General features: G+C 62.9%; 48 protein-coding genes and 1 pseudogene (1 of these 49 running past the window's edge). 31 read left to right on the forward strand and 18 right to left on the reverse strand.

All coding sequences use genetic code 11. From position 1 onward, the window contains the following. Window positions 1–170 precede the first annotated feature (170 nt). The gene (locus PCO31110_RS10805) at window positions 171–1,274 is read left to right on the forward strand and encodes an NAD(P)/FAD-dependent oxidoreductase (RefSeq protein ID WP_150690434.1); all 1,104 of its coding nucleotides are present in this window, start codon (window positions 171–173) and stop codon (window positions 1,272–1,274) included. Between the two features lie 154 nt (window positions 1,275–1,428). Here the strand turns inward: PCO31110_RS10805 and PCO31110_RS10810 are convergent, their stop codons facing one another. The 4 genes from PCO31110_RS10810 to PCO31110_RS10825 form a co-directional block, all read right to left on the reverse strand. Beyond that, entirely contained in the window at window positions 1,429–1,824 is a 396-nt protein-coding gene (locus tag PCO31110_RS10810) for a transposase (protein ID WP_010806343.1), read from the reverse strand. A gap of 617 nt (window positions 1,825–2,441) precedes the next feature. Continuing rightward, window positions 2,442–3,452, reverse strand: a complete 1,011-nt coding sequence (locus tag PCO31110_RS10815) for an AraC family transcriptional regulator (RefSeq protein WP_150690435.1) — start codon at window positions 3,450–3,452, stop codon at window positions 2,442–2,444. Window positions 3,453–3,595: 143 nt separating this feature from the next. Then, window positions 3,596–4,363: a 3-hydroxyacyl-CoA dehydrogenase gene (locus tag PCO31110_RS10820; RefSeq protein WP_010806345.1), complete on the reverse strand. Its 768-nt coding sequence runs from the start codon at window positions 4,361–4,363 to the stop codon at window positions 3,596–3,598. Between the two features lie 32 nt (window positions 4,364–4,395). Further along, complete coding sequence (locus tag PCO31110_RS10825) at window positions 4,396–6,057, reverse strand: acyl-CoA synthetase (protein WP_010806346.1); 1,662 nt, start codon at window positions 6,055–6,057, stop codon at window positions 4,396–4,398. 434 nt (window positions 6,058–6,491) lie between these two features. Here PCO31110_RS10825 and PCO31110_RS10830 point away from each other — a divergent pair, with 434 nt between their 5' ends. The 3 genes from PCO31110_RS10830 (at window position 6,492) to PCO31110_RS10840 (ending at window position 9,501) form a co-directional block, all read left to right on the forward strand. After that, entirely contained in the window at window positions 6,492–7,625 is a 1,134-nt protein-coding gene (locus PCO31110_RS10830; RefSeq protein WP_150690436.1) for an acyl-CoA dehydrogenase family protein, read from the forward strand. Between the two features lie 90 nt (window positions 7,626–7,715). Further along, on the forward strand, window positions 7,716–8,879 hold the full coding sequence (locus PCO31110_RS10835) for an enoyl-CoA hydratase/isomerase family protein (protein WP_150690437.1): 1,164 nt from the start codon (window positions 7,716–7,718) through the stop codon (window positions 8,877–8,879). 64 nt (window positions 8,880–8,943) lie between these two features. Next, window positions 8,944–9,501 (forward strand): YggT family protein, encoded by a 558-nt coding sequence (locus PCO31110_RS10840; protein WP_010806349.1) that lies wholly within the window; start codon window positions 8,944–8,946, stop codon window positions 9,499–9,501. Here the strand turns inward: PCO31110_RS10840 and PCO31110_RS25660 are convergent. Next, window positions 9,475–9,867, reverse strand: a complete 393-nt coding sequence (locus PCO31110_RS25660) for a hypothetical protein (RefSeq protein WP_010806350.1) — start codon at window positions 9,865–9,867, stop codon at window positions 9,475–9,477. The two genes, PCO31110_RS10840 and PCO31110_RS25660, sit on opposite strands and share 27 nt — an antisense overlap. A 418-nt stretch (window positions 9,868–10,285) precedes the next feature. Here PCO31110_RS25660 and PCO31110_RS10850 point away from each other — a divergent pair, with 418 nt between their 5' ends. From PCO31110_RS10850 to PCO31110_RS10895, 10 genes are all read left to right on the forward strand, one after another. Next, window positions 10,286–11,398 (forward strand): MurR/RpiR family transcriptional regulator, encoded by a 1,113-nt coding sequence (locus PCO31110_RS10850; RefSeq protein WP_150690438.1) that lies wholly within the window; start codon window positions 10,286–10,288, stop codon window positions 11,396–11,398. Further along, the gene (locus PCO31110_RS10855; RefSeq protein ID WP_150690439.1) at window positions 11,395–12,351 is read left to right on the forward strand and encodes an isoaspartyl peptidase/L-asparaginase family protein; all 957 of its coding nucleotides are present in this window, start codon (window positions 11,395–11,397) and stop codon (window positions 12,349–12,351) included. Before PCO31110_RS10850 ends, PCO31110_RS10855 begins: the two co-directional genes overlap by 4 nt. Before the next feature lie 82 nt (window positions 12,352–12,433). After that, complete coding sequence (locus tag PCO31110_RS10860; RefSeq protein ID WP_150690440.1) at window positions 12,434–14,320, forward strand: dipeptide ABC transporter ATP-binding protein; 1,887 nt, start codon at window positions 12,434–12,436, stop codon at window positions 14,318–14,320. A gap of 199 nt (window positions 14,321–14,519) precedes the next feature. Beyond that, on the forward strand, window positions 14,520–16,079 hold the full coding sequence (gene gsiB / locus PCO31110_RS10865) for a glutathione ABC transporter substrate-binding protein GsiB (RefSeq protein ID WP_010806354.1): 1,560 nt from the start codon (window positions 14,520–14,522) through the stop codon (window positions 16,077–16,079). Between the two features lie 97 nt (window positions 16,080–16,176). After that, on the forward strand, window positions 16,177–17,097 hold the full coding sequence (gene gsiC, locus PCO31110_RS10870; protein WP_010806355.1) for a glutathione ABC transporter permease GsiC: 921 nt from the start codon (window positions 16,177–16,179) through the stop codon (window positions 17,095–17,097). A gap of 10 nt (window positions 17,098–17,107) precedes the next feature. Further along, window positions 17,108–18,016, forward strand: coding sequence for a glutathione ABC transporter permease GsiD (gene gsiD, locus PCO31110_RS10875; RefSeq protein ID WP_010806356.1), 909 nt, complete (start codon window positions 17,108–17,110; stop codon window positions 18,014–18,016). Window positions 18,017–18,035: 19 nt separating this feature from the next. Continuing rightward, entirely contained in the window at window positions 18,036–19,142 is a 1,107-nt protein-coding gene (locus PCO31110_RS10880; RefSeq protein ID WP_246189810.1) for a DmpA family aminopeptidase, read from the forward strand. A 24-nt stretch (window positions 19,143–19,166) separates the two neighbouring features. Continuing rightward, window positions 19,167–19,985, forward strand: a complete 819-nt coding sequence (locus tag PCO31110_RS10885; protein ID WP_150690441.1) for a M55 family metallopeptidase — start codon at window positions 19,167–19,169, stop codon at window positions 19,983–19,985. Between the two features lie 361 nt (window positions 19,986–20,346). Continuing rightward, window positions 20,347–21,228, forward strand: coding sequence for a DUF4118 domain-containing protein (locus tag PCO31110_RS10890; protein ID WP_010806359.1), 882 nt, complete (start codon window positions 20,347–20,349; stop codon window positions 21,226–21,228). 2 nt (window positions 21,229–21,230) lie between these two features. Further along, entirely contained in the window at window positions 21,231–22,100 is an 870-nt protein-coding gene (locus tag PCO31110_RS10895) for an alpha/beta hydrolase (RefSeq protein ID WP_150690442.1), read from the forward strand. Window positions 22,101–22,213: 113 nt separating this feature from the next. Here PCO31110_RS10895 and PCO31110_RS10900 read toward each other — a convergent pair. Then, a pseudogene (locus PCO31110_RS10900) lies at window positions 22,214–22,549 on the reverse strand (transposase); the annotation flags it as partial. A gap of 299 nt (window positions 22,550–22,848) precedes the next feature. On the opposite strand from PCO31110_RS10900, the gene PCO31110_RS10905 reads away from it, so the two are divergent. From PCO31110_RS10905 to PCO31110_RS10925, 5 genes are all read left to right on the forward strand, one after another. Further along, complete coding sequence (locus tag PCO31110_RS10905) at window positions 22,849–23,472, forward strand: Ail/Lom family outer membrane beta-barrel protein (RefSeq protein ID WP_150690443.1); 624 nt, start codon at window positions 22,849–22,851, stop codon at window positions 23,470–23,472. 266 nt (window positions 23,473–23,738) lie between these two features. Beyond that, window positions 23,739–24,932 carry an ABC transporter ATP-binding protein gene (locus PCO31110_RS10910; protein WP_081636262.1) on the forward strand — a complete coding sequence of 398 codons (1,194 nt, stop codon included), beginning with the start codon at window positions 23,739–23,741 and terminating at the stop codon, window positions 24,930–24,932. Window positions 24,933–25,050: 118 nt separating this feature from the next. Then, the gene (locus PCO31110_RS10915) at window positions 25,051–26,355 is read left to right on the forward strand and encodes an ABC transporter substrate-binding protein (protein WP_010806364.1); all 1,305 of its coding nucleotides are present in this window, start codon (window positions 25,051–25,053) and stop codon (window positions 26,353–26,355) included. A 111-nt stretch (window positions 26,356–26,466) separates the two neighbouring features. Next, window positions 26,467–27,342, forward strand: coding sequence for a carbohydrate ABC transporter permease (locus tag PCO31110_RS10920; RefSeq protein WP_036662657.1), 876 nt, complete (start codon window positions 26,467–26,469; stop codon window positions 27,340–27,342). Next, window positions 27,339–28,223 (forward strand): carbohydrate ABC transporter permease, encoded by an 885-nt coding sequence (locus PCO31110_RS10925; protein WP_010806366.1) that lies wholly within the window; start codon window positions 27,339–27,341, stop codon window positions 28,221–28,223. Before PCO31110_RS10920 ends, PCO31110_RS10925 begins: the two co-directional genes overlap by 4 nt. Before the next feature lie 114 nt (window positions 28,224–28,337). Here PCO31110_RS10925 and PCO31110_RS10930 read toward each other — a convergent pair whose 3' ends face one another. The 3 genes from PCO31110_RS10930 to rarD all read right to left on the reverse strand — a co-directional run bounded on the left by PCO31110_RS10930 (window position 28,338) and on the right by rarD (window position 30,328). Continuing rightward, a complete protein-coding gene (locus PCO31110_RS10930) occupies window positions 28,338–28,799 on the reverse strand; it encodes a universal stress protein (protein ID WP_010806367.1) in 462 nt (153 codons plus the stop codon). Window positions 28,800–29,020: 221 nt separating this feature from the next. After that, window positions 29,021–29,275 carry a hypothetical protein gene (locus tag PCO31110_RS10935; protein WP_010806368.1) on the reverse strand — a complete coding sequence of 85 codons (255 nt, stop codon included), beginning with the start codon at window positions 29,273–29,275 and terminating at the stop codon, window positions 29,021–29,023. A gap of 129 nt (window positions 29,276–29,404) precedes the next feature. Further along, entirely contained in the window at window positions 29,405–30,328 is a 924-nt protein-coding gene (gene rarD / locus PCO31110_RS10940; protein ID WP_150690444.1) for an EamA family transporter RarD, read from the reverse strand. A 203-nt stretch (window positions 30,329–30,531) separates the two neighbouring features. Here rarD and hisN point away from each other — a divergent pair, with 203 nt between their 5' ends. Then, complete coding sequence (hisN, locus tag PCO31110_RS10945; RefSeq protein ID WP_036662659.1) at window positions 30,532–31,332, forward strand: histidinol-phosphatase; 801 nt, start codon at window positions 30,532–30,534, stop codon at window positions 31,330–31,332. A gap of 25 nt (window positions 31,333–31,357) precedes the next feature. On the opposite strand, the gene PCO31110_RS10950 is transcribed toward hisN, so the two are convergent. Next, complete coding sequence (locus PCO31110_RS10950; protein WP_150690445.1) at window positions 31,358–32,689, reverse strand: MATE family efflux transporter; 1,332 nt, start codon at window positions 32,687–32,689, stop codon at window positions 31,358–31,360. Window positions 32,690–32,899: 210 nt separating this feature from the next. On the opposite strand from PCO31110_RS10950, the gene PCO31110_RS10955 reads away from it, so the two are divergent. From PCO31110_RS10955 to PCO31110_RS10975, 5 genes are all read left to right on the forward strand, one after another. After that, window positions 32,900–33,274 (forward strand): YXWGXW repeat-containing protein, encoded by a 375-nt coding sequence (locus PCO31110_RS10955; protein WP_174979512.1) that lies wholly within the window; start codon window positions 32,900–32,902, stop codon window positions 33,272–33,274. 632 nt (window positions 33,275–33,906) lie between these two features. Then, the gene (gene aspT / locus PCO31110_RS10960) at window positions 33,907–35,595 is read left to right on the forward strand and encodes an aspartate-alanine antiporter (RefSeq protein ID WP_010806373.1); all 1,689 of its coding nucleotides are present in this window, start codon (window positions 33,907–33,909) and stop codon (window positions 35,593–35,595) included. Between the two features lie 74 nt (window positions 35,596–35,669). Beyond that, a complete protein-coding gene (gene aspT, locus PCO31110_RS10965; RefSeq protein WP_010806374.1) occupies window positions 35,670–37,355 on the forward strand; it encodes an aspartate-alanine antiporter in 1,686 nt (561 codons plus the stop codon). 134 nt (window positions 37,356–37,489) lie between these two features. Then, on the forward strand, window positions 37,490–39,103 hold the full coding sequence (locus PCO31110_RS10970; RefSeq protein WP_010806375.1) for a bifunctional aspartate transaminase/aspartate 4-decarboxylase: 1,614 nt from the start codon (window positions 37,490–37,492) through the stop codon (window positions 39,101–39,103). A 469-nt stretch (window positions 39,104–39,572) separates the two neighbouring features. After that, window positions 39,573–40,874 carry a ShlB/FhaC/HecB family hemolysin secretion/activation protein gene (locus tag PCO31110_RS10975; protein WP_150690447.1) on the forward strand — a complete coding sequence of 434 codons (1,302 nt, stop codon included), beginning with the start codon at window positions 39,573–39,575 and terminating at the stop codon, window positions 40,872–40,874. On the opposite strand, the gene PCO31110_RS10980 is transcribed toward PCO31110_RS10975, so the two are convergent. After that, window positions 40,858–41,412, reverse strand: a complete 555-nt coding sequence (locus PCO31110_RS10980; protein WP_051126254.1) for an SLOG cluster 4 domain-containing protein — start codon at window positions 41,410–41,412, stop codon at window positions 40,858–40,860. The genes PCO31110_RS10975 and PCO31110_RS10980 overlap by 17 nt on opposite strands. A 319-nt stretch (window positions 41,413–41,731) precedes the next feature. Between PCO31110_RS10980 and PCO31110_RS10985 the strand changes: the two genes are divergently transcribed. Next, the gene (locus PCO31110_RS10985; protein WP_010806378.1) at window positions 41,732–42,226 is read left to right on the forward strand and encodes a hypothetical protein; all 495 of its coding nucleotides are present in this window, start codon (window positions 41,732–41,734) and stop codon (window positions 42,224–42,226) included. Between the two features lie 277 nt (window positions 42,227–42,503). Here the strand turns inward: PCO31110_RS10985 and PCO31110_RS10990 are convergent, their stop codons facing one another. From PCO31110_RS10990 to PCO31110_RS11020, 7 genes are all read right to left on the reverse strand, one after another. Further along, window positions 42,504–42,737, reverse strand: coding sequence for a formate dehydrogenase subunit delta (locus tag PCO31110_RS10990; RefSeq protein ID WP_010806379.1), 234 nt, complete (start codon window positions 42,735–42,737; stop codon window positions 42,504–42,506). A gap of 226 nt (window positions 42,738–42,963) precedes the next feature. Then, window positions 42,964–45,828 carry a formate dehydrogenase subunit alpha gene (gene fdhF, locus PCO31110_RS10995; RefSeq protein WP_010806380.1) on the reverse strand — a complete coding sequence of 955 codons (2,865 nt, stop codon included), beginning with the start codon at window positions 45,826–45,828 and terminating at the stop codon, window positions 42,964–42,966. 13 nt (window positions 45,829–45,841) lie between these two features. After that, window positions 45,842–47,440 (reverse strand): formate dehydrogenase beta subunit, encoded by a 1,599-nt coding sequence (locus PCO31110_RS11000; protein ID WP_010806381.1) that lies wholly within the window; start codon window positions 47,438–47,440, stop codon window positions 45,842–45,844. Beyond that, window positions 47,437–47,904, reverse strand: coding sequence for a formate dehydrogenase subunit gamma (locus PCO31110_RS11005; protein ID WP_010806382.1), 468 nt, complete (start codon window positions 47,902–47,904; stop codon window positions 47,437–47,439). The genes PCO31110_RS11000 and PCO31110_RS11005 overlap by 4 nt, the downstream gene beginning before the upstream one ends. Before the next feature lie 580 nt (window positions 47,905–48,484). Then, a complete protein-coding gene (locus PCO31110_RS11010) occupies window positions 48,485–49,198 on the reverse strand; it encodes a GntR family transcriptional regulator (RefSeq protein ID WP_010806383.1) in 714 nt (237 codons plus the stop codon). 29 nt (window positions 49,199–49,227) lie between these two features. Further along, window positions 49,228–49,446, reverse strand: coding sequence for a hypothetical protein (locus PCO31110_RS11015; RefSeq protein WP_010806384.1), 219 nt, complete (start codon window positions 49,444–49,446; stop codon window positions 49,228–49,230). A 581-nt stretch (window positions 49,447–50,027) separates the two neighbouring features. Continuing rightward, window positions 50,028–51,041 carry a 2-dehydropantoate 2-reductase gene (locus PCO31110_RS11020; protein ID WP_150690448.1) on the reverse strand — a complete coding sequence of 338 codons (1,014 nt, stop codon included), beginning with the start codon at window positions 51,039–51,041 and terminating at the stop codon, window positions 50,028–50,030. A 754-nt stretch (window positions 51,042–51,795) separates the two neighbouring features. Here PCO31110_RS11020 and oxlT point away from each other — a divergent pair. The 5 genes from oxlT to PCO31110_RS26155 all read left to right on the forward strand — a co-directional run. Then, window positions 51,796–53,142 carry an oxalate/formate MFS antiporter gene (gene oxlT / locus PCO31110_RS11025; protein WP_010806386.1) on the forward strand — a complete coding sequence of 449 codons (1,347 nt, stop codon included), beginning with the start codon at window positions 51,796–51,798 and terminating at the stop codon, window positions 53,140–53,142. A gap of 191 nt (window positions 53,143–53,333) precedes the next feature. After that, entirely contained in the window at window positions 53,334–55,124 is a 1,791-nt protein-coding gene (gene oxc, locus PCO31110_RS11030; protein WP_174979515.1) for an oxalyl-CoA decarboxylase, read from the forward strand. A 25-nt stretch (window positions 55,125–55,149) separates the two neighbouring features. Then, complete coding sequence (gene frc, locus PCO31110_RS11035; RefSeq protein ID WP_010806388.1) at window positions 55,150–56,400, forward strand: formyl-CoA transferase; 1,251 nt, start codon at window positions 55,150–55,152, stop codon at window positions 56,398–56,400. Between the two features lie 213 nt (window positions 56,401–56,613). Continuing rightward, the gene (locus tag PCO31110_RS11040; RefSeq protein WP_010806389.1) at window positions 56,614–57,054 is read left to right on the forward strand and encodes a PAS domain-containing protein; all 441 of its coding nucleotides are present in this window, start codon (window positions 56,614–56,616) and stop codon (window positions 57,052–57,054) included. A gap of 519 nt (window positions 57,055–57,573) precedes the next feature. Further along, window positions 57,574–57,671 carry the 5' portion of a hypothetical protein gene (locus PCO31110_RS26155; RefSeq protein WP_281350620.1) on the forward strand. 34 nt of this gene lie beyond the right edge of the window, so the window shows 98 of its 132 coding nt (coding positions 1–98); the start codon lies at window positions 57,574–57,576; the stop codon falls past the right edge of the window.

Below are 57,671 nucleotides of genomic sequence, written 5' to 3' on the forward strand. Positions count from 1 at the left end.
GATCTGTTCACGGTCGTGCCGGAGCTGACGGGCGCGCTGTAAGCGCGTCACGAGTCAGGTGAGGTTGCAGGGCGTGCCTGTGAACGCGTCCCGCAGCCGATCCGCATGAGGAAACTGGCCGGCGACGGTGGGGGGCTTCATGCGAATCGGAAGGTAATTAAGGAATAGCAATGGACAAGGTCGATTGCGTCGTGATCGGCGCGGGGGTGGTGGGGCTGGCCGTCGCGCGGACGATGGCCATGGCCGGCCGCGAAGTGGTCATCCTGGAATCCGAGCGTGCGATCGGCACCGGCACGAGTTCCCGTAACAGCGAAGTCATTCATGGTGGCATCTACTATCCGCCCGGCTCCCTCAAAGCGAAGCTATGCGTCGAGGGCAAGCACCGGCTGTACGATTTCTGTGCCTCGCATGGGGTGGAGCACCGCCGTTGCGGCAAGCTGATCGTCGCGACCACCGGCCAACAGGTGGGTGAACTCGAGACCATCGCCGCCAACGCGCGCGCCAATGGTGTCGACGACTTGCTGTGGCTGAGCGCCGATGAAGTCACCCAGCTTGAACCCGAATTGCACGCATTTGGTGCATTGCTCTCCCCGTCGACGGGCATCGTGGACAGCCATGGGTTCATGCTGGCTTTGCAAGGCGATGCGGAGAATGCCGGCGCGATGCTCGCGTTCGACGCGCGTGTCGTCGGCGGTCGTATCGGTCATGCCGATGGCATCGAGCTGGATGTCGAGACGCAGGGCGTCATGTCGACACTGCTCGCGGACACGGTGATCAACAGCGCCGGGCTTTACGCCGTCGACATCGCCCGCACGTTCGCGGGGCTGGCGTCCGATCGCATTCCGCGGCGCTATTACGCGAAGGGAAGCTACTTCACGTGTGCGCAGCGCGCGCCGTTCTCGCACTTGATCTATCCGGTGCCGGAGCCGGGCGGGCTGGGTGTGCACCTGACGCTCGATCTTGCCGGGCAAGCGCGCTTCGGGCCGAACGTGCAATGGGTCGACGAGATCGACTACACGGTCGATCCGGCAGATGGCGATGGTTTTTATGCCGCGGTGCGGCGCTATTGGCCGACGCTGGCAGACGGCGCGTTGCAACCCGGCTATGCGGGCATTCGACCGAAAATCAGCGGGCCGGGCGAAGCGGCGGCGGACTTCCGTATCGACGGGCCGGCGGCACATGGGGTGGCAGGGCTCGTGAACCTGTTCGGCATCGAGTCACCCGGCCTCACAGCCTCGCTGGCTATTGCCGAAGCGGTGCGCGCGGTACTTTGACGCGAGACGTGACCGGCGGTCACATCTCGCGCATTCGCTGCTATCTGGCTAACCCCGTAATTCCCGTTCGGCGGTGCCGCGAGCGTTGCGCGGACATTCCTGTCGAATGAGAACGATTGCGATGACGGTGCGGCGTAACCGTAAGGGCGGCCGCTCAACGCATTGCAACCGGTGGCTTCCACGACGCCGGGTTCGTCCAGAACACCCCGCGCAGGCGATCGGTGTCGCCGCACGGCGTGCTGCGGGCCGGCTTGCTGACTTGACCTGCGCAGGTGCTGATATCGCGGCCCGATTGTTGCAGGCGTTTCAGGATCGTATCGAGCATGCCCGATTCGCGCCACTCATTGAGTTTGCGGCGGCAAGTCGGCACAGAGGGGTACTGCATGGGCAGCTTGGACCAGCTCTCACCGGTGAACAGCACCCACAAGACAGCATTGGTCAGCGTGCGCTGCTCGACTTGAGGGCGGCCGCGTCGTTCCGTACGGACCGGTCGGTCGCAAATCAGATCACGCAGGGCGTGCCATTCAACGTCGCTCAGTTCAGTAAACATAACACCTCGACCCAAAACAAACGGAGGCGCCGCAGGGGGCGAGTCCGGGCTTCACGATCTGGCAGGTACCGGTGCAATCTGGTGCGTGCTTATCAATGAAACCTCGGCCAAGGCGGCGTCGTTCCCCGATGCTGGAAATACAAGCAACAAGCATGCCAGGGCATCGGATTCTCTCGTGAAGAACGCCGAGGGCGGGTCGAACCACACTGCGAAGGGAGCGTTTAACCAGCAAAAAAACGCCCACTTGGCAGGTGGGCGCAGCTCCTGAGTGGCTATTGGGATAGGCAATCGCAAAAGCGTCAGGAGAAAAGGAATACGTGCCTTTGGGCCAGTCCGGATCGTTTTTTATTCTCGGTCCCGGCTTCGGTGTCTCGCTCCACATGCGCCAGCTTGTCAAGCTTGCAGGCGCCATGATGACAAAAAGCGCGAGTCGACGCGCTTCGGAATTACCCCCATTGCGGTGCATGGCTCACGACGAAGGCGACTCGCCCAAGTTGGGTGCTCGCTTGCGCCCCGATAGGGCACCATGTCGCGAGAATGGGCGCAACCCGATTTGTCAGAGGCGCAACCGAATCTCATCAGGCGAGAAAGCGCCCCGGTCGCAGCGTCGCGTTCCGTCAGGCCTCCACGGCCTGACGTCGATAATCGCCGGGGCGAACCCCCGTCCATTTCCGGAATGCGCGAAAGAACGCGCTCGGATCGGCAAAGCCTAGCGAGAGGGCAATCTCCATCATCGGCTTGGACGTGTGACAAAGCGCGTGAATGGCGAGATCGCGCCGCAATTGGTCCTTGATGGACTGATACGACTGGCCCTCGTCTTCGAGCCGCCGGCGCAGTGTCGATGGTGTTGTGTGAAATTCTCCCGCGAGCACTTCGAACGCCGGCCAGCCATCGGTCGGCATCGTCTTCAGACGCCGGCGTACCCGTGCAACCATGCCTTTCGTATTCTTGTATTTGAGGATGATGTTGGCCGGGGCCGCGCGCAGGAATTCCTTGACGGACACTTCGTTCTGCACCACGGGCAGATCCAGACATGCGGCGTCGAATTCAATGGCGGTATGCGCCGCGTGAAAGACCAGACGCGGGGAATACATCGTCCGGTACTCGTCGCTGTAAGCCGGTTCGGGAAATGCGAAGTACGCCGTGCTCAGTGTCACGCGACGCGCGATCAGCCAGCACGTCAGCGCATAGAAGAGGATCAGGAGCGTTTCGTGCCCGAAGATGCGCGGCGCTTGTGCGTCCGCACGCTCATGCACTTCGAGCCGGGCGAGCGCGCCGTCGCGCACCAGATGCATTTCGAGATCGTCCAGCAACAACCCCATGAAGCGCGCCGCACGTTGCAGCGCCTGCTCCAGCGTGCGGCAACCGATGACGCTGTAGCACAGCATCGCGAAGCTGCCGACCTTCATGCGGCGGGAATCCTGTCCGAAGAATTCGTCGTCGAGCGCGAGACTGATCAACCGCCACAAGTGAGCGTAGCGATCTGCCGAAACGCGGGCTTGCGGATGCGCGAGCAACGACGGTGCAATATCGGCGGCACGCAGCAATGCCGTCGGATCACCGCCGAGTCGCTCGACATGCGCCAACGCGTTGATAACGAAATAGATCGAGATGCTGCCTTTTTCCATGCGTCGCGAAACCGTACGTCGTAGCAGGGGAACCCAAGGATTCTAGCAGCGTGGCCCCTGTCGGCGCTTCCGGCGCCGTCCGAAAACTAGCTCGGCGCCTTCCGATTTCGCGTGTGTCGCGGGATCTCGATACGTCCGGTGACTTACTTCGGTGCCATACGCAATGCGCCATCGAGACGAATCACCTCACCGTTGAGCATGGTGTTCTCGACGATGTGACGCACGAGCGCGGCATATTCCGACGGACGTCCGAGGCGTGGGGGGAAGGGAACCGAGGCCCCCAGTGCGGCTTGCACCTCCGGCGTCATGCCCGCCATCATCGGTGTCTCGAAGATGCCGGGTGCGATCGTCACTACGCGCACCCCGACGCGCGCCAGTTCGCGGGCAGCGGGCAGTGTCAGCGCGGCAACACCGCCCTTCGATGCCGCATACGCTGCCTGCCCGATTTGCCCGTCGAACGCCGCGACGGACGCCGTGTTCACGATCACACCCCGTTCGCCTTCGGCGTCGGCGGTGCCCTCGGCCATTGCCGACGCCGCGATACGCAGCACGTTGAACGTGCCGATCAGATTCACGTTGACGATGCGGGCAAAGGTGTCGAGTCGGTGCGGGCCCTGCTTGCCCAGGATGCGCTCGCCGATCACGAGTCCTGCGCAGTTCACAGCACCGTTCAGCGCGCCGAATGCGTGCTGCGCAGTATCGACCAGGCGCTGTACGTCGTCCTCGCGTGTGATGTCGGTCGCCACAAAGCGAGCGGCGTCGCCCAGCAGGTTGGCTTGCGCGGCACCCGCTTCGGCGTTGATGTCACCGAGCACGACCTTGGCGCCGGCGTCGACGAACATGCGCGCCGTGGCGGCACCCAGACCCGACGAGGCGCCGGTGACGAGAAAGACACGATCCTTGATTTGCATGAGCTGCGATTCCTGAAAGAAGAGGGCGGCGCTCAGGCCGCGTTGGCCGACGCCTGCGCGGCCTTGGCGATTTCCTGATTGCGCAAGATGAAGCGCTGGAGCTTGCCGCTCGGCGTCTTGGGCAACTCGGTGACGAATTCGATTTCACGCGGATAGGCGTGTGTGGAGAGGCGGTGCCGGACGTGCGCCTGCAACTCGCTCGCGAGTGCCTCCGTCGGTGCGAACTGAGGATGCAGCACGACGAAGGCTTTGACCAACTCGGTGCGCTCCGGGTCCGGCTTGCCGACCACGGCCGTTTCGATCACTGCCGGATGTTCGATCAGCGCGCTTTCGACATCGAACGGCCCGATACGGTACCCGGCCGACGTGATGACATCGTCATTGCGCCCGACGAAGCTGATACTGCCATCGTCATTTCGCTCGACGGTATCGCCGGAGAGGTAATAGTCGCCGGCGAATGCTGGCGTGTCCCGCTCCCAATACCCGCCGAACCACATCAATGGTGACTGTTTGCGATCAAGCGCGAGAACCCCCGGCTGCCCGACCGGGCATTCGCACCCGTCGTCATCGAGCACGACCACACGGTGGCCGGGCGAGGCAAAGCCGGCGGCCCCCGCCTGCACGGGGTGGGCGAGGGCGTGGTGGTTGCAGACGACCATGCCGAGTTCCGTCTGCCCATAGTGGTCGTGAATGGTCACGCCGAGATGGTTGGCGAACCAGCGGATGACCTCGGGGTTGAGCGGCTCACCAGCACTGGATACCGCGCGTAGCTTTCCCTTGAGCGGCGCCGCTGCCTGATCGCCGCCGGCAATCAGCAGGCGGAATGCAGTCGGTGAACCGGCCAGATTCGTAACGCCGAGTTTGTCGATGATCCGGTAGGTGCTTTCGACGGTGAACGGACCGTCGTAAAACGTTGTGGGGATGCCCATGGCGAGTGGGCCCGTCACCGCGTAGTACAGGCCATAGGCCCAGCCCGGATCGGCGATGTTCCAGAACGTGTCGGTGGGGCGCAGGTCGACGGCGTCGCGCATGTAGCCGGCGAACGCCAGAATCGCACGCAACGGCACCATGACCGGTTTCGCGGCCCCGGTCGTGCCGGAGGTGAACATCATCAGGAACGGATCGTCGCCGCGCCGCAGCACGGGCTCGAAGTCCGGTGCGTGTTGCTCGACCTCGTGCCAGAAGCTGAAATCACCGCGGCGCACGCCCTGACCGCGCGGGCCGCCGACCGTGACGACGCTCGGGCAGTTGGGCACTTCATCGAGCTTGGCCCGATTGGCTCCGTCGGTGATCACGAGCTTGCTTTGCGCACCGAGCAACCGGTGCTCGATGGCCTTCGGCCCGAACGCCGTGAACAACGGTTGATATACCGCACCCGCACGCCATGTGCCGAGGATCGTCACGAGCAATTCGGGCGTTCGCGGCAGCAGTCCGCTCACGCGGTCGCCGGGCTGCACGCCCTGTTCGCGCAGGAAGTTGGCAAAGCGCGCGGAGAGCGTCTGCAATTGCCGGAACGTCCACGTCTGGCTCGTGCCGTCTTTTCCTTCCCAGAACAAGGCGATGCGGCCGGGAAGTGCATGCCGGTCGCAGCACTCGACACACGCATTCATCGCGTCGAGATTGCCTGCGAGCGTGGCGCGTACAGCGGCGTCGAGATCGAACGCCCGATAGGCGTCGGCGTAATCGGCAGTCATGGATCGTCTCCTGTAGTCAGTGCTGGCCGGCGGCGCGCCTATCATGGAGAGACTCGGACGCGCGTCGCCGGCCACCCCCGGCGCCGTCTTGACGGGGCGCAGCGCTCAAGGGCAATGGCGAAATTCATCGTAATGCGTGGCGTCGGCGGCAGGCAATGTCCAAACGGCTCAGAGTTCGTGAGGGATTTATCCACTCCGGCGATGGGGAAAGCGAGGCCGGACAAGGGCTTGCCAGACAATACCGCTCGGGGTTGACCTACGCGCTAAGGGTTTGTCCGGGGCGGGTTTCGGACGTCTCCGATGGCAATTCCGCTCATGCAAATTGCCGTTTTTGGCTATGGTGCCAATGCGGTGCGATGCCTAAACTGGGTCCATCGACATGGCACAAGCGCCGGCGGTCCATTCGGACAGCGTCAGGGCGCAGGAGACAGAACATGGATTTCTATACCGAAGACCAACGCATGATTCGTGACATGGCGCGCACGTTTGCCAGTGAGCAGCTTGCGCCAAATGCCGCGCAGTGGGACCGCGATTGCGCGTTGCCGGATGCGATGGTGGCGCAAATGGGGGAACTCGGGCTGTTGGGAATGATGGTGCCCGAGCAATACGGCGGGTCGTACACCGATTACACGGCGTATGCGCTTGCGATGGAGGAGATTGCCGTGGGGTGCGCCTCCACAGCCACGATGATGTCGGTGCATAACTCCGTGGGGTGCGCACCGGTCCTGAAATTCGGTACGGACGCGCAACGTGAGCGCTGGCTGCCGGATCTTGCTGCCGGCCGGAAGATCGGAGCGTTCTGCCTGACCGAGCCGCAAGCCGGGTCGGAAGCCAATAATCTGCGAACGCGTGCGGAGCGTCGCGGTGACAAGTGGGTGCTCAATGGAAGCAAGCAGTTCGTGACGAACGGCAAACGCGCGGCAATGGCCATCGTATTCGCGGTGACAGACCCGGCAGCCGGGAAGCGAGGCATTTCGGCCTTCATCGTGCCAACGAATACGCCGGGCTTCGAGGTGGGGCGCCCCGAACACAAGCTTGGCATCCGGGCATCGGATACCTGCCCGATTACCCTCGTCGATTGTGAAGTTGGCGACGACGCAATGCTTGGCGAGCCGGGGCAGGGGCTGAAGATTGCGCTGTCCAATCTCGAAGGCGGACGCATCGGCATTGCTGCGCTTGCCCTCGGTGTGGCGCGCGCGGCGTTCGAGGCGGCGCTGCGTTACGCCGGTGAGCGTCAGCAGTTCGGCAAGCCGATTCGCGAGCATCAGAGCATCGCGAACATGCTGGCCGACATGACGACGCGCATCAACGCGGCAAGATTTCTGATTCTCCACGCGGCAGCACTTCGCACTCAGGGATTGCCGTGCTTGTCCGAGGCATCGCAGGCCAAACTCTTTGCGTCCGAGCTTGCCGAGTGGGTGTGCTCGCACGCCATCCAGATTCACGGCGGATACGGTTATCTCGAGGACTATCCGGTGGAGCGTCATTATCGCGATGCCCGTATCACGCAGATCTACGAGGGCACCAGCGAGATTCAGCGTCAGGTCATTGCACGCGCGCTGGACTGACCGCGTCGCGGCACTCACTACGAATCGTATTGCCACTAGATTGTGCATGTGCCTGCCACCGGAAGCAGGGCACCGCAAGGAGGAGGGGGAGTGAATCTGCGTGACAACGCCGTTGAGGCGCAAGACGAAGTGTTGTTCGAGGTGGTCAATGGACTCGGCGTGATTACGCTGAACCGGCCGCGTGCATTGAATGCGATCACACACGGCATGGTGCGCGCGATGTGGGCGCAGCTCAACGCGTGGGCGCAAGACCCGGCAGTGCGGGCGGTGCTGATCGAAGGCGCGGGCGAGAAGGCCTTCTGTGCAGGGGGCGACGTTCGAGCGCTCTACGAGAGCCGCGTGAATCATGCCAACGAACATCAGGCGTTCTTCATCGACGAATACCGGCTCGACTATCTGATCCACCGATATCCGAAGCCGTATATCGCATTGCTCGACGGCATTGTGATGGGTGGGGGCATGGGCGTTGCGCAAGGGGCGGCGCTGCGCATCGCCACCGACCGCACACGATTGGCGATGCCGGAGACGGGGATCGGTTTGTTTCCGGATGTCGGGGCCAGTTGGTTTCTGGGGCATCTGGCGCCGACGCTGGCGCGCTATCTGGGGCTGTCCGGTGTGACCGTCAACGCCGCCGATGCGCTGTATTGCGGGCTGGCAGATGTCTGGCTTGAGGGCGACGCGCCTGCACAACTCAAAGCGATGCTCCGTGAATTCGATTGGCGCACCGGTGCGGCGGGAAGCCCGGCGAAGCGCCCTGCGGGGCAATACGCGTCTGACTCGGCCGATCTGCTCGAGCGACTGCGTGCCGCCATTCTGCCGCTGGGGCGCACATGGACGGACGCCGCGCCGCTCGCTCAGGTGAGGGCAACGCTGGATCGGCATTTCAGCGCCATCGATGTGCCAGGCATCGTGGCGTCGCTTGCCAACGATGCGCGCACGCCGTGGGCAGCCGAGACGCTGGCATTGTTGCAGCAGCGCTCACCGCTGAGCCTGTGCGTGACCGACCTGCAATTGCAGAAGGGGCGTCGCCTCGATCTGGCCGACGCCTTCCGGATGGAACTGGTGCTGGGGTATCACGCATTCGCGACCGGTGATTTCGTCGAAGGCGTGCGGGCGCTGCTGATCGACAAGGACAAACAACCGCGCTGGTGCTATGCCACGCTGGCGGATGTGCCGGCGGCGCAGGCCGATGCCTTCTTTGTCTCGCCGTGGCCGGAAGACGGTCATCCGCTCAAAGCGTTAGGGGAGCATTGAACTCGGGCAAACGCATGCGACAATGCCGGTTTTGCGGGGGACCGCACAATCCGTTGGAGTCCAGATGCTCGTCGAAATCGCCCGTCTGCTGCTAGACCTTGTTTTCTCGCTATTCGGCGCCTTGTTGCTGTTGCGTGCGTGGATGCAGGCCACGCGGTTGCCGCCGCGCAATCCGCTCTCACAGGGAGTGTTCCAGTTCACGAACTGGATGGTGTTGCCGTTGCGGCGTGTGGTGCCGGGTGTCGGCGGGATCGACTGGGCGTGCGTGATCGGCGCATGGCTGAGCGCCATCGTCTATCTGGTGCTGATCACGGCCGTGGTGGGGGTGTCGCCGGTCTCGGTGTTCCCGCGAGGCTTGCTGGTGGCGCTGGTGCTGGTCGCCAAGTGGGGCGCCAACCTCGTGATGTGGCTCACGCTGCTGATGGCCGTGCTGTCTTGGGTCAATCCGCGCGCCACCGCTATGCCGATTCTCCAGCATCTGCTCGATCCGCTGCTGCGCCCGATCCGCAAAGTCATTCCGATGATGGGCGGCTTCGATCTGTCGCCGCTGGGGCTGTTCCTGCTGATGCAGATCCTGCTGATCGTGCTCGCCCGCTTAAGCCTGTTCTTCGCGACGCTCTGATGCGTCGGCAGGCAGCGCCGCTGCCTGCTGCCATTCACGGGCGGTCTCCCCGGCGAAAGCTTCCGCCGGCGCGGACCGCCCGCTGACACCGTTCTCCGCCTCCCGATCCGTGCGCCGCGCGATCGTCATCGTCAGCCGCGGTGCTTCTGTGCGCTCACCAACCGAGCGCTCCAGCCCCAGACGACGCAGCACCCGGTGACCATCTTCGGTCACGATCACTTTGGCGTGTCCTTGCTCGACATCCACATGCACCAGACGCGCTTGTTCCAGCGCGGCAAGGTCCGGTGGCTCGAGCGCGTCGGCATCGATGGGGCCAAGGGATGCGGCCGCCAGCAACAGCGTGGCGATTTCATGCGGACTCAGCATGGTCATGCTCCTTGAGGCGAATTCATATCGTCAGCGTACCGGGCAGAGGTCAGCCTGCGGCTACGCCATGGTTACCGCACGTTACGACTCGCCTCCGGCCAAGCCTCCCCAGGCGGTCCCGCGACAGTCCTGTGTTCCGTTGCCTGATGATTTCGCGACGGTAGAACACCGTCGCGTCGTGACACCGTAGTTCTGAAGTCGGATCGCAAAACGTCCGGCAAGTTCGTGCATTCGGGTTTCCCCTAGTATGCCCGTATTTTGCGTATCTATGTGACGCGGCCCCCTTGTTTTGACAGGGTTTGGGCGACGCCGGGAGGGTATGTGGGGAAGTCTCGACGGCATTTGAAATATTTTTTTTCATTTGACGGGGTTCTGATGAAAATATACTTTCCTTCACTTCGATGGATTGCCTTGACTCATGATTGACGCAGAATCGTTGCCCGCCGATCTGCCGCTCACCGAGCGCATCGTGCGCGCCATGCCCGACCTGACGCCCGCGCAGCAGCGCATGGCGGCGTTCGTGCTCGACAACACGTTTCGTGCGGCGACCATGCGTATCGACGAATTCGCCGATGCCGTCGGCGTATCGCTTGCCACGGTCAATCGTTTCGCGCGCGCACTTGGCTTCGACGGCTATCCGCAATGCCGGGCGGCGATGGTGCGCGGGTATGAAGCCACGCTCGCGCCGATCGAAAGTCTGCGCACGAGCAAGGCGCAGGCGAGCGCGAGTGCCGATGTGATGGCCGCGTCGCTGGCGCAGGCTATCGAGAATCTGGATTGGACGCGTCGTGCGCTCGACGCCGCGACTTGCGAGCGTGCCGTCGAGTCGATCCTGCAGGCGCGTCGTATTTATGTGCTGGGGCTGGGGGCGAGCGGATATCTCGCCGGGCTACTGCACCATGGCCTTGATCCGTACTGCGAGAACGTGCAGGCGGTGGTCGGTGCCGGGGGATCGACGCATGCCGCGCGCCAGCTCTTCAAATTGCGCGAGGGCGATCTGGTGATCGCACTCGCGTTTCCGCGATACGTGTCCGACACCATCACGCTGTGCCGCCGTCTGCGTGGGCGCGGCGTACCCGTCATGGTGCTGACGGACAGTCCGACGTCTCCGCTGGCGCCGCTTGGCGATATCGTGATTTTCGTGCGCAGCAAGCCGCGTCTGTCGAGCAACTCGGAAGCGAGTGTGCTGGCGGTCATTGACGCCCTGTGCGATGCCGTCGCCCAGCGCGCCAAACATGCGGTGGATCGCGCCACCGAACTCACCGATTTCCTGCTGCCGTGGCTCGACTCGGCATCGCTCGCTTCGGCGGCAAGCGCGAGCGCGAGCGCACCGGCCAATGTGCCGGCGGGGCCGGTGGTCGGGCGGATCGTCACACCACAACGCACCGCCGCCGCCAACGCCACGGCGAACTCTCTTACGAACGCCGCCGTTGTGGCGAGCGCTGGCACGCAAGGCGCACCGAACCCTGGCCAACAGGCCACGCCCCGCACTGCGCCGGGCAGTGAGGACAGAAAGGACAGAGCATCATGAGTCACGCCCAACGCGCGGTCATCGCCATTCATGGCGGTGCCGGCACCATCAGTCGCGAGACCTCGCCCGAAGAACTCAAGGCCTATCACGAGGCGTTGGCCGGCGTGTTGCGCGGCGGGCAGGCCGTGCTCGCCGCAGGCGGTTCCGCACTCGACGCCGTGACCGAAGCCGTGCGTCTTCTCGAAGACTGCCCTCGCTTTAACGCGGGACGCGGTGCAGTGTTCACACACGAAGGCACGCATGAACTCGACGCCGCGATCATGGACGGCGCGACGCTCGACGCGGGCGCCATCGCCTGTGTTCATCGTTTGCGCAATCCGATTCTCGCCGCCCGCGCGGTGCTCGAACACAGCCCGCACGTGTTGCTCGTGGGCGAGGGCGCAGAAGCCTTTGCGGCGGCGAACGGCGCCGTACTGGTTGAGCCCGATTATTTCTTTACCGAAGCGCGCTATGCCCAATGGCAACGTGCGCTGGCCGACGCCGCTGTGGCGCTCGACCACGACATGCCGCTAAAGCAGGAGCCCATCGATCCCGACACCAAGTTCGGCACGGTCGGTGCGGTCGCCTGCGATAGCAACGGTCATGTGGCAGCGGCCACGTCTACCGGCGGCATGACGAACAAGGCCGTTGGCCGCGTGGGCGATTCGCCACTCATCGGCGCGGGTTGTTACGCGAACGATGCCACGGCGGCCGTCTCGGCCACGGGGACGGGCGAGGCATTCATTCGCACCGTCGCCTGCTACGAAGTGGGCGCGTTGATGGCCTACGCCGGGCTGTCGCTCGCGCAGGCTGCCGAGCGCGTGATCCGGGAACGTCTGCCGCGCGTGCACGGTCGCGGCGGTTTGATCGCGGTGGACGCGCAAGGCAATGTGGCTTTGCCGTTCAATACCGAAGGGATGTATCGCGGCGTGGCTCGTGTGGGCGAGACGCCTGTGACGGCTATTCACGAGTAACGCCCCCGAAAGATCAGGCCTGGCTGTTGACGGCAGGGCCTTTGGCACCAGATTCAGCAAGCGAAGATTAGCGAGGACAGGCGTGGCAGAGCGCAAGACAACCCCAACGATTTCGTTGCCCGACGAGCGAGTGCTCGACGTGAGCGGCCTTACCGTGCAGTTCGCGACGTCCGAGCGCGTGGTCACGGCCGTGCGCGACCTGTCCTTCCATGTCGATCGTGGCGAGACCCTCGCCATCGTGGGCGAATCCGGCTCCGGCAAGTCGGTGACGTCGCTCGCGGCGATGCGCCTCGTCGAGAACGGGGGCGGAAGCATCACGCAAGGCTCGATGATCATGCGCCGCCGTAATGGCAAGCTCGTCGATCTGACGCGTGCCAGCGGCCGGACCATGCGCAGCATTCGCGGCGCCGACATGGCGATGATCTTCCAGGAGCCGATGACCTCGCTCAACCCGGTGTTCCCGGTGGGCGAGCAAATTGCGGAATCCATTCGCCTGCACCAGGGCAAGGACGCGGCGTCCGCACGTGCCGAAGCCCTGCGTATGCTCGAACTCGTGCGAATTCCCGAAGCGCGCCGCGTGCTCGGGCGCTTTCCGCATCAGCTCTCGGGCGGTATGCGCCAGCGCGTCATGATCGCGATGGCGTTGTCGTGCAAGCCGGGCTTGCTCATCGCCGATGAACCGACGACCGCGCTCGACGTGACGATTCAGGCGCAGATTCTGCAATTGATTCGTGCGTTGCAGGACGAAATGCACATGGGCGTCGTGTTCATCACGCACGACATGGGTGTCGTGGCGGAAGTGGCCGACCGCGTGCTCGTCATGCATCGCGGCGACAAAATCGAAGAAGGCCCCTCGCGCGAAATATTCGCAGCGCCGCGCGAGCGCTACACGCAGGCGCTGCTCTCCGCCGTACCGCGTCTGGGTTCGATGCATGGCACCGATTTGCCCGCCCGTTTCCCGCTGCTGCGCTACGACGCGCCGGCCGGCGCCAAGCCCGCTGCCGAAACGCCGCAGCCGACCGTCCGGACCGACGCCGGTCCGATTCTGCGCGTGAAGGATCTCGTGGCCCGCTTCGACGTACCGTCGGGCTTCTTCGGCCGTGTGAAGCAACGTGTGCACGCCGTCGAGCGCGTGAGCTTCGATCTGTATCCGGGCGAGACGCTGGGCCTGGTGGGAGAGTCCGGATGCGGCAAATCGACTACCGGTCGCGCGCTGCTGCGTCTGGTCGCCAGTCAGGGCGGCTCTATTGAATTCGGCGGCAAGCCGATTCACGATCTCGCCGGACGCGCCTTGCAGACGCTGCGCCGCGACATCCAGTTCATCTTCCAGGACCCGTTCGCTTCGCTCGATCCGCGCCTGACGGTCGGATTCTCGATCATGGAACCGCTGCTCGTGCACGGCGTGGCCAGCGGCGCGGAGGCAGAGAAGCGCGTGGCCGAACTCCTCGACCGGGTTGGTCTGCCGGCCGATTACGCACAACGCTATCCGCATGAGTTCTCGGGCGGCCAGCGTCAGCGCATCGCCATTGCGCGCGCGCTGGCGCTCAAGCCCAAGGTCGTGATCGCCGACGAATCGGTCTCGGCGCTCGATGTCTCGGTACAGGCGCAGATCATCAACCTGATGCTCGACCTGCAAAAGGAGTTCGGCATCGCGTTCCTGTTCATTTCGCACGACATGGCGGTTGTGGAGCGTATCAGCCATCGGGTCGCGGTGATGTACCTCGGCCAGATTGTCGAGATCGGTCCGCGCCGCGCCATTTTCGAGAACCCGCAACACCCGTATACGAAGAAGCTGATGTCGGCGGTGCCGATCGCCGATCCGGCGCGCCGTCACGCCAAGCGGGAGTTGTTGACGGAAGAAATTCCGAGTCCGATCCGCGCGGTCGGCGACGAACCGCAGGTGCAGCCGTTGGTGGAAGTCGGCGCGGGGCACTTCGTGGCGCGTCACCGCGTGGCGGGCGCGTATTGAACCGGTGACCCGGCGAATGCGGCGGCGCGGCCAGATGTACGGGCTTGCGTTCACCGGCATGGTTTCCCCTGGGGAGTGATTCCCCGGTAGCTCAGGCAGTACCCAGTTGCAGCTCTAGTTATCACCACAATGTCCGCCAAGGGAAGCAGTCCTACGACTCGCTCGCGGCGACCCCGTCAGACCAGAAGGAGAAAGACAGATGTCGAAAAACGCTTTGTTGGGCGCTCGCTGGAAAACCGCGTTCGCGTCCGTCGCCGTGACCTGCGCCGTGCTCAGTGCAGCGCCGGCGTTCGCCGCCAAGGATGTCGTGATGGCCGTGCAGTCGACGTTCACGACGATGGATCCATACGATGCCAACGACACGCTGTCGCAGGCGGTCGCCAAGTCGTTCTACGAGGGCATGTTCGGTTTCGACAAGGACATGAAACTCGTCAACGTGCTGGCCGATAGCTATACGGTTTCGCCGGATGGTCTCGTCTACACGATCAAGCTCAAGTCGGGCGTGAAGTTCCAGGACGGCACGACTTTCGATGCCGCCGCCGTCAAGGCGAATTTCGACCGCGTGACGAATCCGGACAACAAGCTCAAGCGCTACAACCTGTATAAGGAAATCGCCAAGACGGAAGCGGTCGATGCCCATACGGTGAAGTTCACGCTCAAAGAGCCGTTCTCGCCGTTCATCAATACGCTGGCTCACCCGTCGGCCGTCATCATTTCGCCCGAAGCCCTCAAGAAGTACGGCAAGGACATCGCTTCGCACCCGGTCGGCACCGGTCCGTTCGAGTTCGTCGAATGGAACCGCACCGATTACGTGAAGGTGAAGAAGTTCGACGGCTACTGGAAGAAGGGCTATCCGAAGGTCGACACGATCACCTTCAAGCCGGTGGTCGACAACAACACGCGCGCCGCTGTCATGCAGACGGGCGAAGCAGGTTTCGCTTTCCCGGTGCCGTATGAGCAAGCCGACGGCCTGAAGGCGAGTGGCAAGGTCGACGTGATCGCCGGCCCGTCGATCATCCAGCGCTACGTGAGCTTCAACACGAAGCAGAAGCCGTTCGACGACGTACGCGTGCGTCAGGCCATCAATTACGCGATCAACAAGGAAGCGCTGGTGAAGGTGGCCTTCTCGGGCTACGCCACGCCGGCTGAAGGCGTGGTGCCGAAGGGCGTCGACTTCTCGACCAAGACCGGCCCGTGGCCGTACAACCCGGCCAAGGCGAAGGAACTGCTCAAGGAAGCCGGTTACCCGAACGGTTTCGAGACCACGCTGTGGTCGGCCTACACGTTCACGACCGCGCAAAAGGTGATCCAGTTCGTGCAGCAGCAACTGGCGCAAGTGGGCATCAAGGCGCAGGTGCGCGCGCTCGAAGCCGGTCAACGTGTCGAGCTGGTCGAGTCGGCACCGGACCCCGACAAGGCCCCGGTGCGCATGTACTACGTGGGCTGGTCGTCGTCGACGGGTGAAGCCGACTGGGCGCTGCGTCCGCTGCTGGCCTCCGAATCGTTCCCGCCGAAGCTGTTCAACACGGCGTACTACAAGAACGACGCGGTAGATGCCGACCTCAAGAAGGCGTTGCTCACCACCGACCGTGCCGAGAAGATCAAGCTCTACACGGACGCGCAGCAGAAGATCTGGAACGATGCGCCGTGGGCGTTCCTCGTGACGGAAAAGCTGCTGTACGCACGCAACAAGAACCTGTCGGGCGTGTACACCATGCCTGACGGCTCGTTCAACTTCACCGACATTTCGATGAAGTAAGCATCACGCGCAAGTGTGAAGTGCCCGCGCCGCCGCTCCGGCGGGTGGCGCGGTTTACCGCAAGACATGGTTTGGCAAGACGTTCGGCAAGACTGCGATGCTCAATTACTTTCTCAAACGCCTGCTCGGCCTGATCCCCACGCTGCTGATCGTGGCAGTGCTGGTGTTCGGCTTCGTGCACATGTTGCCGGGTGATCCGGCGCGTCTGGCCGCCGGCCCGCAGGCGGACGAGGCGACCGTGGCGCTGGTGCGTCAGGATCTCGGCCTCGATAAGCCGCTGCTCACGCAATTCACACACTTCATCACGCATGCCCTGCGGGGTGACTTCGGTTTGTCGATGCGCAGCAAGCAGCCCGTCTCGGAGGAGATCGGCAGCCGCTTCCTGCCGACGTTGTGGCTCACGCTGGTGAGCATGATCTGGTCGGTGGTCATTGGCATGGGGCTGGGCGTGGCGTCCGCCGTCTGGCGCAATCGCTGGCCCGACCGGTTGGGTATGACGTTCGCGGTGTCAGGCATCTCGTTCCCGGCATTCGCGCTGGGGATGCTGCTGATGCAGGTTTTCTCGGTGCAGCTCGGATGGCTGCCCACGATGGGCGCCGACTCCTGGCGGAGCTACATCCTGCCTTCGATCACGCTCGGGGCGGCGGTGGCGGCCGTGATGGCGCGCTTCACCCGTTCGGCGTTCGTCGAAGTGCTTCACGAAGACTTCGTGCGCACGGCGCGCGCGAAGGGCCTCAACGAAATGCACGTGGTGTTCAAGCACGCCCTGCGTAACGCCATGATCCCCGTCGTCACCATGATGGGTTTGCAGTTCGGCTTCTTGCTCGGCGGCTCGATTGTCGTCGAGGTCGTGTTCAACTGGCCGGGGCTCGGACGTCTCCTGATCGATTCGGTCGAGATGCGCGACTACCCGGTGATTCAGGCGCTGGTACTGTTGTTCTCGCTGGAGTTCATTTTGATCAACCTCGTGGTCGACGTGCTGTACGCCGTCATCAACCCGACCATTCGCTACAAGTGAGGCACGCATCATGAACGCGGGTCAACCGACTACTGCCACCAACACCGCAGCCGCTGCCGGCAGCGATCGCGTACGCACGCCGTGGCGCGAATTCTGGCGCAAATTCAAGAAACAACACATCGCCTTGGTTGCCGGGGCATTCGTGCTGGTACTGGTCATCGTCGCAATCCTGGCGCCGCACCTCGTGCCGTTCGACCCGGAGAACTTCTTCGACTACGATGCGCTGAACGCCGGCCCCTCGGCGACTCACTGGTTCGGCGTCGATTCGCTGGGGCGCGACATCTTCAGTCGCGTGCTCGCGGGCACGCGAATTTCGCTGGCCGCCGGTTTCGGCTCGGTCGCGCTTGGCGCTGTGATCGGCACGGTGCTCGGGCTGCTCGCCGGCTATTACGAGGGCTGGTGGGATCGCATCGTCATGCGAATTTCCGACGTGCTCTTCGCCTTCCCGGGCATTCTGCTCGCCATCGGCGTGGTGGCCGTGCTGGGGAACGGCATGATCAACGTGATCGTCGCCGTCGCCATCTTCTCGATCCCGGCGTTTGCACGGCTCGTGCGCGGCAACACGCTCGTGCTCAAGCATCTGACGTACATCGAAGCGGCGCGCTCCATCGGGGCATCGGACTGGACGATCATCATGCGGCACATTCTGCCAGGTACGGTGTCGTCCATCGTGGTGTATTTTTCAATGCGTATCGGCACGTCGATCATCACCGCCGCGAGCCTGTCGTTCCTCGGCCTGGGGGCGCAACCGCCCACGCCCGAGTGGGGCGCGATGCTTAACGAGGCGCGTGCGGATATGGTCAACGCGCCGCATATCGCCATCTTTCCGAGCGTGGCCATTTTCCTGACCGTGCTTGCGTTCAATCTGTTGGGCGACGGCCTGCGCGACGCGCTCGATCCCAAGCTCGATCGCCATTGATTTCGACCGGGAGCGCGACATGACCCCATCGTCAGACCTTCGCGAAGCCTTGTTCGGTGCGCCATACGTCGGGTATCTGCCCGCCGGCGCGCGCGATGCGATCACCGATGTGCCGGGCGTTTTCGTCGGCCATGTCACGCTCGCGGACGGACCGTTGCAGACGGGGGTGACGGTGGTGTGCCCGACACCCGCCGACGCGGCGGCGACCGCTCCCGACGCCCGCTGGGACCCGTTCCGCACCAAGATCCCGGCGGCGGCGGCCGTCATCAATGGTTTTGGCAAGAGCGTCGGTCTCATGCAGATCGATGAACTCGGTGTCATCGAAGCGCCTGTGGCGCTGACCAACACGTTTTCCGTGAGTCATGTGGTGCTTGGCCAGTTGCGCGCGGCACTCGCAGCGAACCCCGATATCGGGCGCGGCGGCCCGTCGCTCAATCCGACCGTTCTCGAATGTAACGACGGTTATCTGAACGATATGCAGGCGTTCGCCGTGACCGAGGCGCATTATGCGCAGGCACTGGCGAACGCATCGTCCGAGGTTGAGCAGGGGGCCGTTGGCGCCGGGCGAGGCATGTCGAGCTTTGGTCTCAAGGGCGGTATCGGTTCCGCGTCGCGTATGGTGGAGACGGCGGGGCAGACGTTCACCGTCGGTGTTCTCGTGCTGTCGAACTTCGGCCGTGCCTCGCAACTGACCGTCGCGGGGCGTCACGTCGGGCCGGTGCTCGACGAGCGTCTTGCGCAGCCCGAGCAAAGTGCAGCACCCGAGCGCGGCTCCATCATCATGCTGGTCGCCACTGACGCGCCGCTCGATGCGCGGCAGTTGCGTCGCGTCGCCACGCGCACCGGTGCCGGACTGGCGCGTACCGGCTCGGTGTACGGTCATGGCAGCGGCGACGTCGCGCTTGCCTTCACAACGGGCTACACGGTGCCGTATGACGCCATGGGGCGCGTCGCCCCTGCGGCCCTCGTGCCCGACACACAACTCGATCCGATTTTTCAGGCCACGGCCGACGCCACCGAGCAGGCGATCCTGCACGCGCTCTTTGCGGCCGAGTCCGTGCTCGGGCGCGACGGCCACGTGCGGCGTGCGCTTGCCGACGTGCTGCCCGACTGGGCGACGCTGTGAGCCTCTTCCTCTATTGCTGACATCATGCGCATCCTGATCTCCACCGACATCGAAGGCGTCGCGGGCGTCTTTCACGCCGAACAGACCCGGCCGGGCAACGGCGAGTACGAACGCGCGCGCCGCTGGATGACGCGCGAAGCCAATGCGGCCGTCGAAGGGGCGTTCGCGGGCGGGGCGACCGAAGTCATGGTCAACGACTCGCACGGCGGATTTCGCAACCTGCTGCCGGACGACCTCGATCCCCGTGCCCGCCTCGTGCTGGGCAAGCCGCGCTATCTCGGCATGGTGGCCGGGGTGGAAGCGGGCTGCGACGCGCTGTTCATGATCGGCTACCACGGCAAGGCGCAAAGCGCAGGCATTCTGGCGCACACGATCAATAGCTTCGCCTTCGCGCGCGTATGGCTGGGGGGCGTGGAAGCGAGCGAGGCCATGCTCTACGGCGCGCTCGCGGGCGAACGTGGCGTGCCGATGGTCATGGCGAGCGGCGACGACGTTTTCTGCGAGGAAACACAGTTGATCTTCCCGCACGCGCGCTTCGTGCAAACGAAGGCGGCGTGGGGGCAGGGTAGCGGCATGACGCTCAGCCCGAGCCAGTCATGCGACCTGATTCGCGACGCGGCGAAGGCGTCGCTTGCTCAGCCGCGCGAGTGGCACACGTATCAGGTGGAAACACCCGTCGAAGTGCGTCTTCAGGCGCAGACAACGGCGCTGGCCGATCTCTTCTGCCAATGGCCCACGCTTGAACGTGTCGACGGTGTTACGCTCCAATATGTGGCGCCGAGCGTCGAAGCGGCGGTGCGGGTGTTGAACTGCCTGTCCGCCATGTCGTTCATGCTGAGGTAGTGGCTGTCGCCTGGTTCCGAGGGTATTGAGTGCCACAGTGCCCGTCGTGGCCGGCAATGTTCTATGGTTCTGTCGGAAGCATCGCGCTGGTTGGCGTCTCGATGGTTTGTGATCGAATATCCCCTAAATCGCTAGGGTATTCCCTGTCAGACAGACAGGCTGGCATCGCGTGTGATAACGCGCCAGTGCCTGAGTCCGGCAGGCGCGCGTATTTCGTGTTGCTGAAATGGGACTGAGTGGGCGGCAGCCTATCGATGGCTGTCGTCGGCATGCGATAATTCGTAATATTTTGTAACAGGCGCGCCGCCTTATGAGGTGCAGCTTCGGATTATTGGACGCCGGTCAGTCCCGGCGGTAAATCATGGATATCAGAAACGCCCGACGTTGGGCGGAGCCCGGCGCCAAGCGTTACGTCGGTGCGTTAATGGTGGTACTTGCTGCGTTTCTTGTTCGCAGCCTGCTGCATCCGGTGCTCGATCACTCGATGCCGGGCATCTTCTTCGTCTGCGCTGTCATCATTGTCGAATTCTTGTGGGGTCTGGGACCGGCGATCATGGCCATGGTCATCAGCATCCCGATTTTCGATTTCTTCTTCGTTCCGCCATTTCGCGACATCGCTGAGCTTGACCGGCGCGACGTGTTGATCATCACGGGCTTTCTGCTGATCGCACCGCTTGCCGTCGTGCTGATCGAACGCCTGCGCCGAGCCCAGTACCGCGCAGAGTTGATCGCGGAGGTTGCACAGACGCGCTACGAGATGTTGCTGCGCGCCGAGAACGAGCGCATGTTGCTGTCCGACTCGGTGCAGTTGGGCAACGCCTTGATGACGTATCTCACGAATCACCTCGATACGATTTTCTATCTGGCCAATCCCGCGACGCATTACGAATTTATCGACGAGCATTTCCGCCGGGCGACGGGCGTCGCGCCCGAAGTCGTCAAGCGCGAGGGGCTGCGTGCGTTGCTGCATCCCGAGGACGCCGCGCGTGTGGAGGGACTATTCTCTGCCGATGGCGAGCGTCCGCAGCACGGTGCGCACAATCTGCGCATACGCACTCGCGAAGGCGGCTATGAGATGTTCCACTGCGAATTACAGTATTTCCAGGCTCATGTCGGCACCTACGTGATTCTGCGTTTGCATGCGGGGCCGGCAGTGCGTCCGGTCACGCCGTTGCACACGCTCACGCCGGCAGCCAATGCGCGAGATGTTGCCGAGACGCCGGTCGTCTCCGGCGGGGGTTGACGATGTTTCAGGAAGATATTTTCTACCAGGGTGGCGAGCACGCGGTGCTGCTGTTGCCGGGGCTGTCGAGCACACCGCTCGAAATGCGTCCGGTGGCGAAGGCGTTGCATCGCGATGGTTATACCGTTTCGGTGCCGCATATCGAGGGCTACGGACTCGGCACGCCGTGCACCGATTGGCGCTCGTGGATCGCCGCGGCACGGGCGAAGTATCGTGAATTGCGCGATACGCACGAAACCGTGTCGGTATGCGGCCTGAGCATGGGCGCGACGCTGAGTCTGGCCGTCGCGGAGGAGGAGCCGGATATCACGGCGCTTTCGCTGCTTGCCGTCACGCTCGTGTACGACGGCTGGACCATTCCCTGGTATTACCCGCTCGTCGATCTGCTCTATCACACGCCGTTCCGTCATCGCTATCGCTATCAGGAAAGGGCGCCGTTCGGCCTGAAAAACGAAGCGTTGCGCGCGCGCGTGGCGAAGTCGATGTCGCTGCACGACGCCTCGGAAATCGGCTCGGCCTCGTTGCCGTTGGCGCACCTCTACAACGCGCGCCGGCTGGCGGCGCATGTGCGCGAACGGCTGAGCCGCGTGACGGCCGATTGCCTCATTATTCACGCCGTGGATGACGATACGGCGAGCCCGCACAATGCACGTATCGTCTACGAAGGTGTGTCGTCAGAGGTGAAGCAGAAGTGCCTGCTCGGCGAGAGCTATCACATTCTGACGATGGACAACGAGCGCGAGACCGTCGCCGACGAGACGCGCCGCTTTTTCCGCGACGCCGTCGCGCGAAGCACAGGTGCCGCCGCGTCCGAGACGCGCATCATTTCCAAGGCGCTGCTGCGCGCCAAGCGCCGTCAGGCGGCTGCCTGACACGAAGCGGCAGCCGCACGCACGGGCCCGAGGGCTTGTGCGGTGCTGCCGCTGTCGTCTTCATTGTCCCCGTCGCCCTCCACGTTGTTTCGCATCTGTGATGCGGTGTCTGACATAGCGCTCGTCGACAAGTTGTCGACGAGCGCACGCGTCAAATCGATTTCGCCATGCCGGCGCAGTTCCGCGAGCAGCGTCTCGTGGACACGTTGGCAGACGCCCGCGTGCCGCCATGCGGCGAGCTGTCGCCGGCAGGCTGTGCCCGAGCCGCACCCCATCTCCTGCGGCAGCAGGTTCCACGCGATGCCCCAGCGCACAAACACAATGCCAGTCAGCACCGCACGGTCGGGTGTTGGCTCGCGGCCTGCATACCGGTGATTGTGTGGTGCTCGCTCGGGCAGAAGTGGCTCGATGAGTGACCGCAATTCCTCGTCGACAAGTTCTTTAGGCATCGCTTCCTGTTAGACAAAACAAGACAGGAAGTTAACGTCGAGTCGGGAAATTTAGTAAACCTAAAATTTAATTTGGCAACGGCATCCTTTGTGATTGTGGGAATTATCCCAGCCAAAGCGAATTTGTGAATGAGCCCAATTCTATGCCGATATCTCGGGTTTGCGATATTTCTGATCCTAGAATCTGTACGTTCATGGCACTCCAATGACGTCGCCCTTTGGGTGGTGGTCGTTGTGGTTTTTTTGATTTTTAAAAACAACTTAAACATAAAAAGTCAGATTCATCAAAAGGATTGAAGATGAAAAAGTTTCTTGTGTTTGTTGCGCCGCTATTTTTGGGAGCATTGTATGGGGCGGCAGCAGTAGCTCAACCTAGAAATACAATCACTGTTGGCTATGCGCAGAGCCGAATATCGGGCGGCGCCGCCGATCAATATCTTGCGGCTCCACTTACCTCGGGGTTGGGTGGTGTTGTTGCTCAGGCGCTTGGTGCAATCCTCTTGCCTGCCGGTAACAAGCCGGGTGGCGTAAACCTCAAGTACCGATACGAATTCGATGAAAACCTCGGATTTATTGTTTCTTATACAGGCACGGGAGGAACCACGAGCATAGGGTCTAACTCGAAAAAATTGAGATATGACTCACTAACGGCAGGTCCTTCGTATCGATTTAATAATTATCTCAGCCTCTACGCAGGTCTGGGTGCGTCAAGGGGTGAATATGGGTTTGATATAAATAACGCTATAATAAAAATCAAAGAATCGAATACAAAATACGGATTGGCTTCAATTGTCGGTGCTCAGATCAATGTCTACAAAAATGTTACGCTTGATTTTAGCTACGAATACTCCAAGTTGAATTTCAAAAACAATAAAACCGGAAAATTCAATACCTGGTCGGTGGCGCTCGGGTACAGATTCTAGTCAGGGGTTAAGCGTCGGAGACCATTTTGAAGATTCGCTCGCGTCCCCTCATGCCGAACTCGGCGTTGCGTGCGAGCCAGACTTCCCATCGTTACGTTCCGCATCGACGCTGGATGAATGACCAAGCCTGACGGAGCGGTTTCTGAACGCCGTCGTTGAGCGCGTAAGTTGCCATGTCATCAAACTGCCATCGATAGCCGGTTATGGTCGAAGTTTCCCGATCCAGCCGCCGGCATGACCTGTCGGCGGCGCTGTACACATCCGCCATGTCATCGCTCGTCATCGAATCCGTCAGCAAGCAGTGGGGCAATACACATGCGCTTCAGGACGTGAGTTTCGCGGCTGACGCCGGTTCGCTAGTCGTGCTGCTCGGCCCGTCGGGGTGCGGCAAGTCGACGTTGCTGCGCATGATCGCGGGCCTCGATACGCCGAGCACCGGACGCATTGTGCTGGGCGGCACCGACGTGACCGGGCTGCCACCGGCACGTCGCAAGCTCTCGATGGTGTTCCAGTCGTACGCACTCTTCCCGCATCTGTCGGTGCGCGAGAACCTGCTGTTCGGTCTGCGCGTGCGCGGCGAACCGGCGCGCGATTACCCGCAGCGTCTGGCGCGCGTGGCGTCGCTGCTCGGGCTCGAGCCGTATCTTGAACGTAAGCCTTCACAGCTCTCGGGCGGTCAGCAACAGCGCGTGGCACTGGGCCGCGCTGTGATCGCCGAGACGTCCGTCTGTCTGATGGACGAACCGCTCTCGAATCTCGACGCTCAACTGCGGCAGGAAATGCGTCGTGAGATCCGCGCGCTGCAACAGCAACTCGGCATGACGCTCGTCTACGTCACCCACGATCAGACCGAAGCGATGAGCATGGCCGATCAGGTTGTGTTGCTGCGCGACGGTCGCATCGAGCAACGCGGCGCACCGCACACGCTCTATGCCACGCCGGCCACCCGTTTTGCGGCGAGTTTCATCGGCACGCCGCCGATGCAATTGCTGCGCCTCGTGCGCCATGGCGACGCGCTGGTGCCTGCCGGGCAGACCGGCCCCGCGCTGGCCTCGGCCCAAGGCGGCGCACGAGACACCGTGTTGCTCGGGTTGCGTCCCGAGCATGTGCGCGCGGTCCCGCCAACGTCGGTGGGTGCGGTGCTGGCCACGGTGAGCGCCGTCGAATATCTGGGCGCAGACACGCTCGTCGCCTGCACGCTGGGCGAGGCAGGCGAAGTCGCCACCCGCGTGCCGGGGCACCGGCCGTTTGCGCCGGGCGAAGCGATCGGTTTGCAATGGGACACGGCCCACCAACATCTGTTCGACACGACCACCGGCGTGCGCCTCGCCGAGGCGACGGCGAACTGGCGAACCGTGGAAGTTGCGGAGCCGGTCTGCACCGGCGCTATTGCCGCGTCGGCGAGCGAATTGGCGACGGCGGCAGCACTCGCGTCGCTCAAGCCCGAGCAACACGTCTGACACGGGCTCGCCGCCGTAGCTGTGGCACCGGCGCGAGCCGGCCCGGTGCGGCGATCGAGAAGCCCGGCATCGGACACCAATCACACCACCACAACGCTTATATGGGGAACCAAGCGACATGCGACGCACGATTCTGAAAACGTTTGCGGCCAGTCTGGCTACGCTGGCATTGGGCGGCCTGACGGGCTCGGCCATGGCGCAGCAGAAGCCGGTCGAGCTTACGTTCTACTACCCGGTCGCTGTTGGCGGCCCGGTCACGAAGATCATCAACGATCTGGTGGCGGACTTCGAGAAAGATCATCCGAACATCAAGGTCAAGCCGGTGTACGCCGGGACGTACCAGGATTCCGTGGTCAAGGCGCTGACCGCCGCGAAGGCCGGAACGCCGCCGCAACTGGCGGTGCTCGCCGCCGCCGATGTCTTCACGTTGATCGACGAAGACGCCGTGGTGCCCATCGACAGCATCGCCGGCACGGCTGCCGACAAGCAGTGGCTCGACGGCTTCTACCCGGCGCTGATGCTGAACTCGCGCATCAACGGTCACACCTGGGGCGTGCCGTTCCAGCGCTCGACCATCGTCATGTACTGGAACAAGGACATGTTCCGCGAGGCCGGTCTCGACCCGGATCGCGCGCCTGCGAACTGGGCCGAACTGACCAGCTATGCGCAGAAGCTCACCAAGCGCGACGCGTCGGGCAATGTCACGCAGTGGGGTATCAAGGTGCCGTCGGTGGGCTTTGCCTACTGGTTGTTCCAGGCGTTCACCACGCCGGCCGGCGTCGAACTGATGAACCCGGCGGGCACCAAGACGTTCCTCAACGCGCCGCAGGCGGTCGAGTCGCTTCAGTATTGGGTGGATCTCGCAGCGAAATACAAGGTCATGCCGACGGGTGCGATCGAGTGGGGCACCACGCCGAAGGACTTCCTCGAGAAGAAGACGGCCATCATCTACACGACGACGGGCAACCTGACCAACATCCGCACCAATGCCACGTTCCCGTTCGGCGTTGGCAAGATGCCGGCCAAGGTGCGCGGCGGCAGCCCGACCGGCGGCGGCAACTTCTACGTGTTCAAGAAGACCACGCCGGAAGAAAGGCAGGCCGCGATGACGTTCATCAAGTGGGCCACCACGCCTGAGCGCGCAGCGCAGTTCGGTATCGACACGGGCTACGTTGCCGTGACGCCGGCTGCCTGGGAGACCCCGGCAATGAAGCAGTACGTGCAGAAGGTGCCCGCTGCCGCCGTGGCACGCGACCAGCTTGGCGTGAGCGTGGCGGAATTCTCGACGCACGACAATCAGCGTGTCACGAAGGCGCTTAACGATGCGCTGCAAGCCGCGCTCACCGGCACCAAGTCGCCGAAGCAGGCGTTGGACGACGCGCAACGCGAAGCGGACCGCATCCTGCGCGCGTACGCTCGCTGAAGTCTCGTCCTCGCTGGACGTCGCTGTCAGTCTCTTTGAAATGCGGGGCCGGCATATCGCGGTGACACTTCCGCGTGTACCGGCCCCGAGTGTTGAATCGATGGACCGTCGATGAATCGTTCCTCTGCTTCTTGGGTGCCCTGGCTGCTGCTGTTACCGGCGCTGGTGCTGCTCGTCGCTTTCACCCACTATCCGGCTGTGGCTACGCTATGGCACAGCGTTTTCTCGACGGCGCGTGCCGGCGCGTCGTCTGTGTACGTGGGCACCGAGAATTATCAGCTTCTGCTCGAAGACGCCGTCTTCTGGCAGGCGCTGCGTAACAACGTTCTATTCGCACTGATTACCGTGCCTGTGGCAATTGCGCTCTCGATTGCCATGGCGCTGTGGGTGCATCGTCAGGTGCCGGGGCGCGCGCTGTTGCGTCTGGCGTATTTCACGCCGGCCATTCTGCCGATGATTGCGGTGGCCAACATCTGGCTGTTTTTCTACACACCGCAGTACGGCCTGATCGCGCAGATTTCGCAAGCGTTCGGATGGGGCGACCATAACTGGCTCGGTCAGCCCGACACGGCACTGCCGGCGCTGATGATCGTGACGATCTGGAAAGAAGCCGGGTTCTTCATGATCTTCTATCTGGCAGCACTGCAACAGATTTCGCCGACGCTTGCCGAGGCGGCCGCGCTCGAAGGCGCGTCGCGCTGGCAGTTCTTCCGGCGCGTGCAGTGGCCGCTGCTGATGCCCACCACCGTGTTCGTGCTGATCAATGCCCTCATCAACGCGTTCCGCCTCGTCGACCACATTGTCGTGATGACGCGCGGCGGGCCCGACAACGCTACGCAATTGCTGCTGTACTACATTTATCAGGTGGCCTTCAGCTTCTGGGATACGTCTTACGCGGCGGCGCTGACGGTGGTCTTGCTCACGCTGCTCGCTATCGTCGCCTTTGTGAAATTCCGTCTGCTCGACTCACGCACGCACTATCAATGACGAACTCCACCAGCCCGACGCCTGCCACGCTCACGCCTGTGAAGCCACGTGCCGTCCTTCCCGCATTTTCCGCGAACGGTCAGGCGAACCTGATCGACACTGCGGGGGCATGGCTGCTCGGCCTGCTGTGGCTGCTGCCGTTGCTCTATGCGTTCTGGAGCGCGTTTCATCCGTCGGCCTATGCCACGCGCTTTTCGCTGAGTGCGCCGCTCACGCTCGAGAATTTCGTCCACGCGTGGCAAGCGGCGCCGTTCGGGCGCTATCTCATCAATACGTTCGCGCTGGTGACGGTGATCCTCGCCGCGCAACTCGTGCTCGCGACGCTCGCGGCCTATGCGTTCGCTCGCTTCACGTTTCGCGGCAGCGAGGTGGCGTTCATGATCGTGCTGCTGCAATTGATGGTTATGCCCGACGTGCTCATCGTCGAGAACTATCGCACCATCGCCTGGATGGGCCTGCGTGACACGATCCTGGGCATTGCATTGCCATACTTCGCGTCGGCATTCGGCATTTTCTTGTTGCGTCAGGCGTTCAAGACCGTGCCGCGCGAACTGGACGATGCCGCGCGCGTGGAGGGCGCCAACGCGTGGCAAGTGCTCTGGCGCGTGTATGTGCCGCTCGCGCGTCCGGTATATGTCGCATACGCGCTGGTGTCGATCAGTCACCACTGGAACAACTTCCTGTGGCCGCTCATCGTCACGAACTCTGTTGAAGCGCGCCCGCTGACGGTGGGGTTGCAGGTGTTCGCGTCGACCGATCAGGGGATCGACTGGTCGATGATTACCGCCGCCACGTTGATGACCGCCGCGCCGTTGTTCATCGCCTTTCTTCTCTTTCAGCGTCAGTTCGTGCAGTCGTTCATGCGTGCGGGCATCCGCTGAACGGCGAGCAGGCAGGCCCCATTCAGTGGCCCGAAAGCAAAACGGCACGCGGAAGTGCGTGCCGTTTCGTTGATCGCCGGACCCTATCGGGTCAGACCGGCGGCTGTCGCCGGCTTATTGGTCGGCGGCCTTGACCAGCAGAACCGGCAGCGTGGTGATGCGCAGCAGCGTTTCGGCGACGCTGCCCAGCAGCAGGCGATTGAGCCCGCGGCGGCCGTGCGTGCCGAGCACGATCACGTCGGCGTTCCATTCCTGCGCTTCGCGCAGCACGGCGTCGGCGATTTCATCGGTGCCTGCGTCGAGCGTGATCATCTTCGTTTCGGCTTCGACACCGCGCTTTTTCAACTCGGCTTGTGCCTTGGCGAGAATCTCGCCCGTTTCCTTCTCGAACGACTCCTGGCCCTCCAGCGGCACGAAGCCGCTATAGGCGCCCGCAGCGTAAGCGTTGGCAAGCGAGGGAACGACCGACACCAGGCGGATCTTGCCTTGGCTCAGGGCCACGAGCTTGACGGCCTCGTCCATGGCGCGGTTCGAGGGGGTGCTACCGTCGATCGAGACCAGAATGCGTTCGTACATGATGGTGTCCTCTTTGGGCTGAAAACGTGTGAAGGTTTGCGATGATGCCACGAAGACATCAATACGCCGGGATGATTTTGATTTTCGCACCGGGCGTATCGAAAGTCATCCCATGCAACGGTGCCGGGTTGACCATGCGCAATATCGCATCGTAATGCCAACCGCCGGCGCGTGCACGCCGGGAGGTTTGTGCTGTTTCAGATGCCGGAACGCATGCCGCCTCAGTTCGGCTGGCAGGCGATCACGAGATTGGCGACGCCGCCGCTCACGTCGCGTGCGAGTACGTCGTAGCCCTTTTGCAGGCATTGGGTGCGGGCGCGCTGGTCGCAGTCGCCGGCATTGGTGGCCGAGCACTGGATTCGCTGAGTGGGGCGTCCGTCCGAGGTGAACAGCGGGGCAGACGAGCCGCAAGCAGACAGCGCGAGAGTGAGAAGCCCCGAGGAAAGCAGAGTGGCGATCTTGGCGAGATTTTTCATGACGGTCGTCTTATAAGCTCTCGCGAGTATAACGCGGTGTCATGGCGCCGAGCGCGCCCCGGCCCCAAGGTTGGGATACGTCTCAGGCGGCCCCGCAGCGGCCCCTGATCGCCCTTGGCTGCCGCCCCCTTATCGATCCGTCGCGCCGGTGCGCTCTGCGGCACTTGCCAGACGTTGGCGGCGCAGTGTGCGCAGGCTGTCGAACACGACGAGCACGACACCGAACCAGATCGGCATGTACGTCCATAGACCGCGAGCCGTGAAGGGTTCGTCGAGCAGGAAGATCGAGACGACGAAAAGCAGCACCGGCTCCACGTACCCGAAAATGCCGTACAGCCCGATAGGCAGCATACGAGCGGCACCTAGCGTGCTCGCCAGTGCGCCGGCACTGAGCAGGCCAAGCGCGGGCAGCCAGAGCCAGTAGCGAGGCTCGCCGAGCACGATGGCGTTTTGCGGCCAGGCTTGCCAGAGCACCACGGCGGCGACCGGTGTCATGGCCAGCACTTCCATCGTGAAGCCGCTGAGTGGGTCGAGCCGCAGCCGCCGGCGCAGCACGAAATAGGGCGGATAGCCGAACATGATGAGCGCTGTCACCCATGACAGGGCGCGCGTCGCCCAGAGTTCATGGGCCACCCCCAATGCGGCCACGATTACGGCGGCCAACTGCAGCCGGTTCAGCCGCTCCTTGTACACCGTGCGCCCGGCCAGCACCATGGTGAGCGGCAGCAGGAAGTAACCGAGGGAGACATCGAGCAGACGCTGTTGCAGCGGAGCCCACACGAACAGCCAGAGCTGAACGCTCAACAGCGCCGCGCAGAGCAATACCGCGCCCAACAGCGCCGGCCGGTGAAGTACGTGCGAAATCGTGCTGCCGAGAATGTTCCAGCGCCGCAGTACCGACACGATGACGAGCGTGCCGGGCAGCGTCAGCAGAATGCGCCAGGCGAACACATCCAGGCCGGTCAGGGGCGCCAACTGCGAGACGAGCGCGGGCATGACGGCGAACATGACCGACGCCGAGACAGAGAGCATCACGCCGCGACCGGAAAGCATGGGTGTCCTGTGAAATGAGGCGAGAGGGCAGGCGCTTCGCCCGGATCAGGCCGCGAGCATAGCAAATTTGCACCAGACCGGGGCGTTCTCGTGAGATTGCGCCCGGCCGGGCCCGGCCAGGCTCATGAGCGCGTATGATCGCCATTCGTCGCCGTTTTTCATTTCTTGCCGCCGCGCGCGGCACATTTGCAGGAGATTCGTGCATGTCGTCCGTCCCCGCTGTTGCTGAATACGCGGCTTTCGCAGCTTCGATGGCCGATGCCGTCAGGCCGCTGTCGCTAGGCTGGTTCCGCCGGCGTCTGGCCGTCGACGACAAGGCGGACGAGAGTCCGGTCACGATTGCGGATCGCGAGGTCGAGACCGCGCTGCGCGAGAAGATCGCGGCACGATATCCGTCGCACGGCATTTGGGGCGAGGAGTTCGGCAAGCGCGGTGTGGATGCGGAATTCGTCTGGTCGGTCGATCCCATCGACGGCACGCGCAGCTTTATCACGGGGCACCCGCTGTGGGGCACCTTGCTGGCGCTGCTGCAAAACGGTAAGCCGATCGTCGGTGTGATCGACATTCCGGCAACGGGCGAGCGCTGGGTCGGTGTGAACGACGCCGCCAGCGGCGTGCACGAAGCCCGCTTCGGCGGCGAGCTATGCCGCACCAGCCCGGTGACTGTGCTGGCCGACGCGACTGTTTATGCGACGTCGCCCGACATTTTCGATGCGGCGGAGTATGCGCAATTCGAGCGTTTGACGAAGGCCGTGAGCCGCCGTCGTTTCGGCGGCGATTGCTACGCCTACGGGCTGCTGGCGAGCGGGCACATCGAACTCGTCATGGAAGCCGGATTGCAGACCTACGACTATCTGGCGGTGGCACCTGTCGTCGAAGCGGCGGGGGGTGTCATCACCGATTGGGAAGGCAAGCCGCTCACGCTGACCTCGCAGGGGCGCGTGCTGGCGGCGGCGAATGCCGAACTGCACGCCGCCGCGCTGGCGTGCATTCGCGCGGACTGAGATCGCGAGCGCGCCGGGGAACGGATCACGCCATCTGGCGCGGAAGGCCTCGCCAGATGCGCGGCAGCAAGACACCCAGCACGATGCCGCGCGTGGCGAGAAACGCCAGCAGCGCCAGCCACAAGCCGTGATTGCCCCACGCCGCGAGCGTGAGCGGCATCACGGCACCAAAGACCAGCAGACCGATCAGCGAGGACGTGAGCAGTTCGCGCGTGCGAGTCGCACCGATGAACACGCCGTCGAGCTGAAAACACCACACCGCGACAATGGGCGAAAGCACGGCCCACGGCAGAAATTCGCGCGCGGCCTCACGCAGCGCCGGTTGATCGGTCAGTGTGTCGATGATGGCGCCGCCCGCCAGCGCGTAGACCAGCGCAAACGCAACGGCGCAGCCCAGCGCCCATCCGAGCGACAGCCGTATCGCATGCAGCAACGCCTGCCGTTGGCGGGCGCCGACATAGGCGCCCACCAGCGCTTCGGCGGCGTGGGCAAAGCCATCGAGACCATACGCCATGAACGTCTGGAAGTTCAACAGCAGGGCGTTGGCGGCGAGCGTCGTATCGCCAAGCCTCGCGCCGACGCGGGCAAACCACGCGAAGGCGAGTTGCAGGAACAGCGTGCGCAGGAAGATATCGAGATTGAGCCGCAGCAGGCGCCACAGGGCGGTTCGTTCGACGAGCGTGGCAAGCCGCAGGGGCGGCAGGCCGGGTGTGCGGGCGAGCCAGAGCAGCCAGGCGCCGAGCACGAAGCCAAGCACATCGGCCAGTGCGCTCGCCGAAGCGATGCCCGCCACGCCCCACCCGAATACGCGTACGAAGACGAGCACGGCCACGATGTTCACAAGGTTGATGAATACCTGCACGGCGAGCCCTTGCCGCACGCGTTGACACGCCAGCAGATAGCCGAGCACCACATAGTTGCCCAGTGCCAGCGGCGCGGCGACGATGCGGATGCTGGCGTATTCGCGCCCGAGCGCCCGCACTTGCTCGCTGCCACCCAGCCACGAAATGCCCACCGACACCAGCGGATGGCGAAAGACCAGTAGCACCGCGCCGATGGCAAACGCCAGTGCCAGCGCACGCGCGAGCGTATCGCGCAGACGCACCGTATCGTTCGCACCGAACGCCTGCGCGGCAAGCCCCGTGGTGCCCATGCGCAGGAACGAGAAGCCCCAGAAGATCAGGTTCAGCAGCAGGCCGCCAAGCGCGACGCCGCCCAGATAGGCCGGTCCCGGCAAGTGACCGGCCACGGCAGTGTCGACGGCCGAGAGCAGGGGCTGGGTGAGATTGGCGAGCACGATGGGCACCGCCAGACGAAGCAGTTGCCGGTGACCGGTGGCCGCAGGGGCAGGGTTCATGGGTGAGTTGTGCGGCAGCCGTTCATGGCGGCACCGTCGGTCCGCGCAGGGCGGTGGGTTATGAGTGCGCCGATTATAAGGGCTGGCAGACGTCTGGACGCGATAGGGCTAGGGCACGCGTAAAGCACGAACGGTACAATGCCTGACTTCTCCGTCGCCACGGAAAGGCCGCGTAGGCCGTCCCCGTCGTTTTCACTGGTTTCGTCCGCCATGACTTCACCGAACTTCCCGGCTTCCCGTTCGGCCTGCCGCCCCTACCGCCGTTATGCGCTTGCCGTCGCCTTATGTCTTGCAAGCCTGCCGGTGCTCGCCGATGTGACGCTGCAGCGCGGCCCGCCGCCCCCACGCTTCGAAGATCCGCATGCGGCTCCCAAGGGAGAGTTCTGGGTGCCGGGCTACTGGCAATGGAAAGACGGCCGCTACGACTGGGTCGACGGTCACACGGAACCCAAACGGCCGGGTATGCGCTACACCCCGCCGCACTGGGAGGCGACGGGCGATCACGAATGGACCTTGCGCGATGGCGCATGGGAGCCGTCTGGCTGGGGGCCAGGCACGATTCACGAGATTCGTGCGCCCAAGTGATGTTGCGCTGTCGCCCTGCGGCATTGCACACACCGAGAATCCACTGGGTGTTTTATTCGGCAATCCGATGTATTCGATTATTTACCGACTTGACGGGCACAAGGCGGTGCCGTTACGCGAAAAATATTGACACGTCCAGAACGTTGAACAACACTATGCCGACATCGCGTCACCACGAAACGCGGAACAGTCGCAGTTGGCGTAATTTAAATTATTTGTGCAAAGAAATTGCGCGAGATTTGCGTGTGTCGGATAGACATTTCGAGTGCGTCGCCGGCGGCTGAAGGTGTAACGTCCAAGGACTTCCGGGGAGGAGGCGGGCGTCATCGATTATCGGGTTGTCTCAACGTTTTGGGATCCGTTATGTGCACCGTACGCATTGTCTCGAGCACCTCCCCGAGGGCAGCGCGCCTCGCTCGTCATTTGGCTCGGTATTCTTCCGTCCCCACTCAAACGCCTGGCGGATTCACGCACAGGTGCATAACGTAAGACCCCATACACGGTCTGCGGTCTCTTCGATCTGCGGGGCAATTGCCACGAAGATCTGTCGTTTCCCGAATTCATATGCCGGACAATCGCCGCGACGTGCGGCACGGCTCGTCACCATCGTGTGACAAATGGCAGGAGCGTGTATGCAGTGTTCAGTACCGTTGTTCGATGCCGTACCGTTGATCACCGTGTTTGTCTGCGTCGTGCTGGGCCAACTGCTCGGGCGCGTCAGGCTCGGCCCGATACAACTCGGCGGCGTGTGCGGTGCGCTGCTCGTCGCGTTGCTTGTGGGCCAGACCGGCTGTATGGTGGAGGGCTCGCTCAAGGACTTCGCATTCGCGCTCTTCATCTTCGCCATGGGCTTTTCCGCCGGGCCACAGTTCGTAGATAACCTGAACTTGCGTGGCCTGCGCTTTGGCGTGCTTTCCATTATCGAAGTGGTCTTCGTGTTCGGCATCGTGATGATCGCCGTGACGTGGCTCGGCCTGGACCCCGGCACGGCGGGCGGGTTGGCGGCGGGGGCTGCAACGGAATCGGCGATGGTTGGCACCGCCATCGAAGCCCTCAATCGGCTCGGCCTTGCGCCCGACGCGTTCAAGGCATTGCAGGCCAACGTCGTGACCGCTTACACGCTGACGTATGTGTTCGGCCTCATCACCATCGTGCTGTTCACCAACCTGCTGGCGCCGCGTTTGCTGGGCATCGATCTCAAGCAGGACAGCGCGCGCCTCGCCCGGGAAATGGAAGACGAGAACGGCGGCGAAGCCGGTGTGCCCGCGGCGCCCGATCTGGTCGGACGCAGCTATCGTGTGGCGCATCCGGGGCTGAGCGTTGCCGCGCTGGAGGCGGCGCTCGAGGGAAGTGTGGCCGTTGAGCGGGTGCGTCGTGCGTCGGCGTCGGTGCCTGTCGCGCAGAGCCTCGCGCTCGAGCCGGGAGACGAACTCCTGCTCGTCGGCCGGCGCGACGTCATGCTCGAAGCGCATGCGCTTGTCGGCCCCGAGGTCGCGGGCACCGAAACGAACGAGATCGTGCTGGTGGAGCGCGACTTCGTCATGACCAATAAGGAAGCCGAAGGCCGCACCGTGAGCGACCTGCGCCGCGAAGCGCCGATCGACGTGCGTCACGGCGTGTTCGTCAAGTCGGTCAGACGCATGGGCATGCCATTACCCTCGCTGGGCAAGATTGCGCTGCAACGCGGCGACGTGGTCACGCTGCAAGGCTTGCAAAGCGATGTGGACCGTGCGGGCGAGGTGCTCGGCAAACCCGTGCCGTATGGCAACAAGACGAGTCTCGTGTTTGTCGGCCTTGCGCTGATCGTGGGGCTTTGCATCGGACATCTGTCGGTGCGTATTGGCGGTGTGCCGATGACGCTGGGCTCGGGTGGTGGCGCGCTGCTCTCCGGTCTGGCGAGCGGCTGGCTGCTCTCGCGGCGTCCTACCTGGGGCGCGTTCCCGCCTGCGGCCTATGAATTGCTTAAGGAACTGGGGCTGGCGGTGTTCGTGGTGTGTGTCGGTCTGTCGGCCGGGCCGCAAGCTGCCGTGCTGCTGCGAGAGCACGGTCTGGCATTGCCGGTGGTGGGCATCTGTGTGTCTCTCATCCCGGCCCTGGTGTCGTTGTGGGTCGGCCACAAGTTGCTGCGTATCGACGGGCCCATTCTCATCGGCGCCATCGCCGGTCAGCAGGCGAGTACGCCGGCGATCAGCGCCGTGGTGCAAACGGCGGACAGTGCGTTGCCGGTCGTGGGGTACACGGTGACGTACGCGCTGTCGAACGTGCTGTTGCCGCTCATGGGGCCGGCAGTGGTTTTTGTCGCTCATCAGTTTTCGCGTTAGGGCGTGCCGGCAGGGTCGGGGCAAGGCCCTGACCCCGCCGGTCGCCGTTCCCATTTTTTGACGGAGGTTCTCCCGTGGAACTCGTGCATAGCATTCTTAAACATGTCCCGGAGGTCGCGATCTTTCTATCGCTCGCCCTCGGGTACGCCATCGGGGCGATCAGGTTCGGGTCATTCCAGTTGGGCGGTGTCGGCGGTTCGCTGCTCGTGGCCGTCGTTGTCTCTCAGATCGGCATCTCAGTCGACGCGGGCGTGAAGAGCATCATGTTCGCGCTCTTCATCTACGCCGTGGGTTACGAGAGCGGTCCGCAGTTCTTTAGTTCGCTCTCGCGCAAGACGCTGCGCGAAATCGGCATGGCCGTCTTCCTTGCCGCCTCGGGGCTGGTGACGGTGCTGATCTGCGCCAAGATTTTCGGCTTCGACAAGGGGCTTGCCGCAGGTGTGGCCGGTGGCGGTCTCACGCAGTCGGCCATCATCGGCACGGCCGGCGATGCCATCTCGCGTCTGGGGCTATCGGCGGACGAGGTCAAACGTCTGCAATCGGAGGTGGCCATCGGCTATGCCGTCACGTACATCTTCGGCAGCCTCGGCGCCATCATCGTGTGCGCGTCGCTCGTACCGAAACTCATGGGCCGCACGCTCAAGGACGATGCGAAGAAAGCCGAACTCGAGATGGCCGGCGGTCAGACTGCGCTCTCGGCCGACCAGGTCGATTCGCTGCCGCCGCTCGTCGGCCGTGTCTATCGCGTGACGACCGGCGCGGGCAAGCGTGTGGTCGACGTCGAGAAGCAGTTGACCGATGGCGTGACCGTCGAGCGCTTGCGCCGCAACGGGAAGATCATCATCGCCACCGACGATCTGGTACTCGAAGCCGGCGACGACGTCATGCTCATTGGACGCCGTGAAGCGGCGACCGACGCGTGGCGTCTGTTGGGCGACGAGCAGCGTCCGTCGAGCGATCTCGACATTCCGTTGCGTATGCAGGAAGTCGTGTTCGCCCGCAAGGGCGGCAACGGCAAGACGCTCGGCGAACTGAAGGCGGGCGTAGCGCGCGACGTCAAGCACGGCGTGTATATCGCGAAGATCGCGCGGATGGGGCAGCCCGTGCCGGTGCTCGACGACACCATCGTCTATCACGGCGACGTGGTCACGCTGTATGGCGCCGACAGCGACGTGCAGCGTGCTGCGAAGGAAGCCGGTTACCCCGTCGCTTATTCGGTGAAGACCGATTATGTGTATATGGGGATCGGCATCGTGTTCGGTCTGCTGATCGGCTACATCGTGGTCAAGGTCGGCGGTATTCCGCTCACGCTGGGCAGCGGCGGCGGTGCGCTGCTCTCCGGTCTGATCTTCGGGTGGCTGCGCGGCAAGCATCCGACCTTCGGCGCGATGCCGCTCGCTGCGAGTTCGCTGCTCAAGGAGCTGGGGCTCGCGGCCTTCGTGACCTGCGTTGGTCTGTCGGCTGGCGCGCAGGCATGGCAAACCCTTCAACAGAGCGGCGTCTCGATCTTCGTCGCCGGGGTGATCGTCACGATCGTGCCGCTGCTTCTCACCTATCTGTTCGGCCGTTACGTGCTTCGCTACGACAACGTGGCCATTCTGGCCGGTGCGCTCTCAGGCTCGCGCAGCGCCAACCCGGCCTTCGGCGAAGTGCTCGACAAGGCCGAGAGCAATGTGCCGACCGTGCCGTTCGCCATTACCTACGCCATCGCCAACGTGCTGCTCACGCTGCTCGGGCCGCTGGTGGTGTCGCTGACCTGAGGTACGCAAAGGCGTCGCGTGATCGCGACGCCGTACCGCCCGACGTATTTGGTTCATTCACCCGATCGTCCGTCATTGCCCCCGCAAGACGGAATCGCGATGGGTGGTAGATGGTTGTTCATGGAGAAATTGCTATGAAATCGAAGGAACTCGACGCACTCGCCAAACTCAGCCCGTTCGAACTCAAGGACACGCTGATCGCACTCGCTCAGGACAATGCCGCACAGCGCTCGATGCTCAATGCCGGGCGCGGCAACCCGAACTTCCTCGCGCTCGAGCCGCGGCATGGCTTCTTTCAGTTGGGCCTGTTTGCACTCTCGGAAGCCGAGCGTCAGTTCACGTACATGCCCGAAGGCGTGGGCGGTATTCCGCCCGGCAAGGGCGTTGAAGCGCGCTGGCTGGATTTCGCGCGCGAGCATCAGCACGAGCCGGGGGTGAAATTCCTCGAGAAGGCGATCTCTTATATCCGTGACCAGATGGGTCTGGTCGTCGAGGACTTCCTCACGGAAATGGTGAACGGCATTCTCGGGTGTAACTACCCGGTGCCGGATCGCATGCTGCGCAACACCGAGACGATCGCCGCCAAGTATCTGCGTCACGAGATGGTCGGCCGTCATCCGTTCGTGGGCAACTTCGACCTGTTCGCGGTCGAAGGCGGCACGGCAGCCATGACGTACCTGTTCAATACGCTCAAGACCAACCACTTGCTGCAGGCCGGCGACACCATCGCGCTGGGCATGCCGATTTTCACGCCTTACATCGAAATTCCGGAACTGGCCGACTACCAGCTCCAAGAAGTGAACGTGAACGCCGATCCGGCGCTGGGCTGGCAGTATTCGAAGAAGGAACTCGACAAGCTGCTCGATCCGAAGATCAAGGCGTTCTTCCTCGTGAACCCGAGCAATCCGCCGTCGGTCAAGCTCGACGACGCGTCGCTCGATCACCTGGCCGAGATCGTCAAGAAGCGTCCCGATCTGATCATCCTGACCGACGATGTCTACGGCACGTTTGCCGACGACTTCCGCTCGCTGTTCGCGATCGCGCCGTACAACACCATCCTCGTGTATTCGTACTCGAAGTACTTCGGGGCGACGGGCTGGCGTCTGGGCGTTATCGCCACGCACGAGAAGAACCTGTTCGACGACAAGATCGCCAAGCTGTCCAAGGCGGAACGCGAAGGACTCAATGCGCGCTACGCGTCGATCACGACGGAGCCGGAGAAGCTCAAGTTCATCGACCGTCTGGTGGCAGACAGCCGCGCGGTGGCGCTCAACCATACGGCCGGGCTGTCCACGCCGCAGCAGGTGCAGATGGCGCTCTTCTCGCTGTTTTGCCTGATGGACGAGCCGGATGCCTACAAGCACGCCGTCAAGCGCATCATCCGCCGCCGCAAGACTGCGATGTATCGCGCAGCGGGCATTGCCGACGAGACCGGACCGACGGCCGTCGACTATTACAACATCCTCGACCTCGAAGTGTTGGGCACGAAGATCTACGGCAAGGGCTTCGTCGACTGGTTCATGAAGAACATCGACCCGTCTGAGGTGCTGTTCCGACTGGCCAAGGAAAGTGGCGTGGTGCTGCTGCCGGGCCGTGGCTTCGGCACGTTGCATCCGTCCGGCCGTGTGTCGCTCGCCAACCTCAACGAGCCAGACTACATCCAGATCGGCAAGACGGTGCGCAAGCTCATGGACGAGTACAACGCGCGCTTTCTCGCGGGCGGCAGCAAGGGCGGCAAGAAGAAGTAAGTCAGCCGCACTGGGCGTTGCGCATCGACTTCGGTGCCGGGTCTGATCGCCCGGCACCCGCTGGCGCCCCCTCGGTCGCCCCTTCATGGCGATCGACCATTGCCCGGGAAGCGGTTTCCCGGGCTTTTTTGTGATGTGGGAGCGATGCGGCTCGCTAGCGGTGGGAATGCGCGCAAAGTGCGTCGTAGGTGCGAAACGCGCAAGGCGGGCGTGTGATCGACGGACACCCAATAAAAATGCCCGCACGAGGCGGGCAAAAATCACTACAGGGGAAGTCACGCGATATGAGTGGCAATCGATCGAAAGAGTTCCCGGCATTTTGTGACTGGCAGCGCGTCATCCGATCGACGTAAAATAGCCCCTTGTCGCTAAAGCACCCTCCTCATGTCGGACGCGGCGCATAACGCTAGCGGATGGCATCAGTGTGGGGTGGGATTTCGGGTGTCGAATGTCGTCGGTAAATCCGGCCATGTGGAGTCGCCTCCTGCTGGCCGCGTGCCTGAGTGCCGGGATACCGGTGTTCGCGCACGCACAATCCTTGCTCTCGGATCTCAATCCGCCATGTTTTACTGAGCAGAATGCCGTGTCCTATGGTTTGTGGGATCGCGGCCTTGCACCTCAGTATTTCGTGCCCCCTCCCGCGCCCGTCGTGCAGGACCCTGGCGCTTCATCGGACCCCATCGCCTTGTTCGCGGGGGACGATCCGAACGCCGTCGCGGCGGCCGTCGATCGCGAGGCCAGGCAACGGGCTGCCGCCGCTCAGGCGCCGCGGACGGCATCGGCGGCGCAAGCGTCGAACACCGATCCATCCCAAACGACGCCAGTCGCAGAGGGCACCCCGGAAGCATCGGCCGACGCCCCCCCTGCACCACCTTCTTCTGCACCATTACCCGCTGGCGACTTTGCGGTCGCGCCGGAGTTGAGTGCTGATGGCACGGCAATTTCCGTGGTGGATCTGGATGCCGCCGCATCGGCAGCATCGGCCGCAGGCGAGCCGCCGGCCGTCGCCGACGTCGCGCCGCCGAACGCCTTCCTCGCGCGCGCCGCCTGCCTGCGCGGGCAGCCGCGCCACGAGAGTTTCGCGACGCGCAACCTGCGCATGTTGATGCGCCAGGGGCTCGTGGTGCGCGACGATTCATTGCCACTCATCGCCACGCGCAGCCGCACACCCGGCGAGGGCGCAGTAGGCTTGCAGGTGCTCAACGAGCAGCCTTATCAGTTCAACGTCGGCATGAACAACAGCGGCATGACGACCACGGGCAAGATGCAGGGCACGGCGAACCTGTTGATGAACAACCCGCTGGGCATGTACGGCAAGTTCCATACCACGTTGAGTCAGGACTTGCAGAACGCGCGTCGCGATACGACGAATCGAAATGTGACGGCCAACTACTCGTTGCCGATCGACGCGGACTGGACTGTCGGGATCACGGGCAAGACCAACGCGGCCACGGACCAGATCGCCACCGGCACCACGCAAACGCAGACGCTGCAGTGGCGCGTGCGCCGCGCGTTCGACTTCACGGCCAACGGCTCGACGGGGCTCGAGTTTCGCTACAACCGCAGTCGCACCGAAGATCCGAACGCCATCCACACCTATGACAGTTTTGCCGAGGTGGGGCTGAGCCACACGCACAATCTGGGCACGTCGAAGCTCGATGTGTCGGTGATGCAGCGATTGAACGCGCCGTGGATGCCGGCGTCGAGCGGCCCGCCGGGATGGTCGTATCGCTTCCATTCGATCGACGCGAAACTCACCGTGCCGTTCTGACGAAGTCCATCACGGTATCGAGCGATACCGTTCGCACGAGCGAAGCGGGCATGTCCGCGAAGTGCTCGCACTCCCCGAACAGAATGACGGGCTTGCCGTAATGCACGGCGAGCCCGACCTCGTCACGCGTGCCGTGATTGCCGGGCAGCGCGACGATGACGTCGCTCGAGAGCACATTGATGTGATTGCGCGAGAGCGTGCCGGCCGGCGCGTCGGGCAAATGGCGTGGCAACGGACTCACGATAGGCACTTCCACGAACGGATTCGGATAGCCGGGCAGCGGACGGAACGTCGGGGCTGTGCCATCTTCACCGACGGCCTCGGTCGGCACGACACCGATACTGCGTCCTATACGTATACGCTGCGGAACGGCGCAAAAGGCTTCGCTCACGCTAGTCATTACGCCTTGCCCCCCGCCGGTGAGCAGGTGGTAACCGGCGAGCGCGAGTGCACGTCCGAGCGGCGCAGCAAGTTCGGTCCACGGCTGTTTGCCGGAGCCCATGACACCAACGGTTTTGGGACGCAGAGCAGAGGTCATATCGGAAGGCGGGCCAGAGCGCTGCCGATGATAAACGAATTTGCGTCGACGCATTGAGCACGACGGGACGGGGTGGGAACGGGAGGAAGTCAAGCCGGCCTGGCAGCGCGAATCGTTCAGGCAAAAAAAACCCGCCGGATGGGCGGGTGAGGAAGCAGGCCTCCCACGGGGAAGTGAAAGCCTGGTCTCGCGAGGTGTTTGCGAGACCCGTGTAGTATCGTGATCCGAACGTCTGTTGGCTATGGGTCAAGTCCTAAAGTCCATGTCAGACACTTTCCATTTCCGTTTCTTAACCTTTCTGACGCTTACGGGGCGATAGATGACCGAACCGATCGATACTACACCGGCCAACGCTGCCCAGATCACCGCCATGCAGGCATTGCGCGCGGCACTGCTCTCCCAACACAAGGTGCTGATTGCCAATGACCGCCAGCAATACGAAGCCGTCTTCGGGCCGGTGCCGACGGGACGCTTCGTGCAATTGCTGACGGAAGATGCCTGGTTCCGCTGGCTGGATCCGCTTTCGCGTCTGATCGTCGCGCTCGACGAGTGGCTCGAGCAGACGCCTCCGTTGGCCGAGGCGGGCATTGCGCTGGCCGATGAAGCCGCCAAGCTGTTCCGCAACGCCGACGCCGAGTTCGGCGAGCGCTACCGGCTGGCCTTGCAGCAGGCGCCCGACGCGGTGCTTGGCCAGCGTCAGGTCGTCGTGGCGCTGCGCGGCGTGCCGCAGTCACCGCCCGATGCGACGGGACAGACCGGCACGCCAATCGGGCAGGACGCCGATGGGGCGGCAAACAAGGGGAATGGCGCTTGAGCAGGGAGGGGGCAGACCGTCAAGCCGAATATTTGTTCCGGCGCTGACCGTTTTTTGGGCAATGATCTTGACAGCCCCTGTTCACGGGGCCTTCGAGAAGGTGGGGGCGGGTTATCCAGTGGGTTATCCACAAAGGGTGTGGACAACTTTCACCCTGGCAGTCCATGGCCGCCGGTCTCCTCACCTGCGATGTCCGAATCGGTGCCCGAAGCAACGGCTCGCTCGTTTTGTCAGAGACAGCGAGCGATCGAGATGACTGTCACGCCCGTCGTGTCGCTTAGCCGCGTGGCCAGAGTTCGGCGCGATGTGCCGTAATCGCCGCCACCACAATCTCGCGCATGCCATGCCCATCGGTGGCTTCGAGATGCTCGAGAATCGTCATGCGCATGCGCGGGGCCCAGAAGCGCCGCAGGTGGCCTGCAATGTTCTCGAGCGCCTCGCCGCGGTCGGGCATTGTCTCGAAGAAGTCCCCGATCTGATTGGCCATCTTGACCAGGTTGTCGGTGTCCATGATCTGTTCTGTCCCCTGAGTTCGTTCTCTGCCGTGTGATGCCGTGTGATGTTCTGCGTGGCGTGGCCAATCTCGCGTCCGCCGCACCGTCTTCTGGCGTTAGACGGTGAAGCCCGCCGGAGCCCTCCGGCGCTGGACGCGGATTGTCTGTCACCGCGCCGCTTCGTAGATATCGCAGACCTCGCGGACATCCGGCAAAGCGGCGCGCGTTGCTTCCTTCGACAACTTAGCCCGGACTCGCTTCCGTCGTGCTATGCGCGTGTCCGAGGAACGCCTCCTGCTGACGGTTGAAGTCCGAGTACTGACGCTGCCATTCCGACGGTTGCGCCACCGGTGTGACCTGCACTGCCGTCACCTTGTACTCGGGGCAATTCGTCGCCCAGTCGGAGTTGTCGGTGGTGATGACGTTTGCGCCCGACTCCGGGAAGTGGAACGTCGTGTACACCACGCCCGGCTGCACGCGCTCGCTCACGACGGCGCGCAATACCGTCTCGCCGGCACGACTCTGAATGCCGACCCAGTCGCCGTCCTTCACGCCGCGCTCTTCGGCATCGTGCGGATGGATTTCGAGGCGGTCTTCGTCGTGCCAATGGACGTTGTCGGTGCGACGCGTCTGCGCGCCGACGTTGTATTGCGACAAAATCCGGCCGGTCGTGAGGATAAGCGGGAAACGGCGTGTGACCTTTTCGTCCGTCGGCACGTATTGCGTGATGAGGAACTTGCCTTTGCCGCGCACGAATTCGTCGATGTGCATGACGGGCGTGCCTTCCGGCGCGGCTTCGTTACACGGCCACTGCACGCTGCCCAGACGGTCGAGCTTCTCGTAGCTCACACCCGTGAACGTCGGCGTGAGTCGGGCGATCTCGTCCATGATCTCCGACGGATGCGAGTAGTTCATCTCGTAGCCCAGACGCTTGGCCAGTTGGATCGTCACTTCCCAGTCGGCGTAACCGGCGCGCGGCGGCATGACCTGACGCACGCGTGAGATGCGGCGCTCTGCATTGGTGAACGTGCCGTCCTTTTCGAGGAACGATGAGCCCGGCAGCAGCACGTGCGCATACTTCGCCGTCTCGTTCAGGAAGATGTCCTGCACGACGATGCACTCCATTTGTTCGAGTGCGTGGGTCACGTGTTGCGTGTTCGGGTCGGACTGCACGATGTCCTCGCCCTGGCAGTACAGACCCATGAAGGTGCCGGCGAGCGCTGCATCGAACATGTTCGGGATGCGCAGACCCGGTTCGGATTGCAGCTCGACACCCCATTCGGCTTCGAACAGCGCACGGGCGCTTGAGTCCGACACGTGACGATAGCCGGGCAGTTCGTGCGGGAACGCGCCCATGTCGCACGAGCCTTGCACGTTGTTCTGACCGCGCAGCGGGTTCACGCCCACGCCCTCACGGCCGATGTTGCCGGTGGCCATGGCGAGGTTGGCGATGCCGATCACCGTCGTGGAGCCTTGTGCATGCTCCGTCACACCGAGACCGTAATAAATCGCCGCGTTGCCGCCTGTCGCGTACAGGCGCGCCGCACTGCGCACGAGATGCGCGGGCACACCGGTATGAGCCTCGGTAGCTTCGGGCGAGTTCTCGGCGCGGGTGATGAAATCACGCCACTGCTCGAACGCGCGATCCTCGCAGCGCTGCGCGATGAACGCATCGGCCATCAGGCCTTCCGTCACGATGACGTGCGCGAGTGCGTTGATGATCGCCACGTTCGTGCCCGGGCGCAGTTGCAGGTGATAGTCGGCCTTGATGTGCGGGCTCTTGACCAGATCGATGCGGCGCGGGTCGATCACGATCAGCTTGGCGCCTTCGCGCAGACGCTTCTTCATGCGCGAGCCGAACACCGGGTGGCCGTCGGTCGGGTTCGCGCCCATCACGAGGATCACATCCGACTGCTCGACAGACTTGAACGTCTGCGTGCCGGCCGATTCGCCGATGGTTGCCTTCAGGCCGTAGCCGGTCGGCGAGTGGCACACCCGTGCGCAGGTGTCGACATTGTTGTTGCCGAACGCGGCGCGCACGAGCTTCTGGACCAGATAGTCTTCTTCGTTCGTGCAGCGCGACGACACCAGACCGCCGATCGAGTCGCGCCCGTACTTGGCCTGAATGCGCTTGAACTCCGACGCCGCATAGTCGAGCGCTTCGTCCCACGACACTTCCTGCCACGGGTCGGTGATCGTCTTGCGAATTTTCGGCGTCAGGATACGGTCCTTGTGCGTGGCATAGCCCCAGGCAAAGCGGCCCTTCACGCAGGCGTGCCCTTCGTTGGCCTGTCCGTCCTTGTGCGGCACCATGCGCACGACTTCGTTACCCTTCATCTCCGCCTTGAACGAGCAACCCACGCCGCAATAGGCGCAAGTGGTGATCTTGGCGTGCTCGGCCTGACCGAGATGGATGACCGACTTTTCCTGCAATGTCGCGGTCGGGCAAGCGGCCACGCAGGCACCGCACGACACGCACTCCGAATCCATGAACGGCTGATCCTGCCCCGGCGAGACGCGGGCTTCGAAGCCGCGGCCCGAGATCGTCAGCGCGAACGTGCCCTGCGTTTCTTCGCAGGCGCGCACGCACCGGTTGCAGACGATGCACTTCGAGGCGTCGTAGGTGAAGTACGGGTTCGATTCGTCTTTCTGTGTGTCGAAGTGATTGGCGCCATCGAAGCCGTAGCGCACTTCGCGCAGGCCCGTCACGCCCGCCATGTCCTGCAGCTCGCAGTCGCCGTTGGCCGCGCAAGTCAGGCAGTCGAGCGGGTGATCGGAGATATACAGCTCCATCACGCCTTTGCGCAGTTCTTGCAGCTTCGGGGATTGCGTGCGCACCTTCATGCCGGGCTCGACGGGCGTCGTGCACGACGCCGGGAAGCCGCGACGGCCTTCGATCTCGACGAGGCAGAGGCGGCAGGAACCGAACGGCTCGAGCGAGTCGGTGGCGCACAGCTTGGGTACGTTCACGCCGCCTTCGGAGGCAGCGCGCATGATCGAGGTGCCCGCGGGCACGGTGATCTGTTCGCCGTCGATCTCCAGCGTGACTTCCTTCGTCGATTCGCGGCGCGGGGTGCCGTAATCCTTATCAAACATCGGGTCCATCATGGTGGGCACTCTCCTAGGCGGCCTTGGTCGGCAGATTCGACGGTTCGGCCGCGCCGAAGTCTTCGGGGAAATGATTCAACGCAGACAGCACGGGGTAGGGCGTCATGCCGCCCATGGCGCACAGCGAACCCGCGAGCATCGTGTCGCACAGGTCGCGCAGCAGCTTGATCTGCTTGGGACGGTCGCGGCCGTCGATGATCCGGTCCATCACTTCGACGCCACGCGTCGAGCCGATACGGCACGGCGTGCACTTGCCGCACGATTCGATGGTGCAGAACTCCATGGCATAGCGCGCGAGCCTGGCCAGATCGACGGTGTCGTCGTGTGCCACGATGCCGCCGTGGCCGAGCACGGCCCAGAGGGCGGCGAACGCTTCATAGTCGAGCGGCGTATCCCATTGCGATTCGGGCAGATACGAGCCGAGCGGCCCCCCTACCTGTACCGCGCGCAGTGGCCGGCCGGTGATGGCGCCGCCGCCGTAGTCGTACAGGATTTCACGCAGCGTCACACCGAACGCCTTCTCGATGAGACCGCCGTATTTGATATTGCCGGCGAGTTGGATGGGCAACGTGCCGCGCGAGCGTCCCATGCCGAAGTTCTTGTAGAACTCTGCGCCGCGATCCATGATGATCGGCACCGAGGCGAGCGAAATCACGTTGTTGATGACCGTCGGCAGGCCGAACAGACCTTCGATGGCGGGCAGCGGCGGCTTGGCGCGCACTACGCCGCGCTTGCCTTCCAGGCTTTCGAGCAATGCGGTCTCTTCGCCGCAGACATACGCTCCTGCCGCCTTGCGGACTTCGAGATGGAACGTATGCCCCGAGCCCAGAATGTTCTCGCCGAGGTAGCCTGCCTTGTTGGCGTTGACGATGGCTTCGGCCAGCACGTCGATGGCGTGCGGATACTCGCTGCGCACATAGATGTAGCCGCGCGTGGCGCCCACGGCGATACCGGCAATCGTCATGCCCTCCACGAGGACCAACGGATCGCCTTCCATCAACATGCGGTCGGCGAACGTGCCGGAATCGCCTTCGTCGGCGTTACATACGATGTATTTCTGTGCGGCCGGTGTGTTCAGCACCGTCTTCCACTTGATGCCCGTCGGGAACGCCGCGCCGCCGCGACCGCGCAGGCCGGACTCGGTCACTTGCGCGACGATGGCTGCGCCGTCCAGCGCGAGCGCGTTGCGCAGGCCGCGATAACCGTCGTGAGCCACGTAATCGTCGACCGAAACGGGATCGGTGATGCCTACGCGGGCGAACGTCAGACGTTCCTGCTTCTTGAAATACGGGATCTCTTCGGTCAGCCCAAGGGCGAGCGGATGATCGCCGCCGGCCGTGACGTTGGCGTCGAGCAGGCCGGGCACGTCGTCGACATCGACCGGTCCGTAGGCGACGCGCCCGGCGGGCGTGACGACTTCAAGCAGCGGTTCGAGCCAGAGCATGCCGCGCGTGCCGTTGCGTACCAGCTCGATATCGAGGCCGCGCTGCGCGGCTTGCGCCGTAATGGCTTCGGCAACTTCGTCGGCGCCGAGTGCGAGGGCGGCGGAGTCGCGCGGCAGATAAAGCCGCACCTTGCCGGGCGTCTTGGCGGGAGTGGAGGCTTGGCTCATGCGGCATCCTTGGCGCGGGCGACCAGACGGTCGAATTTCTCGGGGGTGACGCGCGCGTGCAGCTTGTCGTCGATCGTGATGGCGGGTGACGTCGCGCACTGGCCAAGGCAGTACACCGGCTCGAGCGAGACATCGCCGCAATGACTGTGCATGGTGCAGCCCAGCACCCGTTCCGCATGGGCCACGAGTGCGTCGGCGCCCATGCTCTGACACGCCTCGGCACGGCAGATCTGCACGACGTGACGCGTCGGCGCGCTGGTGCGGAAGTGGTGATAGAACGTGATCACGCCATGCACTTCGGCGCGAGAGAGATTGAGAGCGTCGGCGATGACAGGCACGGCATCCGGGGGTACGTAGCCGAAAGCTTCCTGAACGTCATGGAGGATCGGCAGAAGGGGGCCTTCCTGAGCCGCATGAACGTCCAGAATCGCTTGCACCGTCGCGATGGAAAAAGCCTCGCGCATGGCTGTTGTCTCCTGTTTGGCACACCGTGGGGAACGGTGCGCCTGAGGGTATGGGTTTATGTTCTTGTCCTGCCCCGGGGCGAGAGGCCCAATGGTCACATCCGGCGACGCTGCTCGGGTCTAGCGATCAGCGCGGCACCGGAAGAGCGTGCGGCACATAGCCCCCACCATATGCCGCACGGGCTCGGCCTCTCGCCCGTTGCTGACTTCCGTCAATCTTCGTCAAAGCTCTCGTACTGCGACTCGACAACCCCGCGCCGCGCTTCGGTTCGCCCGATGGGTGGCGGCGCTTCGTCACACGTTCCCGGTCGCTTGGCAGGCCTGCGCCGGCTGCGTGGCAAAGCATCAGTATGTGAAACACGATATATGATATACGGTATACGTGCAATAGATCGAAGCCCGGTTTGGGAGGCTCGTTTACCCGAATTGGGGGAGGGCAGAGATGAGAGGTGCGGCGCCATGCGCGCGGAGGAAGGGAGATGCGCAGGGTGGACGGGCAAAGAAAAAGCCAGCGACATTCGCATGTCACTGGCTTTTTTAACGGCAGCGTCCGTTGCCGGACCGGATGCAGCGGCTGACCTTACTCGAGGAAGTCGCAGTGTTCTTCCACGAAGGCGGCTAGGCCCAGCGTGTGGTCGCGTGCGAGTTTCTCGGCGAGTTCGGTGTCGCGCTTCTCGAGTGCAGTGATGATCTTCAGGTGATCGACAATCGAGCGGGCGGCCCGATCGTTTTGAGCAATCGTCACCTTGCGGATGGCGCGCACGTGAATGAACAGGTTCTTGATCGTATTGGCAATCGCTTGCGAGCCACCAAGATTGATCAGGGCCTGATGGAAGTCGATGTTCGCGTCCGAATACTCTTCGATATGATCGGTCGGTGGTGCATTGACGAACTCATCGAACAGGTGACGTAGCTTGGCGATTTCTTCATCGCTCGCATGCAACGTGGCCAACCGCGCGGACATCCCTTCGAGGGCGGCCCACATCTGGATCATTTCAACGATTTCACGCTTGGTCTTGCGGATGATGAAAATGCCGCGGCGCGGTACCGTACGCAGGAAGCCTTCCTGTTCCAGCAGGGTCATGGCTTCGCGAATCGGGGTGCGCGAAACGCCGAGCACCTGGATGAGTTGACGCTCGTCCAGGCGAATCTCTTCCTTCTGGTTATAGATATCGGCGTCGGCGATGGCTTTTTTCAGCAGCGCATACGCCTGATTGCGAAAACTCGTGGTGGTGTCGATCGGCTCCAGCGCGAGCGGAGTCACGCGCACCGGAGTTGGGGTGATCAGGGACATGCAATAGTCTCCTAGGTATTACGGCCCCTTCAGAGGCGCAATGCTTGCTGCCCCACGATGGTTGCCGACTTTGTGACGAGTTTACCCGATTCATTTGCCTGCGTGGTTTCCGCCAGGTACGCGAAACGACCGTTCTGTTCGGACTTTTCGAGCATCGAGGCCGGCAGGGCGACGAAGAGGTGAACCATCGCAACACCGGCGGCAAGTGCGGAAGCAAGGGCAAGCAAAGTAAGCGCAGCGACTAACATGGTGACACTCCTGATAAACGGTTAACGGTCGTAATGTGGGGGAGAACTTGCTTTGCATTGTATGTCGCGCCGCAACAAGTCTCAAGATATACCACATACCGAATATCAAAATTTATCGTTTTTCGGGACGTTCTTTACGTCACTCTGCCTGTCCGTCGCCCGGAGTTGTCTCTTTTTCCGATAGTGTTCCTTGGGTCGATGATGGCGGTGTACCTCCTGGGATGTCCGTCAGGCTTGCGTTAGTGTGGATTTCGGGACGCGGGTGGCGTGCTCGATTTTCGAGGGAAGCGGTCATGCCTCCTTGCTGTGGCAAATCAACGTTATTGCGTTGCCGCGAAACCACATCCGGTGTGGTTTGCCTCAGCCGGATAAGCCGAGGGTCTCCGGCAAAAAATCGGCCGCGACCGGAGAACCGGCGGCGGCACGTTTGAGCGGCTGCGGGGCAGGGCGGCAGCGCGATCCGTTTCGCCGGTCGCGCCGACCATTTTTCCGTTCTCTCTATATAGAGAGAGAACCGCTGAATCCGGCGAGGCACAGTCGCGTGCCCCGCACTACGCCGTCTCGAAGCAACGGCGTCCGGTTCAGGCCGCCTTGGCCAATCGCTCCTGCGCGGCGGCGACCGCATCGGGCTGCGTCATGAACTCGCGCTGTTGAATGAGGGCGAGCACTACGTCGAGCGTTGGCGTCGGCACACCGGCGAGGCGTCCCATTTCCTGGACGACGGAGACAAGCGGATCGATTTCCATTGCGCGGCCGCGCTCGAGATCCTGGAGCATCGACGTCTTGTGCGCGCCGACAGCGCCCGCACCGTTGATGCGGCGCTCGACGTCAACGCGAAAGTGCACCCCGAACTTATCGCCGATCGCCTTGGCTTCGAGCATCATGGCGCGCGCGATGGCGCGCGTGCCCGGATCGCTGGCAATGATGTCGAGCGTGCCGTGCGTGAGTGCCGAAATCGGGTTGAAGCAGAGATTGCCCCAGAGCTTGAGCCAGATTTCATCGCGGATGTTCTCGCGAATGGGAGCGTCGAGTCCGCCGGCAATCATCAATTGCGAGAGCTTCTCCACGCGCTCGGTACGCTCGCCGCTGGCTTCGCCCAGCGGAAACTTATTCCCGTAGACATGCTGGATCACGCCCGGCGCAACCACTTCCGTGGCCGGGTAGACGACGCAGCCAATGGCGCGCTCCGGTCCGAGCTGACGCCACTGGCGGCCGCCCGGGTCGATGCTCTCCAGCGTCGTGCCCTCGAGCGCGCCGCCGTGCTTATAGAAGTACCAGTAGGGGATGCCGTTCACGGCCGTGACGACGGCCGTGTCCGGGCCGATCAAAGGCTGCATCGCGTCGAGTACCGCAGGGACCGAGTGTGCTTTCAGGGCGATGATCACGTAATCCTGCGGACCGAGTTCGCGCGGGTCGTCCGTGCAACGCAACTGGGCGACGCGTTCCTCGCCATCGATCAGCAGTTTGAGTCCGTGCTCGCGCATGGCGCTCAGGTGCGGGCCACGCGCCACCAGACTGACATCGGCTCCGGCGCGCGCGAGTTGCACGCCGAGATAGCCACCGATGGCACCGGCGCCATAGATGCAAATCTTCATGAAGTCTCTCCCTCCAAAGGTCAATCGAAACCTGGGCCTGGTACTGGCCGTTTATTTTTCTAATACCAAATGTTGTATATCGTATATCACAAGGAAGGCAGCGCCAAGCATTCTGGGCGCGGCGAGCGTCATGGTTTCCCCGCAGATGCGCGAGAAATCGCGGTCTCGATGTGTGAGCCTGACCGGCATGAAAGGCACCGCTGAAATCGTCCCTCCGCGTCTGATGAGCGAATTATTACGGTGTATTACAGCGATGCCGGGGGATTAATGAAATCGAGTTGTTGTGAGTAAAACTAACAAAAATATCGTCTTGTGCTGGTTTTGAAAAATAGCAAGGAGGCCGATATAAAAAGGCTGTGCGCCTTATCTGGCAGGCTTCGTGGATCAGGTTAACTCCTTAGTGTTTTCGCATTGCGTTGTTGCGCCGCTCCGTCCTACAGTGGCGTTACTGTATCTAGCCGCCACTTAGGACAGTGCCTCGCGTGCCGTAGTTGTTTTCGCTGCAATGGACGAAAACGACTTCGGCAAGCGAGGAGGAAAGCGAGGAGGAAAGCGAGGACAGCAATAAATTAGTGTTGACTTATATCTGATATATCGTATATTTCGTTCGGTATATTTACGGGGGAAAAGCAAGAGTCCCCGTAAGCATCAGAGACAAGTCGACGAGGCGAAGACCTCGTAAAGCATACCCAGGGGGCACAGATCCCATCCGGAAGGTGTTGTTGTTGTGAAGCTGCCAAACAACTGGAAACCGATGGAGGAGGTACAAGTGGAGACGACAAATCAACACGGTAAGCAATCCGTGTTCGCGAGCCCTTGGGTTCAGCTCGTGTTCGGCGTGATTTGCATGGCGATGATCGCCAATCTGCAGTACGGGTGGACGCTGTTCGTCAACCCGATCGATGAGAAGTATCACTGGGGCCGTACGGCCATTCAGGTCGCTTTCACGATTTTCGTCGTGACCGAGACCTGGCTGGTGCCGATCGAAGGGTATCTGGTCGACAAGTTCGGCCCGCGCCCGGTGGTGGTCGGGGGTGGTCTGTTGTGCGGTATTGCGTGGGTGTTGAATGCGTATGCATCCTCGCTGCCGATGTTGTATTTCGCAGCGGCGGTGGGCGGCGTGGGTGCCGGTGCGGTGTATGGCACCTGCGTGGGTAACGCGCTGAAGTGGTTCCCGGATCGTCGCGGTCTTGCCGCGGGCATTACCGCTGCCGGTTTCGGCGCCGGTTCGGCACTGACCGTGGTACCGATCGCCAACATGATCAAGTCCAGCGGCTACGAGAACACCTTCCTGACCTTCGGGCTGGGGCAGGGGATCATCGTGCTGGTGCTGGGTCTGGCGCTCGCCAGTCCGCCGGCATCGATCGAAGCACTCAAGAAGTTGGCCCCGGGCGCCATGCGCTACAACGCCAAGCCGACGGAAGTCATGCGCTCCCCGGTGTTCTGGCTGATGTATCTGATGTTCGTGCTGATGGCCGCCGGCGGTCTGATGGCAACGGCACAGCTCGGCCCGATCGCCAAGGACTACGGTCTGGATCAGGCACCTGTCTCGCTTCTGGGTCTCACACTGCCCGCACTCACCTTCGCACTGGCCATCGACCGTGTGCTCAACGGGGTGACGCGTCCGGTGTTCGGCTGGATATCGGACAAGATCGGTCGCGAAAACACGATGTTCATCGCCTTTGCGATGGAAGCCGTGGGGATCTACGCACTGGCGAAGTATGGCCAGCACCCGGTGGCCTTCGTGCTGCTGACTGGCCTGGTGTTCTTCGCCTGGGGCGAGATCTACAGCTTGTTCCCGGCGACCTGCGCCGACACGTATGGCTCGAAGTATGCCGCCACCAACGCGGGGATGCTGTACACCGCGAAGGGGACCGCCGCTTTGCTGGTGCCCTTCTCAAGTGTCATCACCTCGATGACCGGTAGCTGGCAGGCCGTGTTCATGGTCGCCTGTGCCATGAATGCCTTCGCCGCCTTCCTTGCCTTGTTCGTCCTCAAGCCGATGCGTGCCCGTCTGGCACAGCGTTACGCCAGTGACTTCAAGGAGCAATCCAGTGAGCCGGTCGTGAAAGCTGCGGATCTGAGCCGCAGCACCACATAACGCGCACTGACTAAGCGAAGACGCAGACTGGCTGGCTTGATTAGCGAAATGTTTGACCGGCGTGCAATCCGTGCCCTCGCGGGCCCGGTTGCACGACCGGATGAGCAAGTAGAGAAGCAGTACAGGAATACCCACTAATCGTCAGACAAGACGACGCAACACTGAAACCGGAAAATTTGGAGGAGAGAATTATGTCCATTGCGATGACCGTGCCAGTCGGCAAGGCGGAAAACGACACCGCGGGCGACACGCTCAAAGACACCAGCCGACACGCGAACATCGTGTCCGAGGCAGAAACGACGGATGGTTTTCATCTGGTCATCGATGCCCTGAAAGCGAACGACATCGATACCATCTTCGGTCTGGTGGGGATTCCCATCACCGATCTGGCTCGCCTCGCGCAAGCCGAAGGCATGCGTTTCATCGGCTTCCGCCACGAACAGCATGCCGGCCACGCGGCCGCTATCGCCGGCTTCATGACGCAAAAGCCCGGCATCTGCCTGACCGTCTCCGCCCCTGGCTTCCTGAATGGCCTGACGGCACTCGCCAACGCGACCACCAATTGCTTCCCGATGATCCTGATCAGCGGTTCGAGCGAACGTGAGATCGTCGATCTGCAGCAGGGCGACTACGAAGAAATGGACCAACTCAATGCGGCCAAGCCGTATTGCAAGGCCGCATACCGCGTGCTGCACGCCGAAGATATCGGTGTTGGCCTGGCTCGCGCGATCCGCGCGGCCGTGTCGGGCCGTCCGGGCGGCGTCTATCTGGATCTGCCGGCCAAGCTGCTCGCGCAGACCATCGACGCTCAAAAGGCGAAGGACTCGCTGATTCGCGTGATCGACGCCGCACCGCGTCAGATCCCCGCGCCGGATGCCGTCCAGCGCGCGCTTGACGTCATCAAGGGCGCCAAGCGTCCGCTGATTCTGCTGGGCAAGGGCGCGGCCTACGCGCAGGCCGACGCCGACATTCGTGCCCTCATCGAGAAGACCGGCATTCCATATCTGCCGATGTCGATGGCCAAGGGGCTGCTGCCCGACACGCATGAGCAATCGGCATCGGCCGCGCGCTCGTTCGTGTTGCAAGAGGCCGATGTCGTCGTGCTGATCGGTGCGCGCCTGAACTGGCTGCTCGCCCACGGCAAGGGCAAGACGTGGGGCTCGGCACCGAAGAAGTTCGTGCAGATCGATATCTCGCCGACGGAAATCGACAGCAACGTCGCGATTGCCGCGCCGGTCATCGGCGACATCGGTTCGTGCGTGTCGGCATTGCTCGCGGGCGTTGACAGCAAGTTCGGCAAGCCGTCCGCCGAGTGGACGGGCGCCATTGCAGAGCGCAAGAGCAAGAACCTGGCCAAGATGGCGGCAACGCTTGCCCAGAACCCGTCGCCGATGAACTTCCACAGTGCACTTGGCGCGATTCGCGACGTGCTCAAGCAGCATCCGGACATCAACCTCGTCAACGAAGGCGCGAACACGCTCGACTACGCGCGGGCCATCATCGACCAGTACCAGCCGCGCAAGCGCTTCGACTCGGGTACCTGGGGCGTGATGGGCATCGGCATGGGCTTCGCCATCGGCGCTGCTGTGACGAGCAGCCAGCCGGTCGTCGCCATCGAAGGTGACAGCGCGTTCGGCTTCAGCGGCATGGAACTCGAAACCATCTGCCGTTACGAGCTGCCGGTGACCACCATCATCTTCAACAACAACGGCGTGTATCGCGGCACCGACGTCAATCCGACGGGCGGCAAGGACGTGGCGCCGACCGTGTTCGTGAAGGGTGCGCGCTACGACAAGATGATCGAAGCCTTCGGTGGCGTTGGCTACAACGTCACCACGCCGGAAGAACTGACGAAGGCGCTGAAGGAAGCCATCGCGGCAGGCAAGCCGGCCCTCATCAATGCCGTCATCGACGAAGCCGCGGGCACCGAAAGCGGTCGTCTGACGAACCTGAATCCGCAAAGCGCGGCGATGAAAAAGTAATCCGAGTCAATCAAGGAGACATGACATGAGCAAACCCCTCGAAGGTATCAAGATCATCGACTTCACGCACGTGCAAGCCGGCCCCGCCTGCACGCAGTTGCTGGCCTGGTTCGGTGCGGACGTCATCAAGGTGGAGCGCCCCGGATCGGGCGACGTCACGCGTAGCCAACTGCGCGACATCCCCGACGCCGATGCCTTGTACTTCACGATGCTCAACAGCAACAAGCGCTCGTTGACGCTGGATACGAAGACGCCGGAAGGCAAGGAAGTGCTCGAGAAGCTGGTGAAGGAATCGGACGTGCTCGTCGAGAACTTCGCACCGGGCGCCCTCGATCGCATGGGCTTCACGTGGGAGCGTCTGAACGAACTGAACCCGAAGCTGATCGTCGCATCGGTCAAGGGCTTCTCGGACGGCCACCACTACGACGACCTGAAGGTCTACGAGAACGTGGCGCAGTGCGCCGGCGGCGCCGCCTCGACGACCGGTTTCTGGGACGGTCCCCCGACGGTGTCGGCTGCCGCACTCGGCGACAGCAACACCGGTATGCACCTGGCCATCGGTATTCTGACGGCACTCATCGGCCGTGGCCAGACGGGCCGCGGTCAGAAGGTGGCCGTCTCGATGCAGGATTCGGTTATCAACCTGTGCCGCGTGAAGCTGCGCGACCAACAGCGTCTGGACCGTGTCGGTTACCTCGAAGAGTATCCGCAGTACCCGCATGGCGAATTCAGCGATGTGGTGCCGCGCGGCGGTAACGCGGGCGGTGGCGGTCAGCCGGGCTGGGTGCTCAAGTGCAAGGGCTGGGAGACGGACCCGAACGCGTACATCTACTTCACGATTCAGGGTCACGCCTGGGAGCCGATCTGCCGCGCGCTGGGCAAACCGGAATGGATCAGCGATCCGAACTACGCCACGGCGCAGGCGCGTCAGCCGCACATCTTCGACATCTTCGCGACCATCGAAGCCTGGCTGGCCGACAAGACGAAGTACGAAGCCGTGGACATCCTGCGCAAGTTCGACATTCCTTGCGCTCCGGTGCTGTCGATGAAGGAAATCGCGAACGACCCGTCGCTGCGTGCCTCGGGCACGATCGTGGAAGTGCCGCACAAGGAACGTGGTACGTACCTGACCGTTGGCAGCCCGATCAAGTTCTCGGGCCTGAAGCCGGAAATCACGGGCTCGCCGCTGCTGGGTGAACACACCGACGAGATCCTGTCCGAGCTGGGTTACAGCAAGGATCAGATCGCGAACCTGCATACGTCGCGTTCGGTGTAAATTCCGCTCGCAGACGGTGCGTCGCATGCGCCAAAGCCGCCCTCGGGCGGTGGCGGTGCCTGCGCGCACGCGAAAGGGTTCATGGGTGCGGCTCTGCTCGGAGCAGGCACCCATTTTTATTTTCGGGACGGTGCTGCCCTCTAATTGATGTAATTTATTGGCATGTTTGGCAGCCATGTCAGGCGCATTCCCCACAAGAGCATTGGAGACATCATGAGTGCATCCGTCGACGTCAGTCAGTTGGTACAGGTGGTAGGCGACGCCATCGTCGTGGCCGACCCGCAGAACATCATCACGCTCTGGAATTCCGGTGCACAGAAGATGTTCGGCTTCTCGGCGGCCGAGGCGGTAGGGCAGCCGCTGGACATCATCATTCCCGAGCGGCTGCGCGCACGTCACAACGAAGGCTATGCCAAGACGATGGACACGGGCCAGACCAAGTACGGCAGCGACCTGTTGAAAGTGCCCGCTGCGCATAAGGACGGCCGTGCCATGTCGATTGCGTTCACGGTGGCGCTGCTGCATGGCGCCGGCGGCGAAGTGACCGGCATCGTCGCTGTGATTCGCGACGAGACGGCGCGCTTCCAGGAGGACCGGCAATTGCGCAAGCGCGTGGCGGAACTGGAGGCGAAGTTGGCGGCAACGGCAGGCTGATCGCCCGGACGCACCCGGCAGCGACCGAGCGTCACCCGGAAGTCAATGAAGCACTGATTTGCGACCCTCCATGGAGAGGCGAGCGAATCGGTGCTTTTTTGTTTCTCGGGCGATGACAGTGCGCTGGTCAGGACTCTTTGAGTATTTTGTATTCAATATATTCAAAGTCGCTTTAGTGAATACTTCCCGCCGGCGGTTGAATCTGGGGGCCGCGGCGCATGCCTGTAAACCCGTAGGCGGGGTGCTTCACGCATGCGGTGTTGCACCGCATTTTCCCTTTATTCATGCGGGTCTTGACCATTTCCGGCGCCTCGACATCGCGAAACGGTCAATGGCATAGGCAACAAAAAGCCGTTGATAAAATATAGTGTATGAAATACCGTATATCACAACAATGGATCAGCGATAGGTGGAGCGCCCGAAGCGGCGACGGCCTTCGTGAGATCCCGCGAGGCCCGCGTACCGATTCGTTTCGCATACCAATTACATAAACGCCGTCGCATCAGGAGGAGACAAACCATGTTCACCGTCGCCAGCTTCCGGCGCGAAGCCAGCCCCACGTGTGGCGCACACGCACAGCAGACACCGGTGTGTGCCGCGAGCCAATTTTCGGTGTA

The organism is Pandoraea communis (assembly GCF_902459745.1).
Classification (GTDB): Bacteria; Pseudomonadota; Gammaproteobacteria; order Burkholderiales; family Burkholderiaceae; genus Pandoraea; species Pandoraea communis.

Excerpts from the sequence above, each read along its gene's own strand:
- PCO31110_RS10805 (WP_150690434.1), top strand. The coding sequence starts at position 171 with ATGGACAAGGTCGATTGCGTCGTGATCGGCGCGGGGGTGGTGGGGCTG.
- PCO31110_RS10810 (WP_010806343.1), bottom strand. The coding sequence starts at position 1,824 with ATGTTTACTGAACTGAGCGACGTTGAATGGCACGCCCTGCGTGATCTG.
- PCO31110_RS10815 (WP_150690435.1), bottom strand. The coding sequence starts at position 3,452 with ATGGAAAAAGGCAGCATCTCGATCTATTTCGTTATCAACGCGTTGGCG.
- PCO31110_RS10820 (WP_010806345.1), bottom strand. The coding sequence starts at position 4,363 with ATGCAAATCAAGGATCGTGTCTTTCTCGTCACCGGCGCCTCGTCGGGT.
- PCO31110_RS10825 (WP_010806346.1), bottom strand. The coding sequence starts at position 6,057 with ATGACTGCCGATTACGCCGACGCCTATCGGGCGTTCGATCTCGACGCC.
- PCO31110_RS10830 (WP_150690436.1), top strand. The coding sequence starts at position 6,492 with ATGGATTTCTATACCGAAGACCAACGCATGATTCGTGACATGGCGCGC.
- PCO31110_RS10840 (WP_010806349.1), top strand. The coding sequence starts at position 8,944 with ATGCTCGTCGAAATCGCCCGTCTGCTGCTAGACCTTGTTTTCTCGCTA.
- PCO31110_RS25660 (WP_010806350.1), bottom strand. The coding sequence starts at position 9,867 with ATGCTGAGTCCGCATGAAATCGCCACGCTGTTGCTGGCGGCCGCATCC.
- PCO31110_RS10850 (WP_150690438.1), top strand. The coding sequence starts at position 10,286 with ATGATTGACGCAGAATCGTTGCCCGCCGATCTGCCGCTCACCGAGCGC.
- PCO31110_RS10855 (WP_150690439.1), top strand. The coding sequence starts at position 11,395 with ATGAGTCACGCCCAACGCGCGGTCATCGCCATTCATGGCGGTGCCGGC.
- gsiB (WP_010806354.1), top strand. The coding sequence starts at position 14,520 with ATGTCGAAAAACGCTTTGTTGGGCGCTCGCTGGAAAACCGCGTTCGCG.
- gsiC (WP_010806355.1), top strand. The coding sequence starts at position 16,177 with ATGCTCAATTACTTTCTCAAACGCCTGCTCGGCCTGATCCCCACGCTG.
- gsiD (WP_010806356.1), top strand. The coding sequence starts at position 17,108 with ATGAACGCGGGTCAACCGACTACTGCCACCAACACCGCAGCCGCTGCC.
- PCO31110_RS10880 (WP_246189810.1), top strand. The coding sequence starts at position 18,036 with ATGACCCCATCGTCAGACCTTCGCGAAGCCTTGTTCGGTGCGCCATAC.
- PCO31110_RS10885 (WP_150690441.1), top strand. The coding sequence starts at position 19,167 with ATGCGCATCCTGATCTCCACCGACATCGAAGGCGTCGCGGGCGTCTTT.
- PCO31110_RS10890 (WP_010806359.1), top strand. The coding sequence starts at position 20,347 with ATGGATATCAGAAACGCCCGACGTTGGGCGGAGCCCGGCGCCAAGCGT.
- PCO31110_RS10895 (WP_150690442.1), top strand. The coding sequence starts at position 21,231 with ATGTTTCAGGAAGATATTTTCTACCAGGGTGGCGAGCACGCGGTGCTG.
- PCO31110_RS10905 (WP_150690443.1), top strand. The coding sequence starts at position 22,849 with ATGAAAAAGTTTCTTGTGTTTGTTGCGCCGCTATTTTTGGGAGCATTG.
- PCO31110_RS10910 (WP_081636262.1), top strand. The coding sequence starts at position 23,739 with ATGTCATCGCTCGTCATCGAATCCGTCAGCAAGCAGTGGGGCAATACA.
- PCO31110_RS10915 (WP_010806364.1), top strand. The coding sequence starts at position 25,051 with ATGCGACGCACGATTCTGAAAACGTTTGCGGCCAGTCTGGCTACGCTG.
- PCO31110_RS10920 (WP_036662657.1), top strand. The coding sequence starts at position 26,467 with ATGAATCGTTCCTCTGCTTCTTGGGTGCCCTGGCTGCTGCTGTTACCG.
- PCO31110_RS10925 (WP_010806366.1), top strand. The coding sequence starts at position 27,339 with ATGACGAACTCCACCAGCCCGACGCCTGCCACGCTCACGCCTGTGAAG.
- PCO31110_RS10930 (WP_010806367.1), bottom strand. The coding sequence starts at position 28,799 with ATGTACGAACGCATTCTGGTCTCGATCGACGGTAGCACCCCCTCGAAC.
- PCO31110_RS10935 (WP_010806368.1), bottom strand. The coding sequence starts at position 29,275 with ATGAAAAATCTCGCCAAGATCGCCACTCTGCTTTCCTCGGGGCTTCTC.
- rarD (WP_150690444.1), bottom strand. The coding sequence starts at position 30,328 with ATGCTTTCCGGTCGCGGCGTGATGCTCTCTGTCTCGGCGTCGGTCATG.
- hisN (WP_036662659.1), top strand. The coding sequence starts at position 30,532 with ATGTCGTCCGTCCCCGCTGTTGCTGAATACGCGGCTTTCGCAGCTTCG.
- PCO31110_RS10950 (WP_150690445.1), bottom strand. The coding sequence starts at position 32,689 with ATGAACCCTGCCCCTGCGGCCACCGGTCACCGGCAACTGCTTCGTCTG.
- PCO31110_RS10955 (WP_174979512.1), top strand. The coding sequence starts at position 32,900 with ATGACTTCACCGAACTTCCCGGCTTCCCGTTCGGCCTGCCGCCCCTAC.
- aspT (WP_010806373.1), top strand. The coding sequence starts at position 33,907 with ATGCAGTGTTCAGTACCGTTGTTCGATGCCGTACCGTTGATCACCGTG.
- PCO31110_RS10970 (WP_010806375.1), top strand. The coding sequence starts at position 37,490 with ATGAAATCGAAGGAACTCGACGCACTCGCCAAACTCAGCCCGTTCGAA.
- PCO31110_RS10975 (WP_150690447.1), top strand. The coding sequence starts at position 39,573 with ATGTGGAGTCGCCTCCTGCTGGCCGCGTGCCTGAGTGCCGGGATACCG.
- PCO31110_RS10980 (WP_051126254.1), bottom strand. The coding sequence starts at position 41,412 with ATGACCTCTGCTCTGCGTCCCAAAACCGTTGGTGTCATGGGCTCCGGC.
- PCO31110_RS10985 (WP_010806378.1), top strand. The coding sequence starts at position 41,732 with ATGACCGAACCGATCGATACTACACCGGCCAACGCTGCCCAGATCACC.
- PCO31110_RS10990 (WP_010806379.1), bottom strand. The coding sequence starts at position 42,737 with ATGGACACCGACAACCTGGTCAAGATGGCCAATCAGATCGGGGACTTC.
- fdhF (WP_010806380.1), bottom strand. The coding sequence starts at position 45,828 with ATGATGGACCCGATGTTTGATAAGGATTACGGCACCCCGCGCCGCGAA.
- PCO31110_RS11000 (WP_010806381.1), bottom strand. The coding sequence starts at position 47,440 with ATGAGCCAAGCCTCCACTCCCGCCAAGACGCCCGGCAAGGTGCGGCTT.
- PCO31110_RS11005 (WP_010806382.1), bottom strand. The coding sequence starts at position 47,904 with ATGCGCGAGGCTTTTTCCATCGCGACGGTGCAAGCGATTCTGGACGTT.
- PCO31110_RS11010 (WP_010806383.1), bottom strand. The coding sequence starts at position 49,198 with ATGTCCCTGATCACCCCAACTCCGGTGCGCGTGACTCCGCTCGCGCTG.
- PCO31110_RS11015 (WP_010806384.1), bottom strand. The coding sequence starts at position 49,446 with ATGTTAGTCGCTGCGCTTACTTTGCTTGCCCTTGCTTCCGCACTTGCC.
- PCO31110_RS11020 (WP_150690448.1), bottom strand. The coding sequence starts at position 51,041 with ATGAAGATTTGCATCTATGGCGCCGGTGCCATCGGTGGCTATCTCGGC.
- oxlT (WP_010806386.1), top strand. The coding sequence starts at position 51,796 with ATGGAGGAGGTACAAGTGGAGACGACAAATCAACACGGTAAGCAATCC.
- oxc (WP_174979515.1), top strand. The coding sequence starts at position 53,334 with ATGTCCATTGCGATGACCGTGCCAGTCGGCAAGGCGGAAAACGACACC.
- frc (WP_010806388.1), top strand. The coding sequence starts at position 55,150 with ATGAGCAAACCCCTCGAAGGTATCAAGATCATCGACTTCACGCACGTG.
- PCO31110_RS11040 (WP_010806389.1), top strand. The coding sequence starts at position 56,614 with ATGAGTGCATCCGTCGACGTCAGTCAGTTGGTACAGGTGGTAGGCGAC.